Annotated in this window: 48 protein-coding genes and 1 riboswitch (1 of these 49 only partly in view); of the genes, 25 read left to right on the top strand and 23 right to left on the bottom strand. The window is 42.0% G+C overall.

The window, feature by feature from the left end; all coding sequences use genetic code 11:
- Positions 1 to 10 precede the first annotated feature (10 nt).
- The 14 genes from K7X70_RS18200 (at position 11) to K7X70_RS18135 (ending at position 17,605) form a co-directional block, all read left to right on the top strand.
- Complete coding sequence (locus K7X70_RS18200; RefSeq protein ID WP_222538419.1) at positions 11 to 445, top strand: hypothetical protein; 435 nt, start codon at positions 11 to 13, stop codon at positions 443 to 445.
- A complete protein-coding gene (locus K7X70_RS18195; RefSeq protein ID WP_222538418.1) occupies positions 445 to 1,083 on the top strand; it encodes an SCO family protein in 639 nt (212 codons plus the stop codon). Before K7X70_RS18200 ends, K7X70_RS18195 begins: the two co-directional genes overlap by 1 nt.
- A 4-nt stretch (positions 1,084 to 1,087) precedes the next feature.
- A complete protein-coding gene (locus K7X70_RS18190) occupies positions 1,088 to 1,477 on the top strand; it encodes a hypothetical protein (protein ID WP_222538417.1) in 390 nt (129 codons plus the stop codon).
- Between the two features lie 125 nt (positions 1,478 to 1,602).
- Positions 1,603 to 2,403 (top strand): MbnP family protein, encoded by an 801-nt coding sequence (locus K7X70_RS18185; protein ID WP_222538416.1) that lies wholly within the window; start codon positions 1,603 to 1,605, stop codon positions 2,401 to 2,403.
- Between the two features lie 6 nt (positions 2,404 to 2,409).
- The gene (locus tag K7X70_RS18180; protein WP_222538415.1) at positions 2,410 to 3,549 is read left to right on the top strand and encodes a cytochrome-c peroxidase; all 1,140 of its coding nucleotides are present in this window, start codon (positions 2,410 to 2,412) and stop codon (positions 3,547 to 3,549) included.
- A 7-nt stretch (positions 3,550 to 3,556) separates the two neighbouring features.
- Positions 3,557 to 4,408 (top strand): MbnP family protein, encoded by an 852-nt coding sequence (locus K7X70_RS18175; RefSeq protein ID WP_222538414.1) that lies wholly within the window; start codon positions 3,557 to 3,559, stop codon positions 4,406 to 4,408.
- Between the two features lie 6 nt (positions 4,409 to 4,414).
- Positions 4,415 to 5,458 carry a cytochrome-c peroxidase gene (locus tag K7X70_RS18170; RefSeq protein ID WP_222538413.1) on the top strand — a complete coding sequence of 348 codons (1,044 nt, stop codon included), beginning with the start codon at positions 4,415 to 4,417 and terminating at the stop codon, positions 5,456 to 5,458.
- Between the two features lie 13 nt (positions 5,459 to 5,471).
- The gene (locus K7X70_RS18165) at positions 5,472 to 6,398 is read left to right on the top strand and encodes a transporter (protein ID WP_222538412.1); all 927 of its coding nucleotides are present in this window, start codon (positions 5,472 to 5,474) and stop codon (positions 6,396 to 6,398) included.
- 136 nt (positions 6,399 to 6,534) lie between these two features.
- Complete coding sequence (locus K7X70_RS18160; RefSeq protein WP_222538411.1) at positions 6,535 to 7,113, top strand: RNA polymerase sigma factor; 579 nt, start codon at positions 6,535 to 6,537, stop codon at positions 7,111 to 7,113.
- 73 nt (positions 7,114 to 7,186) lie between these two features.
- Positions 7,187 to 8,233, top strand: coding sequence for a FecR family protein (locus K7X70_RS18155; protein WP_222538410.1), 1,047 nt, complete (start codon positions 7,187 to 7,189; stop codon positions 8,231 to 8,233).
- A gap of 219 nt (positions 8,234 to 8,452) precedes the next feature.
- On the top strand, positions 8,453 to 11,974 hold the full coding sequence (locus K7X70_RS18150) for a SusC/RagA family TonB-linked outer membrane protein (RefSeq protein ID WP_222538409.1): 3,522 nt from the start codon (positions 8,453 to 8,455) through the stop codon (positions 11,972 to 11,974).
- A gap of 18 nt (positions 11,975 to 11,992) precedes the next feature.
- Complete coding sequence (locus K7X70_RS18145; protein WP_222538408.1) at positions 11,993 to 13,780, top strand: RagB/SusD family nutrient uptake outer membrane protein; 1,788 nt, start codon at positions 11,993 to 11,995, stop codon at positions 13,778 to 13,780.
- 157 nt (positions 13,781 to 13,937) lie between these two features.
- Positions 13,938 to 14,999 carry an acyltransferase family protein gene (locus tag K7X70_RS18140; protein ID WP_255607399.1) on the top strand — a complete coding sequence of 354 codons (1,062 nt, stop codon included), beginning with the start codon at positions 13,938 to 13,940 and terminating at the stop codon, positions 14,997 to 14,999.
- A 92-nt stretch (positions 15,000 to 15,091) separates the two neighbouring features.
- Positions 15,092 to 17,605 (top strand): family 20 glycosylhydrolase, encoded by a 2,514-nt coding sequence (locus K7X70_RS18135; RefSeq protein WP_222538406.1) that lies wholly within the window; start codon positions 15,092 to 15,094, stop codon positions 17,603 to 17,605.
- Between the two features lie 186 nt (positions 17,606 to 17,791).
- Here the strand turns inward: K7X70_RS18135 and K7X70_RS18130 are convergent, their stop codons facing one another.
- Complete coding sequence (locus K7X70_RS18130) at positions 17,792 to 17,986, bottom strand: hypothetical protein (RefSeq protein WP_062549506.1); 195 nt, start codon at positions 17,984 to 17,986, stop codon at positions 17,792 to 17,794.
- 147 nt (positions 17,987 to 18,133) lie between these two features.
- Complete coding sequence (locus tag K7X70_RS18125; RefSeq protein ID WP_222538405.1) at positions 18,134 to 19,903, bottom strand: hypothetical protein; 1,770 nt, start codon at positions 19,901 to 19,903, stop codon at positions 18,134 to 18,136.
- A 136-nt stretch (positions 19,904 to 20,039) separates the two neighbouring features.
- On the opposite strand from K7X70_RS18125, the gene K7X70_RS18120 reads away from it, so the two are divergent.
- The 4 genes from K7X70_RS18120 (at position 20,040) to hemN (ending at position 24,205) form a co-directional block, all read left to right on the top strand.
- Positions 20,040 to 21,224, top strand: a complete 1,185-nt coding sequence (locus tag K7X70_RS18120) for a PAS domain-containing sensor histidine kinase (RefSeq protein ID WP_222538404.1) — start codon at positions 20,040 to 20,042, stop codon at positions 21,222 to 21,224.
- A gap of 7 nt (positions 21,225 to 21,231) precedes the next feature.
- Positions 21,232 to 22,290, top strand: a complete 1,059-nt coding sequence (locus K7X70_RS18115; RefSeq protein WP_222538403.1) for a response regulator — start codon at positions 21,232 to 21,234, stop codon at positions 22,288 to 22,290.
- Positions 22,291 to 22,374: 84 nt separating this feature from the next.
- Positions 22,375 to 22,845, top strand: a complete 471-nt coding sequence (locus K7X70_RS18110) for a Rossmann-fold NAD(P)-binding domain-containing protein (protein ID WP_222538402.1) — start codon at positions 22,375 to 22,377, stop codon at positions 22,843 to 22,845.
- Position 22,846: 1 nt separating this feature from the next.
- Positions 22,847 to 24,205: an oxygen-independent coproporphyrinogen III oxidase gene (hemN, locus tag K7X70_RS18105; RefSeq protein WP_222538401.1), complete on the top strand. Its 1,359-nt coding sequence runs from the start codon at positions 22,847 to 22,849 to the stop codon at positions 24,203 to 24,205.
- 67 nt (positions 24,206 to 24,272) lie between these two features.
- On the opposite strand, the gene K7X70_RS18100 is transcribed toward hemN, so the two are convergent.
- The 8 genes from K7X70_RS18100 to K7X70_RS18065 all read right to left on the bottom strand — a co-directional run bounded on the left by K7X70_RS18100 (position 24,273) and on the right by K7X70_RS18065 (position 32,973).
- Positions 24,273 to 24,677, bottom strand: coding sequence for a group III truncated hemoglobin (locus K7X70_RS18100; protein WP_222538400.1), 405 nt, complete (start codon positions 24,675 to 24,677; stop codon positions 24,273 to 24,275).
- A 30-nt stretch (positions 24,678 to 24,707) separates the two neighbouring features.
- A complete protein-coding gene (locus tag K7X70_RS18095) occupies positions 24,708 to 25,370 on the bottom strand; it encodes a sulfite exporter TauE/SafE family protein (RefSeq protein WP_255607393.1) in 663 nt (220 codons plus the stop codon).
- A 20-nt stretch (positions 25,371 to 25,390) separates the two neighbouring features.
- Positions 25,391 to 25,822, bottom strand: a complete 432-nt coding sequence (locus K7X70_RS18090; protein ID WP_222538398.1) for a FixH family protein — start codon at positions 25,820 to 25,822, stop codon at positions 25,391 to 25,393.
- Positions 25,823 to 25,826: 4 nt separating this feature from the next.
- Positions 25,827 to 27,227, bottom strand: coding sequence for a cytochrome c oxidase accessory protein CcoG (gene ccoG, locus K7X70_RS18085; RefSeq protein ID WP_222538397.1), 1,401 nt, complete (start codon positions 27,225 to 27,227; stop codon positions 25,827 to 25,829).
- A gap of 1 nt (position 27,228) precedes the next feature.
- Entirely contained in the window at positions 27,229 to 28,023 is a 795-nt protein-coding gene (locus K7X70_RS18080) for a cbb3-type cytochrome c oxidase N-terminal domain-containing protein (RefSeq protein ID WP_222538396.1), read from the bottom strand.
- 180 nt (positions 28,024 to 28,203) lie between these two features.
- Positions 28,204 to 30,315, bottom strand: coding sequence for a cytochrome-c oxidase, cbb3-type subunit I (gene ccoN, locus K7X70_RS18075; RefSeq protein WP_222538395.1), 2,112 nt, complete (start codon positions 30,313 to 30,315; stop codon positions 28,204 to 28,206).
- A gap of 76 nt (positions 30,316 to 30,391) precedes the next feature.
- Positions 30,392 to 30,577, bottom strand: coding sequence for a cbb3-type cytochrome oxidase assembly protein CcoS (gene ccoS, locus K7X70_RS18070; protein ID WP_222538394.1), 186 nt, complete (start codon positions 30,575 to 30,577; stop codon positions 30,392 to 30,394).
- Positions 30,574 to 32,973 (bottom strand): heavy metal translocating P-type ATPase, encoded by a 2,400-nt coding sequence (locus tag K7X70_RS18065; protein ID WP_222538393.1) that lies wholly within the window; start codon positions 32,971 to 32,973, stop codon positions 30,574 to 30,576. Before K7X70_RS18065 ends, ccoS begins: the two co-directional genes overlap by 4 nt.
- A 209-nt stretch (positions 32,974 to 33,182) precedes the next feature.
- On the opposite strand from K7X70_RS18065, the gene K7X70_RS18060 reads away from it, so the two are divergent.
- From K7X70_RS18060 to K7X70_RS18040, 5 genes are read left to right on the top strand one after another with little or no spacing between them, the layout of a single operon-like run.
- Positions 33,183 to 34,421: a Pycsar system effector family protein gene (locus K7X70_RS18060; protein WP_222538392.1), complete on the top strand. Its 1,239-nt coding sequence runs from the start codon at positions 33,183 to 33,185 to the stop codon at positions 34,419 to 34,421.
- 6 nt (positions 34,422 to 34,427) lie between these two features.
- Entirely contained in the window at positions 34,428 to 36,422 is a 1,995-nt protein-coding gene (gene ppk1, locus K7X70_RS18055; protein ID WP_222538391.1) for a polyphosphate kinase 1, read from the top strand.
- Positions 36,423 to 36,439: 17 nt separating this feature from the next.
- Entirely contained in the window at positions 36,440 to 37,309 is an 870-nt protein-coding gene (locus K7X70_RS18050; RefSeq protein ID WP_222538390.1) for an SdiA-regulated domain-containing protein, read from the top strand.
- 13 nt (positions 37,310 to 37,322) lie between these two features.
- Positions 37,323 to 39,683 carry a GAF domain-containing protein gene (locus tag K7X70_RS18045; protein ID WP_222538389.1) on the top strand — a complete coding sequence of 787 codons (2,361 nt, stop codon included), beginning with the start codon at positions 37,323 to 37,325 and terminating at the stop codon, positions 39,681 to 39,683.
- A gap of 7 nt (positions 39,684 to 39,690) precedes the next feature.
- Complete coding sequence (locus tag K7X70_RS18040) at positions 39,691 to 42,306, top strand: BamA/TamA family outer membrane protein (RefSeq protein ID WP_222538388.1); 2,616 nt, start codon at positions 39,691 to 39,693, stop codon at positions 42,304 to 42,306.
- A gap of 96 nt (positions 42,307 to 42,402) precedes the next feature.
- Here K7X70_RS18040 and K7X70_RS18035 read toward each other — a convergent pair whose 3' ends face one another.
- Positions 42,403 to 43,248: a CvfB family protein gene (locus tag K7X70_RS18035; RefSeq protein WP_222538387.1), complete on the bottom strand. Its 846-nt coding sequence runs from the start codon at positions 43,246 to 43,248 to the stop codon at positions 42,403 to 42,405.
- 86 nt (positions 43,249 to 43,334) lie between these two features.
- Between K7X70_RS18035 and K7X70_RS18030 the strand changes: the two genes are divergently transcribed.
- Positions 43,335 to 43,967 carry an ABC transporter ATP-binding protein gene (locus K7X70_RS18030; protein ID WP_222538386.1) on the top strand — a complete coding sequence of 211 codons (633 nt, stop codon included), beginning with the start codon at positions 43,335 to 43,337 and terminating at the stop codon, positions 43,965 to 43,967.
- Positions 43,961 to 45,052 carry a hypothetical protein gene (locus K7X70_RS18025; protein ID WP_222538385.1) on the top strand — a complete coding sequence of 364 codons (1,092 nt, stop codon included), beginning with the start codon at positions 43,961 to 43,963 and terminating at the stop codon, positions 45,050 to 45,052. Before K7X70_RS18030 ends, K7X70_RS18025 begins: the two co-directional genes overlap by 7 nt.
- Positions 45,053 to 45,061: 9 nt before the next feature.
- Here K7X70_RS18025 and K7X70_RS18020 read toward each other — a convergent pair whose 3' ends face one another.
- From K7X70_RS18020 to K7X70_RS17965, 12 genes are all read right to left on the bottom strand, one after another.
- Positions 45,062 to 46,111 (bottom strand): HesA/MoeB/ThiF family protein, encoded by a 1,050-nt coding sequence (locus tag K7X70_RS18020; RefSeq protein ID WP_222538384.1) that lies wholly within the window; start codon positions 46,109 to 46,111, stop codon positions 45,062 to 45,064.
- Positions 46,112 to 46,115: 4 nt separating this feature from the next.
- Positions 46,116 to 47,228, bottom strand: coding sequence for a 2-iminoacetate synthase ThiH (gene thiH / locus K7X70_RS18015; RefSeq protein WP_222538383.1), 1,113 nt, complete (start codon positions 47,226 to 47,228; stop codon positions 46,116 to 46,118).
- Complete coding sequence (locus tag K7X70_RS18010; RefSeq protein WP_222538382.1) at positions 47,218 to 47,988, bottom strand: thiazole synthase; 771 nt, start codon at positions 47,986 to 47,988, stop codon at positions 47,218 to 47,220. The genes thiH and K7X70_RS18010 overlap by 11 nt, the downstream gene beginning before the upstream one ends.
- Positions 47,982 to 48,647, bottom strand: coding sequence for a thiamine phosphate synthase (locus tag K7X70_RS18005; RefSeq protein WP_222538381.1), 666 nt, complete (start codon positions 48,645 to 48,647; stop codon positions 47,982 to 47,984). Before K7X70_RS18005 ends, K7X70_RS18010 begins: the two co-directional genes overlap by 7 nt.
- Positions 48,644 to 49,444 carry a hydroxymethylpyrimidine/phosphomethylpyrimidine kinase gene (locus K7X70_RS18000; protein ID WP_222538380.1) on the bottom strand — a complete coding sequence of 267 codons (801 nt, stop codon included), beginning with the start codon at positions 49,442 to 49,444 and terminating at the stop codon, positions 48,644 to 48,646. The genes K7X70_RS18005 and K7X70_RS18000 overlap by 4 nt, the downstream gene beginning before the upstream one ends.
- Positions 49,426 to 50,067 carry a thiamine phosphate synthase gene (locus K7X70_RS17995; RefSeq protein WP_222538379.1) on the bottom strand — a complete coding sequence of 214 codons (642 nt, stop codon included), beginning with the start codon at positions 50,065 to 50,067 and terminating at the stop codon, positions 49,426 to 49,428. Before K7X70_RS17995 ends, K7X70_RS18000 begins: the two co-directional genes overlap by 19 nt.
- Positions 50,068 to 51,951 (bottom strand): phosphomethylpyrimidine synthase ThiC, encoded by a 1,884-nt coding sequence (gene thiC, locus K7X70_RS17990; RefSeq protein ID WP_222538378.1) that lies wholly within the window; start codon positions 51,949 to 51,951, stop codon positions 50,068 to 50,070.
- Positions 51,952 to 52,025: 74 nt separating this feature from the next.
- Positions 52,026 to 52,229: a sulfur carrier protein ThiS gene (gene thiS / locus K7X70_RS17985; RefSeq protein ID WP_062551101.1), complete on the bottom strand. Its 204-nt coding sequence runs from the start codon at positions 52,227 to 52,229 to the stop codon at positions 52,026 to 52,028.
- A 62-nt stretch (positions 52,230 to 52,291) separates the two neighbouring features.
- A riboswitch (TPP riboswitch) is annotated at positions 52,292 to 52,379 on the bottom strand.
- A 228-nt stretch (positions 52,380 to 52,607) separates the two neighbouring features.
- The gene (locus K7X70_RS17980; RefSeq protein ID WP_222538377.1) at positions 52,608 to 53,171 is read right to left on the bottom strand and encodes a YciE/YciF ferroxidase family protein; all 564 of its coding nucleotides are present in this window, start codon (positions 53,169 to 53,171) and stop codon (positions 52,608 to 52,610) included.
- 243 nt (positions 53,172 to 53,414) lie between these two features.
- Positions 53,415 to 54,968, bottom strand: coding sequence for a DUF6850 family outer membrane beta-barrel protein (locus tag K7X70_RS17975; RefSeq protein WP_222538376.1), 1,554 nt, complete (start codon positions 54,966 to 54,968; stop codon positions 53,415 to 53,417).
- A gap of 72 nt (positions 54,969 to 55,040) precedes the next feature.
- Entirely contained in the window at positions 55,041 to 56,366 is a 1,326-nt protein-coding gene (locus K7X70_RS17970; RefSeq protein WP_222538375.1) for a DUF4876 domain-containing protein, read from the bottom strand.
- A gap of 11 nt (positions 56,367 to 56,377) precedes the next feature.
- On the bottom strand, positions 56,378 to 57,671 hold the 3' end of the coding sequence (locus K7X70_RS17965; RefSeq protein WP_222538374.1) for a TonB-dependent receptor. Its footprint extends 1,487 nt past the window's final position; 1,294 of the gene's 2,781 nt are visible here — the last part of the coding sequence; its start codon lies beyond the right edge, outside the window; the stop codon is at positions 56,378 to 56,380.

The following is a 57,671-nucleotide window of genomic DNA, read 5'->3' as shown; positions in this document are numbered from 1 at the left end:
AAGAGTAAAAATGAAGAAATTAGTTGGCGCAGTGCTACTGGCAATTACTGCTATGGCCTGCACGGCCCCTGTTGATTATAAGAAAGAACGCGATGAAGTCATGAAATTTCATGACCTGGTAATGGGCGATCATAGTACGATTGTAAACTATCAAATGAAACTGGATACGTTACAGCGGAATATGGCGGATTTGAAAACCAGGTTTCCTGAAATCGATACGCTGAAAGAAAAGGAAAATATCAAGGCGCTTTTGCAGGAGCTGACTGTTGCTGAGGACAGTATGAACGATTGGATGCATAAATTTGAGCCGGATATTACCGGTAAATCAAATGAGGAAGCCATCCAGTATTTTCGGGCGGAAAAAGCAAAGATTGCGGCGGTCGACAGCCTTTATAAAAAGGAAATCAAATCATCGGAAGCTTACTTCAGTAAATTCAAAAAATAATGAGGGGAATTTTAGCTGGCCTGGCCCTCTCTGCCTTGTTTCTTTTTAGCTGTAAAGATCAACCGAAAAGGCTGCCTTTTCTGCAGTTGGAACAAACAGAGCGGGTGGTTGATGGCAAAACGGTAATAGACAGTGTTTTTAGGACGATCCCTGAATTTAAACTCTTCAACCAGGATAGTACAGTGGTGACAGAGAAAGACTTCAATGGAGCGATCTATGTAGCCGATTTCTTTTTTACCTCCTGTCCGACAATATGCCCCACCATGCACCGGAATTTAATGAAAGTGTATGAAAAGTATAAAGGCAATCCCGAAGTGAAACTGGCTTCCCATACCATTGATGTGAAATATGATACCCCGTCCAGAATGAAAGCTTATGCTAAAAAGTTAGGTGTTGACGGTACGCAATGGGAATATTTATGGGGCAGCAGGGATGATATTTATGCACTTGCTGAACGGAATTACCTGGTTTCTGCACAAGAAGATAAGAATGCACCCGGCGGTTTTATCCATCAGGGATACCTGGTGCTGGTAGACAAAGAAAAACGCATCAGAGGGGCTTATGATGGAACGCTGGACAAGGATGTTCAGCAGTTGATGTCTGACATGGATATCCTGTTAAAAGAGTATAAAAAATAAGTACATGCTTAAACGCTTTACCGCAATTATTTTATTGATGACCTTATTGCTGGCACAGTTCAGCAGGGTTTTCGTATACGCGGGTTTTGAGCTCAATCAGCAGTACATTGCGACGGTACTTTGTGAAAATAAAGACAAGCCGGCCATGCACTGCAATGGTAAATGTTACCTCGCTAAAAAGCTGAAACAGGCAGAGGAAAAAGAAAAGAAACAGGAAAGAGATGCACAAAAGAAAAACGCACAGGATGTTTTTTTTGTGAAAGCAATTGATTTACCTGTGCTGCCTCTTTGTTTAAAAACGCCTGAATTTCCTGGCGAGTTTTCTTTTGATCTTCCGGAAAGCAATAACGAGATTCCTCATCCGCCTCCCAGCATCTTTTTCATTTATTCTTAATATAGCAGGCCGCTTCTTTGAACAAAAATAAGCTGCCGCTATTCCTTACAAATTATCTGTTTTTTTATAAAAAGTCCATTTTTCCGACTCAAGGGAAGGACTATGGCATCACTATTTCAAATAAAATGAAAAAAATACTTACCCTAATGACGGTATCAGCATTGCTATTCAGCGCTTGCTCAAAAGATAAAGATCCAATTAATGCCGTTGAAACTAACGGAAAGACAACCCTTACCTTCGATGCAAGGTTTGGAAATCAGGATTTTGCATTGAATACCGATTTTACTGCTGATGGAAAAACTTTCAACTTCAATAAATTCAGGTACTGGATCAGTAATGTCGTATTGGTGAACACCAATGGGGAAGAATTCAACGTGCCAGGGTCCTACTATTTACTGGAAGAAACCGGAACGATTACGCTGACAGGGGTAAATAACGACCTGCCTACTACGGTTTACCCGGCTACCAAAAGAGAAGAAGTGGTATTGAAAGACCTGAAAGCAGGGGAATATAAAACACTGAAATTCGCGGTAGGCGTGGATCCGAAATACAATGATAACCTGAGCTTATTGGCTGGAGAGCTTTCTCCATTGAACGGGATGACCAATGTTTCCTGGATGTGGCTGACCAGCTATATTTTTACCTCGGCAACCGGAAAGGTTACAGTGGGTGCCAATTCTAAGACCTTAAAGATTGAAACTGGATTAAATGCAAACTACAAAACAGTAGTCCTGGATCTGCCGCAGACTTTAAAAGTTAGTGGCCAAAAGAGCTCTGGTCTTAGCTTAAATGTAGATTTGGCAAAGGCTTTTGATGGGATTGATGTCATGACTACTCCGGTTGTAGGTGCAGCACAAGCCTCGGTTATGGCAGCAGTAGCCACCAATTACAGCAATAAAGTGTTTACCGTAAAAGCAGTGAATTAATTAATTATGCGTCGTCATTCAACCTTTCTCCTTTTTGATTTTCCGGGCTTTTACCAGCGATCTTTTTGCTGGTTTTTTCCAAGGTTTAAAACTTTCTTTTTCAGTACCATTCTGCTGCTGGTTTCTTGTAAAAAGGAAGCAGCACCGGAAGTTTTGAATCTGGATGGCTTGCATGAGGTGGAATTAGCAGGTCCTGCAAATTTCCCTGCAGTGATGAAGCAGCCTGATAACCGGCTTACAGCAGAAGGAATTGAATTGGGCAGGAGGTTATTTTACGACGTTCGATTGTCTGGTAATAACCGGATTTCCTGTGCTTCTTGTCACCATCAGGACCTGGCGTTCTCAGATGGCCTGGCCTTGAGCAATCAAGGTGCTTCTGGGAAAACTTTGGATCGCCATGCTCCGGTTTTGTTTAACCTGGCCTGGGCAGATCAGGGTTTATTCTGGGATGGAGGTGCCAAAAACCTGGAATCTCAGGCTTTTGGTCCGCTAACCAGTGCAGATGAAATGCATCAGGATTTGTATGAACTTGAAGCAGAGTTGAAAGCGATACCTGATTATGTCAGCCGTTTTCAGCAGGTTTTTAATTCAGCCATCAAATCTGCGGATGTGGTAAAGGCCTTAGCGCAATTTCAGCGGACGTTAATCTCCGGTAATTCCCGATATGATCAATACATGCGTCAGGAGAAATCAACGGTGCTAAATGCGGAGGAGCTGCTGGGGATGAACCTTGTTCAGGATAAATGCGGCAGCTGCCATACCGGAACGCTGTTTACCGACCATAATTTTCATAACAATGGTTTGGATGATCATTTTTCTGAGGCCAATGAAGGGATTTATCAGGGACATTTCAGAGTCAGTTTCAATCCTTCAGATTTAGGGAAATTTAAAACGCCTTCCCTGAGAAATGTGGTACTCAGCGCCCCTTATATGCATGATGGCAGGTTCAGGACACTGGAAGAGGTATTGGATCATTATCAGTATGGTATGAAGCTGTCTTCAACTACTGATGCCAGCTTGTTCCAGGATCAGGGAAAACCAGGTATCCCAATGTCAATAACAGAAAGAAAGGCCATTCTGGCCTTCTTAAACACACTTACGGACCATGAATTTATAAACAACAAGCTTCAAAGTCCGACTAATTAAAATCAAAATGAAAAATACATACTTCAAAATAGCTGGCCTGTTGTCCGTTTTAAGCATCGGCTTTGCGGGATGTTCTAAAAAAGACAGCCCTACTCCTGAATTTCAGGAAACAAATCTGGCTCCATTGTCTATAGAGTTCGATAATATTGTTGGTGCCAGAACTTTCACGTTAAACAATACCGGAAGTCCTTATAAAAATGCTGCGGGAGAGGAGTTTACAATTTCCTTTTTACAGTATTTTATCAGCAATATCAAGGTTGAGACTGCTGCCGGTAAAAGTTATACTGTGAATCCGGATAGCAGTTATTTCTTAATCAAGGGCGCAGATAAAGCCTCTCGCTTTGCAAAGGTACGGGTACCGGAGGGAGATTATACAAAAGTCACGTTTACGTTAGGCGTGGATAGCTTACGTAGCACAATGCCAATAGATAAGCGTACCGGCGTATTAGATCCTGCAGCAGGTGGTGATCATGAAAATGGCGGCATGTATTGGGGATGGAACAACGGCTATATCTTCTTTAAATACGAAGGGAATTCGAACGTGATTTCTGATGATGCGAGTGGTGATCCAACCGGTAAAAAGCAGTTTAAATATCACATCGGCTTTTTTGGCGGTTATTCTGTGCCTACCATCAATAACATTAAAGTGATTACCATGGACTTAAATGCTGCGGGGATTGCAAAAGTAAGAAAAGACAGACAGAGCAATGTGCATCTTTTTGTAGACCTGATGAAGGTGTTTAACGGAAAGACTCCTTTCAGCATTGCTGCACATCCAAACGTAATGTTTAATGATTTTAGCAGCACGGTAGCAGGGAATTATGTGGATATGTTTAAGCACGATCACACTGAAAATTAAGCGAAGATGAGGAAGAAACATTGGATGGTTTTGCTGGTATTCGGCTTGTTTATTCTGGCTTGTAAGAAGGATCATCCTATTAAAGAAGAAATAGAAAGGTTTTTAGGTTTTCAAAAGCCATCAAATTTTCCGGAGCCGGTATATAATTTCGCGAATAATGAGGTTACAAAGGAAGGTTTTGAGCTGGGAAGGGCCTTGTTTTATGAGCCAAGGCTTTCCAGAAACAATACGATCACCTGTGGTTCCTGTCACATTCAATCTGCTGCATTTACACAGCATGGGCATGATGTGAGCCATGGGATCGACGACCGTTTGGGCACCAGAAATTCTCCACCGATCATGAACCTGGCCTGGAGCAAGGCTTTTATGTGGGGTGGAGGGGTGTACGACCTGGATCTTCAGCCAATTACCCCAATTACTACCCATGAGGAAATGGATGAAAACCTGGAAAATGTATTGAATAAAATCAGGGCGGTACCTAAATATACTGCCATGTTTAAACAGGCTTTTGGAACGGAAGAAGTGACTACTGCCAGGTTTATGAAAGCATTGTCGCAATTTATGCTGATGTGTGTGAGCAGTAATTCAAAGTACGATCAGGTGATGCGCAAAGAAGGTCCGGTTTTTACAGCTGATGAACAGGAAGGATACGTGCTTTTCAAGGAAAAATGTGCTTCCTGTCACTCAGAACCTTTATTTACAGATGGCTCTTTCCGAAACAATGGTTTAGGGACCAGTGCTGTAAATGACCAGGGATTATATGCGGTTACTTTGATCGAAACTGACCGCTATAAGTTTAAAGTACCTTCTTTAAGAAACCTGAAATATACAGCTCCTTTTACCCATGATGGTCGTTTTTTATCTCTGGAGGGGATGCTGGAGCATTACAATTCTGAAGTAAGAGACACACCGAACCTTGATCCCCTGCTTCGTAAAAACGGCAGGTTAGGAATAGGCTTATCGGCAACAGACAAATTGAAATTAACTGCGTTCCTTGGAACGCTGAACGATGAAGCATTTATCAATGATAAACGCTTTTCAGAACAATAATATTTAGATAGAAATGAGAAATAAAACAATAGTGCTGACCCTATTTATGCTGTTTATCATCACTGCGGCTAAGGCATGTGACATTTGTGGCTGCGGTGTAGGAAGTTATTACCTTGGGATTTTGCCGGAATATAATAAGCGTTTTATAGGGTTAAGGTATCAGCATAAAACCTTGCAGACTCATTTAGGGCCCGTGGGAGAAAGGACCCCAATCACTGCTGATGAAACTTATCAGAGCATGGAGGTTTGGGGAGGATGGAATTTCGGTTCGAAATTCAGGGTGCTGGCTTTCCTTCCTTACAATTTTAATGAACGGGTTAGTCAGACAGGAAATGGGACAAAAACGGGGCTTGGCGACATCGCCTTGATGGGGTATTATAAATTACTGGACCAGACGGGAACACTTGGAGACCGGTTGCTGGTACAGTCGATATGGATTGGCGGCGGCATAAAAGTACCTACCGGAAAATATGAACCGACAGAACGTTTAGCAGTCAGCGAATCGCCTAACAATTTTCAATTGGGTACGGCCAGTACCGATTTTACCCTCAATGCAGCTTATGATATCCGTTACAATGACCTGGGTTTAAATGCCAATGTCAATTATAAAATGAACACGGAAAATAAATACGATTATCGCTATGGGAATAAGCTGACGGCTAATTTACTGGCTTATTATAAGTTTCGGATTGCAGAAAAAATCACGGTTGCACCGAATGCTGGTGTATTGTATGAAACTGCACAACAAGATGTAGAAAACAACAAGTATGACGTACAGGTTTCCGGCGGTTATTCATTATCAGCAGTGGCTGGCATGGAACTCGCGTTGAAAGGCATCACGCTGGGAGCAAATTACCAGAATGTGCGTTCGCAGAACCTTGCTGACGGTAGAGCGAAGGCTGGGAACCGTATGATGGTACACGTTTCTCTTCCTTTTTAATTTAAACGACTCAGCAGGTACGCGAATCCTGCTGAGTCATTTGCTGATTTTATTGTAAAGGATTTGTGATAAACCTTCAGTTTAAATTGCTAAGTTTGTTATAACCAGACCCTAGCTAACCTATCTTAACGACCGTATGAATCTCTCAGTTCTAACCGATGATGAGTTGATCGTGCTTTTTAAGCACGGAAGCGAGCGTGCATTCCAGGAAATCTATAGTCGTTATTGGAAAGGGGTATTCCAGGTCGCTTTTAGGAAGGTGCACCATAAGGAACTGGCAGAAGAGCTCACACAAAACCTTTTTGTAGAGCTTTGGAGGAAAAGGGAAAGTGTCCATATTGTTTCGATTAGCAATTACCTATTTGGAAGCCTGAAGTACAATATCATCAATCATTATAAGGCGCAGCTGGTGCGGACAAAGTATCAGGATCACCTGAAGGTCTGCAATAATGATCGCGTAGCCAATACGGACTATTTATTGATGCTCAATGAATTGTCGGAAGCGCTGAATGAGGGCATCGCCAGATTACCCAAAAAAACAGGCGAAGTATTTAAACTGAGCAGGATAGAGCATTATTCTGTGAAAGACATCTCCAGGGAACTCAATATCTCTGAAAAAGCCGTAGAATACCACATCACGCAATCGCTTAAATCCATGCGGTTCCATTTGAAAGATTACCTCTTACTTCCTTTAATTGTGCTGCTGTTTTTATAAGTATAAAAATATATTTTAATTTTCTTTAGGGATCGCCCTGCTTTAGCTGACATATAGTTTAAAAGCTATAAGAATGAGTAGAGAAGCATTTCATCTTTTATTGGATCGGTATCTGGAAGGAAAATGTACAGCGGAAGAAAAACGTGTCGTGGAAGAGTGGTATGGGATGCTGGATAAAGAAGATTTAGAAGAAATCAATCCCAGAGAAATCACAACGCTGGAGCAGAAACTTTGGGATCGGATTCATACAGATATTTCTGAAGTCGCTGAACCCCTTCCTGAAATCCAGCATTCAAGACCCTGGTTATGGTCTGGAGTCGCTGCGGCCATCACTGGTTTCTGCTTGATTACAGGATATCTGTTTTTTAAAGAGCAGGTGGTCAGTCCACAATTTATGACTGCTGCCTTAGCCAATGAAATCAAACAGCAACAAAATCTTGGTCAGCAGCCACAAAAGGTACTCTTTGAGGATGGTAGCTTTGTGATGCTGGAATCAAATGCGCGTATCCAATACCCTGTTCATTTTTCGAAAAATATGCGTGAAGTCGTATTAGAAGGTACGGCTTTCTTTGAAATTAGTCCGGATGCCTCCAGACCTTTTATGGTGTACAGTAAAGATGTGGTCACTAAGGTATTGGGAACCAGTTTTCTGATGAGTACCAATGGCAGCAACAAAGGAACGGAAGTGGCTGTGAAAACCGGGAAAGTTGCGGTTTCTCCGGTTTGCGGCAGACTGGATGTCGTAGAAAGTATCCTGGGCCAGCGCAAGGAAGTGGTCTTAACCCCAAATCAAAAAACGGTGTTTAAACCGGCCGAAAACACCTTTGAACAAAGCCTTGTGGCTAACCCTGAACCTTTAAATATCTCGACTAAAACGGAAGTTAAAGACCTGTTTTCTTTTAACGATGCGCCACTTGCGGAGGTGGTTGCCATGCTGGAAAAGACTTACGGGATCAAATTTCTGATTGCAGACAAAAGCTTGCTGGAGGATACCTTTACCGGCGACCTGACCGAGCAGAGTTTATACAGTAAACTGGATTTTCTATGTGCTGCCATCAAGGCATCGTATGAGATTTCGGGCACCTCAATCGTCATTAAAAGTAAGAGTAACGCCCATTAAACCGGGCTGTTTAATTAACCAACCTAACCCAAACCTAAACCTAAACCAAATGCGTATGAAAAAGACAGACTTTTACTAGCAGCCCAGGGCAAAAAAAAACTGACAATGTTGCGGAACATTGCCAGTTAAAATGATTTTGAACGAAACTTTTCACATTAACGAACAAAAACTTCTAAAGGTATGAATAAAAAGCGATTTGTTGCTTTAATAATAACAGCAATGCGAATATCTGTAAGCCAAATATTTCTTGTCATCTTATTCACCTGCAGTACTTTTGCGAAAAAAGCAGAAGCTCAGGGGGTACTCAACAAAGAAATTTCCATAAACATGAACGAAGGTAAAATCAAACAGCTTTTACAGGAGATACAAAGCCTGACTAAAGTGAAGTTTATTTATAGTCCTTCGGCCATCAGATCTGAAAGGATCACCTCTTTGAATGTCGTCAACAGGCGTTTGGGAGATATCCTGGTAGAGGTGCTTGGGCCATTAAATATTACCTATAAGGTAGTAGACCAGCATATTTTATTATATGACAAAGGTAGTCTGGCCGCTGTAGCAGCGGGTGTAGAAAAACCGGTAGTGATCATTAAAGGACAGGTGAGCTCAGTTAAAGGAGAAACCTTACCTGGGGTGAGTGTTAAAATAAAAGGGACTTCTATTGGTGCAATGACCGATTTAAATGGTAATTATGCCATCAATGCGGTGTCTGCTGATGTGACCCTGGTTTTTACCTATATCGGTTTTATGACTAAGGAAGTCGCAGCCGGAGGTAAAACAGTTGTCAATGTCCAGTTAACTGAGGAGCCAACTTCTTTAGGTGAGGTAGTTGTAGTTGGCTATTCGACGCAAAAGAAGAAAGACCTGACGGGTGCCGTATCGGTGGTCAATGTTTCAGAAATGCTGAAACAACCCACCGCATCAGTGGCCAATCTGTTACAGGGCCAGGCCTCTGGCGTAACCGTACTTGGTTCCGGACAACCAGGAGAAGAACCTCAGATCAAGATTCGGGGGATCAATACTTTTGGAAACAATAGTCCCTTATATGTAGTGGATGGTGTGCCAACAGAAAGTGTTGCGGACATCAATCCCAATGATATTGAATCGGTACAGGTGTTAAAAGATGCAGGCTCAGCCTCTATTTATGGTTCCCGTGCTGCCAATGGCGTAATTGTGATCAGTACTAAAAAAGGAAAGGGAAAAGTACAGGTGACCTATGATGCCTACTATGGTACGCAACGCCCAAAAACCGGCAATGTATGGGACATCCTGAATCCAAGCGAAATGGCCACGCTGAAACGCCAGATGCTGATCAATTCCGGAGAAACCAATCTCAAAGATGATCTTTATGGCAATGGCCCGACGTATGTATTACCGGATTATATCCTGCCGAAAGGGGCCAAAGAAGGCGATCCTTCCGTAAATCCCAGCCTTTATAATGTGATCCCATTTTTTACTTCTGATGCAGAATACAAAAAGTTTTACCGCATTACACGCGCCAATAAAGAAGGTACAAACTGGTATGAAGAAATCTTTAGCCCGGCACCAATAACCAGTCATAATGTGGCGGTGAGCGGCGGTTCAGACCAGGGAAATTACCTGCTTTCTGCTAATTATTTTAACCAGCAGGGAACGTTAATGAATACCTATCTGGAGAGGTATACTTTACGTTCCAACACACAATTCAATATCAGCAAAAAACTGAGGGTAGGGGAAAATCTTTCTTACTCCATTAGTACCAACCCTAAAATTGGAGGCTTAACCGGCGATAATGCCATTGGACATGCGTTTAGAGAGCAACCGATTATTCCAGTATATGACATCATGGGTAACTTTGCCGGTTCTTACGGAGGCGCACTTGGAGATGCCTTTAATCCGGTAGCCATGCTCACCAGAACGAAGAACAATAAGGCAACAGACAACCGGTTATTTGGTAACGTATATATTGAGGCCGATCTTCCTGCAGCGCTTACTTTGAGAAGTTCATTTGGCGGTTCTAATTCGAATGGGAATAGCCGGGCCTTCGTATATCCTCAGTATGAAAATGCAGAAAACAATACGAGTAATTCTTATTCAGAATCTTCTTATGCCAGTTTTGATTATACCTGGACCAATACCTTATCCTTCAATAAGCAATTCGGTTTACACAGTTTGAAAGCATTAGTAGGTACAGAATACCTGCGCAACAGATACAGTACCATGAGTGGAAGCAACAGAGGGTATTTTTCTTTTGATCCAAATTATACCAATCTGACTACCGGCAGCGGACCAAAAGATACCAATAGCGAGCGCATTGCCAGTGCCATGTTCTCTTTAATCGGACGCGTAGATTATAATTTTAATGATAAATACCTGTTTGGCGGTACGCTAAGAAGAGATGGTTCTTCCAAATTTTTGGAAAATGTGTATGGCTGGTTTCCTGCGGTAAGCGCAGGGTGGCGGATTTCTCAGGAATCTTTTCTGAAAGACATCAAATGGATCTCTGATTTGAAAATCAGAGGTGGATGGGGCGTAATGGGTAACCAGCTCAATGTATCGGAAGGGAATTCATTTGATACGTACAGCAGTGATATTGCACCTTCTTATTATGCTATCGGCGGTGGAAATAACGTAGTATCTGGTTTTTATAAAAACAGAACCGGAAATCCAGGTGCCAAATGGGAGAAAAATACCAATACCAATATTGGTATTGATGCGACTTTATTTCAAGGAAAACTAGAGATCTCAGCAGATTACTATAGGAAAAACATTACTGACCTATTGTTTAACCCGGAAATGATCGGTACCACCGGAGCCTCAAGTACACCATTTCTGAATATTGGAAAGATGAAAAATGATGGACTTGACCTTTCCGTTACCGGACATACGCGGATTGGCAAGGATTTTAAAATGAGCGCCACGGCAACAATTACGACCTATAATAACCTGATCCAAAAAGTTTCCGGTGATGCGAATTATTATGACCTTGATGCCAGACGTTTTGATGGCAATAACATCGTTCGTAATCAGGTTGGACATTCTGTAAGTGAATTTTTTGGGTATAAAGTAGCCGGTTTCTGGCAGTCGCAGGAGGAAATTGATGCGGCAAATTTAAAGGTTCAGCAACATACTTCGGATCCCAATTCCGTTTACCAGAATGCGGTGGCTCCAGGCCGTTTCAAGTATGAAGATGTGAATGGGGATGGTATCATCAATGCAGATGATCGTACCTTTTTAGGCAATGCGAATCCTGATTTTAGTTATGGCTTAAACCTGGCTATGAACTATAAAGATTTCGATATGAGTATGTTCTTTTACGGTGTACAAGGTAACTCTATCTGGAATCAGGTAAAATGGTGGACAGATTTCTCTTCTTCTTATGGAGGAGCAAAAAGCCATACAGCGCTGTACGATTCCTGGACTCCCGACAACAGAAATGCAAAAGCGCCAATTCAGGAAAAGGAGCGAACATTCAGTTCCAATGCAGTACCTAACTCTTATTTTGTAGAGAATGGCTCTTACCTGCGACTTAAAAATATTCAGCTGGGTTATACACTGCCGGCAAAAACGCTGGAGAAATTTGGCGTCGGCCGATTGAGGGTCTACCTTTCAGCAGCCAACTTATTCACCCTCACTAAATATTCTGGTATTGACCCTGAAATTGGAACTTCCAGCGAAACGGACAACCAAACCGCTTACGGAGTGGATGATGGTGCATACCCAAGTCAGCGGACCTTCCTTTTGGGTATAAATTTGAAATTTTAATCATAACAGTTTAAAGAGATGAAAAAATCAACATATCTATTGTTAACTGTATTATTCTTTACAGGACAATCATTTTTTTCTTGCAAGAAAGCATTAGAACAACCGCCCCTTGGGTCCCTGACACAGGAAATTCTGACCAATAAAAACGGAGTAAATGGTTTATTAATCGGTGCCTATGCTGCACTGGATGGGATGGCTGGCGGAAACACATCATTTGGTGGCGGCGATGTTTATGGTGGTTCGCCAAGCAATTGGGTATTTGGCGCAATTGCAGGTGGGGATGCCTCTAAAGGAAGTGATGGAACCGATCAGCCGGCAATAGATCCCATTGCTAAATTTTATGCAGATGCGACAAACTCCTTTTTCAACGCCAAATGGAGAGCTTTATATGAAGGGGTCAAAAGGACGAATGATGTCCTGATGATTTTGGCCAAGGCGACGGACCTGACGCCTGAAGAACGTGTAGGAATCCAGGCTGAGGATAAGTTTTTGAGAGGACATTATTATTTTGAGTTGAAGAAAATGTGGAATATGGTGCCATGGATTGATGAGCACACCACCATGTACAACCAGCCTAATAATACTGATATATGGGCTAAGATCACCGAAGACCTAAAATTTGCTTACGAAAATTTACCCCCTACACAGTCGGAGATTGGCAGAGTCAATAAATGGGCGGCAGGGGCTTACCTCGCTAAAGCCTATTTATACCAGCATAAATTTAAGGAAGCACGAGATTTATTTGATGTCGTGATCGCTTCCGGAGTCACCAGCAGTGGCAAGAAATACAAACTGAATGATGAATTTGCAGATAATTTTAAACCCAGTAAAGAAGACAATTCCGAAGTGGTTTTTGCAATTCAGATGTCGGCAAATGTAGATGCTAATGGTCCTTCATTGGGAAATAACGGCGATATGCTGAATTTCCCTTATGGCGAGAGTCCTTTTGGTTGCTGTGGGTTTTTTCAGCCTTCTATTGATTTGGTCAATCATTATAGAACGGATGAACAAACTGGCCTGCCATACCTGACTAATTACAATGACCATGCTGTAGCCAATGATATGGGAATTAAAGGTGCTGAACCTTTTCAGCCGGATCAGGGAACTTTAGATCCCCGATTGGACTGGACAGCAGGAAGACGTGGGATTCCATATTTAGACTGGGGCAATTATCCGGGAGAAACCTGGATCAGAGATCAGCGTTATGGTGGTCCTTATGGTCCTAAAAAGAACATTTACTGGCAGGCAACCCGGGCAACTGATGAAGATAAAACAACCTGGGCACCAGGATCATCTATCAATTATCTGGTGATTCGTTTTGCTGATGTGCTGTTGATGGCTGCGGAAGCCGAAGCACAGGCAGGAAGTCTGGCTAAAGCTCAGGAATATGTGGATATCGTGAGGGCGCGTGCGGCAAACCCTGTAGGCTGGGTGTATCAATACCTGGATGCTGCAAATCCATTAGCAGGGTTTTCTAACATCCCTGCAGCCAATTATAAAATTAATGTTTATCCTGCCGGTGATTTTTCTGGAAAAGGAAAAGACTATGCTTTATCGGCCATTTATTTTGAGCGGAAAATTGAACTGGCTATGGAAGGTCATCGTTTCTTTGACCTGGTACGCTGGGGAATCGCGGAAACTGAGCTGAATGCTTATTTTAATTACCAGGGGAAATTAACTTCTGATGTGAGAAATGGAAAATTTATAAAGGGTAAAAATGATATTTACCCGATTCCACAGCGACAAATTGATCTGAGCAATGTAGGTGGGGGATCTGTACTCAAACAAAATCCAGGATACAATTAGGAAATGACCATTTCTATTGATAACTTTTGTAGGAAGGAGGGGCGGATGTCGCTCCTTCCTCGCTATTCAATTTACCTGTAACCTATTATTATAGCTAATGAACCAACCACAACGTTTTTTATCCCTTGATGTATTCCGGGGTATGACAGTCTGTTTTATGATCATTGTGAACACACCAGGAAGTGGTGCCCAGCCTTTTTCAATGCTGGAGCATGCGGCATGGCATGGATTTACACCTACCGATCTCGTTTTTCCTTCTTTTCTGTTTGCAGTAGGGAATGCCATGAGCTTTTCTGCGAAAAAGTTTGCGCTGATGAGTGACAGGGAGGTGCTCGGTAAAATATTTAAACGGACATTGCTCATCTTTTTAATCGGCTATCTGATGTACTGGTTCCCGTTTTTTCATTACAATGAGGCCGGTGGAATCAGTTTTTCTCCCATTGGAAATACCCGGATTATGGGAGTATTACAGCGGATCGCTTTGTGTTATGGGATCGTTTCTTTAATGGTCCACTATTTATCTACGAGATGGGTCATGGTGCTGAGTGTTTTGTTCTTAATTGGATATTGGCTCCTGCTGCTCATTTTTGGGGATTCCAGCGATCCTTTAAGCATGACCGGAAATGCAGGTCAGTACCTCGACCAGTTTTTACTTGGAAATGCGCATCTGTATCATGGTGAAGGCATTCCTTTTGATCCGGAAGGAATTTTAAGTACAATTCCATCCTGTGTAAATGTGGTGATCGGTTACTTTGCAGGTAGGTTTATTCAGGAAAAAGGAAAAGGTTATGAAAGTATTGCCAGGCTGTTACTAGTCGGAGTATTATTGGTGTTTTTGGCCTGGTGCTGGAATTTTTCCTTCCCGATTAACAAGAAATTATGGACGAGTTCTTTCGTATTGATCACCTGTGGATTGGACCTGATCATTATTGCTGCATTGATTTATATCATCGAACTGAAATCTTATGTGAAATGGACGGGTTTCTTTACCGTATTCGGGAAGAACCCCTTGTTTATCTATATTGTAGCGGATCTTTTGTTAGTGATCATCAATACCATATTTCCAAAATCTGATTTTGCGGGCTGGATCAATACGGTGTTTTTTCAGGCGATTGCCCCAGGGCCTTTTGGTTCGCTATTGTTTGCGATTTGCTTTATGCTGGTCTGCTGGCTAATTGGCTATATTTTAGACAAGAAAAAGATATACATCAGGGTTTAATTCGCGCTGATTACTTCATCACCGGCACGTTCAACGTCAGGATTGGAAGATTTAAATAAAAATCAATTGAAAACATATAAAAATATATGCTCATGAAAATTTATGTACTTGCTGCTTTTTTTATGTTCAGCATCAGCGGATCGGCTATTGCTCAGCAAGCAGCCCTTGTTGCTGCTGCCGATTTAGAACTGAACTGGTTGCAGACCAATGAAGAAGGTCAGATGATATTGACCATCAAGAACAATGGCAAGGTCGCTTTACCTGCTGCAGGCTGGAAAATCTATTTCAATTCCAGGGTGTTGAAAACCGTTGGAGCCGATAGCTTACTGGCGAAGGTGACGCTCGTTAACGGGGCCTTATTCCGATTGTCGCCATTGCCATCTTTTAAGCAAATTGCGCCTGCTGGTGCTGTTCAGCTTCATGTCGCCACAGAGCGCATATATAATATTTCAGAACGCCCTTCCGGCTTCTACCTGGTTTGGGATAAAACACCTGATCAGGGTGCTGCGATCAAAAACGTAGTATTTCAGCACTTGCCGGCCCACACTACTTTCGAACAGAAGCTGGCAAAGAAAGCTTATGAAGAGAACAAAAAGATCAAAGATATTCCAGTAAATCAACTGCCATTGGTGTTTCCAACACCCGCTGACTATGTCCCGGGGAAAGGTACTTTTAGCTTAACCAAAGCAGTTAATGTAGTGGGGATACCTGCTTTTGCAGATGAAGCCGCTTTACTTTCTCAAGAAATCAGTCGTGCATTAGGTAAAAAGACAGCAGGTAAATCAAATGCTGATGCCGGGGAAATTGTTTTTCTAAAAGAGGAGAAACTGGCTAAGGAAGCTTATACCTTAACCATCACTCCGAGTCGGATCAGCATTGAAGCATCAGATCCGGCAGGTGCCTTTTATGCAATACAATCCTTGAAAAGTATGTTTCCTGCAAGTTCCTGGTCGAAAGTTCAAACGTCGATTGCGATACCAGCAGCGGTCATCCATGACGGTCCGAGGTTTGGTTTTAGAGGTTTTATGATGGATGTAGGCCGGAACTTTCAACCCAAATCAGAAGTGCTGAAGGTCCTGGATTTAATGGCCTTGTATAAGTTAAATGTTTTTCATTTTCACCTGACCGAAGATGAGGGCTGGCGTTTGGAAATCCCAGGCTTACCGGAATTAACTACTGTAGGCGCAACGCGCGGTCACTCTGTAACGGAAAGCACCCAAATTTTGCCTGCTTATGGTTCTGGACCAATACCAGGCTTAAATTCTGGTACAGGTTTTTATACTAAAGCAGACTATATAGAAATTTTGAAGTATGCAAGGGCAAGACATATCCGGGTAATCCCAGAAATTGAAACCCCTGGTCATGCCAGAGCTGCCATAAAAGCAATGGAGGCCCGTTATCACCGTTTGATGAAGGCCGGCGACAAAGAAGCCGCTGAATACTATTTGTTAAGTGATTTAAAGGATGAGAGTAAATATCGCTCCGTACAGGGTTTTAATGATAATGTGATCAATGTAGCTTTACCTTCCAGCTATCACTTTTTGGAAAAGGTAACCAACGAGCTGATTGCCATGCATAAAGCAGCAGATGCACCGTTAACGACGATCCATTTTGGTGGTGATGAGGTGCCGGCAGGTGTGTGGGAGAAATCACCAGCTGCAGTTCAACTCGCTATAAAAGAACCAGCACTGAAAGGAACCGATGAATTGTGGTTCTATTTCTTTAGTAAATTGAACAAAATGCTGCAATCCAAATCGCTCTACTTATCTGGATGGGAAGAAATCGGATTGCATAAAACGGAAGTAAATGGGGAGATGAAAATGGTTCCGGAACCTCGCTTCTTCAAAGAGAATTTTCATGTAGATGTTTGGAATAACTTACATGGTAATGAAGATTTAGCGTATAAAATGGCCAATGAGGGATATAAAGTAGTTTTGACGCCGGTTACTAATTTTTACATCGACCTGGCTGCGAACAAAAGTTTCGTAGAAAATGGTCAGAATTGGGGTGGTTATGTAGATGTAGACAAGCTTTTCTATTTCATTCCTTTCGATTATTATAAGAATATGAAGGAAGATGAGGAAGGAAATCCTGCAAATCCAGAACGCTATAAAAATAAGGCAGGTTTAACGGAGGTGGGCAAATCAAATATTGTTGGATTGCAGGCCCCATTGTGGAGCGAAAACATTAAAACGCCTGAACAATTTGAATATATGCTATTGCCGAAATTATTAGGATTGGCAGAACGCGCCTGGGCGAAAGATCCGGCATGGGCATTGGAAGCAGATGCTGAAAAAGGAAAAGTGCTATATGATCAGGCCTGGTCGGTATTTGTAAATGTATTGGGCAAAAAAGAACTGCCAAGATTAAACTATTATGCTGGTGGCTTTAAATACCGAATTCCGACACCAGGAATACAACTGAGTAATAGCCAAATATCGGCAAATATACAGTTGCCAGGATTAATCATTCGCTATACTACGGATGGGAAGGAACCCATAGCCAGCAGCAAAATATATACTCAGGCGATTCCTTTTCAGAAAGGCGCGAAGTTTCGTGTTTTTGATGTGAGGAATAGAGGGGGGAGAAGTATTGTGGTCGAATAATTGAAACTTTAAAGACCAGGGTTTAAAATAAAAAAACAGGGATGAATCGGAGAGATCTATCCCTGTTTTAATAATGGCTGACCCACCACAGATCAACCTAAACCAAACAAACTGATCATATAACGGAGTTAGTTGTCAAAAAGTTTTAAGTATGAAAAATAAAAACAATTTAATGACAATATGCCCTTATTCTTTATCGTGATATAAAAATTCCATGCCTTCAGGAGTGATAGAAGCGGCGTGCTGAACACGGTCGCGGTTGATGTGGATATATCCTAAATTTTCCAATTCTTCATACTGCTCTTCCATTCCTCCTAAAATCGAAGAACTAACTTGCTGGTCAATGATGCCCAGTAATGATTTCATAGCTTCTTTTTCCATGTTATTTTTGATTATAGTATCGAAATTCCTTTTAACTAATATAGTGAAAAAATATGTTTCATAAAAGCCACGGAAAGAAGGGGGGAGAACTATACACCAAAGTTCTTTTCTAACACGTGGCCTTATGTTTTGAGCGTCTGTATGGGATTAACCTAAACTTTTTTCAGCGAGCAGCAGTTGCTTCAGCATTTCCTCGACTGATAAATTGTCCTGGAATTTTAATTCTGGAATGAGGGCACGATAATAAGCGATGCCATCCAGTAATTGCAGTTTAAATTTATTGAAGTACTTATCTTTTTTAGTCGTCAATTCTTCCAGTTGATTGGCAATGTCTTTTTTCAGATAATCTACGTATAAATGGAGTTCGTTGATAAATAAGTTAGGACGGTTTACGTTTGCCAATAGATTTTCACGCCCATATATATGATTGATCATTTCCTTTAGGGAGTACTTACCTTGAAAGAAGGCAAGATTAGGTCCTGGACATATACTCACGGCCTTGTTTTCCCTTGGTTTCAAAATGCCAACTTTTAAATAGGTAGAAGCACAAAGACCTTCACATAGACATACTTTTTCCGTAATGGATTGAAATTGCCGCTGGTAATCGGTTTCAGAAAGCTCTTGTTCTTTTAACTGTTTTATTTTCAGGTTTTGATATTCTCTGGAAGCAGTACAGATGGGTTCTGCAGTAAACTCTGTGTTGGTACATAAGAATTTCTTGGTACAAGGACTGCCTGGTCTGCCTTTTTCTATGCGCTGCAGGCGCTGTTCTTCGGCAGTACTCTTTTTGAAGTTATTGAAAAGTACACCTAAAGGGGAAGAATTGCTCAGGTAATAATCCTCCGGAACAGCACTGGCCAATTGGTTTAAGGTTTCATCGTCTACATTTGTCGCTTCCGGTACCAGCAGAAAAGGACTTCCCCATCCTGCAGCATCCAGTTCATAGTAATTGAGCAGGAATTCATGCTCTTCGGCGGTGCCGATTCCACCTTGTGCGGTAATGCGCTGTTCTGGTAAAGCTATTTCAAGGATTTCCTTGCTTTTTAGTGCATGGATATACATCTGGTAAAGTTCTGCTGCCAGTTCTCCACGTTTTTGTTTGAATTCTTCCAGGATCGGGCCTAATAAAAAGCCTTCTGTTGCAAAGGCATGTCCACCGCAGTTCAATCCCGATTCTACTCGGAATTCTGACACCCATAATCCTTTTTTTGCCAGCATTTTTGCCTGGATCAAGGCAGAGCGGAAATCGCTCACTTTAAGAATGATTTTCTTTTGGAAGGCACCATTTACATCCGGATAAAAGGCACTGCATTTTTCCATGTACGCATATAGACGCGGGTTTAATCCGGCAGAAATGATGACAGAGGAATCTAGGCTGCTATTTGTAAAACCACGCATTGCAGCTAAGGCATCTGTAAAATCATCACCCTCAGTTTCATGGTTCGCCTTGTAATTTACCTTGTCTACTTTAGACATAATGTTCACGTCAATCGCACCAGGTGTAATGCCTTCAATTAATTCAGATTGCATTGCAGTTTTTTGCGGACCATCCGGTAAACTTTTCATTTCCTGATATTTTAATCTCCAGATCGATTGTGCTGGCAGCAGCTCGAAATATAGGTTCAGGTCTGTTCCTTCTTCAAAAGATTGGGTCTTTAAAGAGGAAAACTGCTGCTTTACCAGCACATCGAGTAAGTTGAGATAGGCGGTAATTCTTCTGGCCCGGCTATCTGCTTCTTTTTTGTCAATCAGTGTAAATGTTTCTCCTGTCTTTTCTGCATGAAATTTTCTCATGCGCTCCGTCAATTCATCATCTACGATGGAAACAACAGAGGAGATGCCATATCTGGCCACCTTTAACGGAGTATCAATTGAATAGCCTAAGCCTAAAACTGGAATGTGAAAAGTATGGTTCATTTGCTGAGAAAAATTTACTTGAATCGCAAAAGAGCAGACTATTTAAATTTAAAAACATGATATTAGTCACACTTTTGTATGATTGAGGTTATTAGCCCAGTGCAATCGTTATCATTATATTTGTAAAAAGTAATACATGGAAGAGGCGAGGTTATTAAAGGCCATTATTGAAACTGCAATTGACGGGATCATTACCATTGATGACAGGGGCAAAATTGAAAGTCTTAATCCAGCAGCATTAAGGTTATTTGGCTATACTATCGATGAAGTAGAAGGAAGAAATATCTCCTTCCTAATGCCTGAACCTGATAGAAGCGGACATGATGGTTACATTCGCCGTTATCAATCGACTGGTGAGAAGAGAATCATCGGAAAAGGCAGAGAAGTAAAAGGTCTGCGAAAAGACCGGAGTACTTTTCCTTTTCGCCTGGCGGTGAGTGAAGTGCAATACGAAGACCGCATCATCTACACTGGATTTATCCATGACCTTTCTAAAGAAAAAGAAGCAGAAGAGCGTCTGAGAGAATATGCTGCGGAGTTAGAAGAGCTTGTGGAAGAGCGTACAAAATCACTTAAAAAAACAGTGATGGCCTTAAGTGAAGCCAAAGAAGAGGTCAGTCTTTCTCTTGAAAAAGAAAAAGAACTCAATCAATTGAAGAGCAGGTTTGTGTCTATGGCTTCCCATGAATTCAGGACACCCCTAAGTTCAGTGCAGCTTTCAGCTTCGCTGATTGATAAATATGCAGAACCTTACGACAATAAAAACATTACGAAACATGTCAGTAAGATCAAAAATGCAGTCAGCAATCTCACTACGATTTTGAATGATTTCTTGTCGCTGGAACGACTAGAAGCAGGAAAAGTAGAACCTACCTTTACAGCTTTTGACCTGGTTAAACTCTCCGAAGAAATCACGGAAGAAATGCAGATGATGGCCAAGCAGGATCAGAACATCATTTATCAGCATACCGGACTGCAGAGTACTGTGCTGTTAGACCTTAACCTGTTAAAAAACTGCATGATCAATCTGATCTCCAATGCCATCAAATATTCAGGAGAAAACACTTTTATTGAATTTAATACAGAAATTACAGATTCACAATGCATGGTCACGATAAAAGACAATGGGATAGGAATTCCTGAATCTGACCATAAACACCTGTTTCAGCCGTTTTTCCGTGCAAACAATACCGGAAATATTCCGGGAACAGGACTAGGATTAAATATTGTACTGCGTTATGCAACGCTGATGAGAGGCGAGCTGTATTTTGAAAGTACACTCCATACCGGGACTAAATTTGTTTTGTCCTTTAATAAATAAGCTACGAATGAAGAAGACACTGATACTCATTATAGAAGATAACGATGACATTCGGGAAAGTACTGCCGAGATATTGGAACTGGCAAATTATGAAGTATTGCAGGCTGCTAACGGACGAATCGGGGTAGATCTGGCCATCAGCGAATTGCCGGATGTGATCTTATGTGACATCATGATGCCAGAGCTGGACGGCTATGGCGTATTGTATTTGCTCCATAAAAATGAACAAACGGCCACCATTCCTTTTATTTTCCTGACGGCTAAAGCAGAACGCATTGACATGCGTAAAGGGATGGAAATGGGTGCCGATGATTACCTGACGAAGCCTTTCGATGATGTGGAATTGTTAAATGCCATAGAAAGCAGATTGAGTAAAAGAGATAAACAGCAGGTTTTTTATAGCCAGTCACTTGAAAAATTAAGCGTATTATTTAGCAATAGCTCCGGCTTACAGGAGCTGGAGAAAATTATTGCTGCAAGAAAAGTCAGGTCTGTTAAGAAAAAACAGGTTGTTTACTATGAGGGCGACAACATTTCGGGCCTTTACCTGGTGATGAATGGAAAGGTGAAAACCTTTAAGTTAAGTGAGGATGGAAGGGAACTGCTGACCGGAATGTATGGTTCAGAAGATTATTTTGGCATAACTTCTTTACTACTCAATGCGCCTTATGCTGAAACTGCCGAAGCCTTGGAAGATAGCACGGTTTGTATGCTGCCGAAGGATTTGATGGATGATTTACTCAATCGCTATCCTGATGTGGCCCGACAATTTATTCAATTGATCTCCAATAACCTCCAGGATAAAGAAGAACAATTGCTGCAATTGGCCTACCATTCTGTTAGAAAACGTATGGCCGAAGTATTGGCCAGGTTATGTAAACAGGAGGTACAGGATGCAGAAATGATCTTACGGGTTTCCCGTGATAACCTTGCGGCAATGGCTGGAATGGCTACGGAAACGGTGAGCAGGATCCTCAGCGATTTTAAAGATGAAGGGATTATAGAAAGGAAAGGCAGTCAGATCATTGTGCTCGATCAGCTTAGACTACAGCAGATGAAAAACTGATGAGGATCATATTTTCAATTGATTAAACTCATTCTCCCCGCTACCACTACATGCTAACTTTGATTATTAATAAATCGAACCAGCATGAGAGTTGTCGCATATAGTATAAAGTCTTTTGAAAAAGAACCATTGGCCATTGCCAATAATAAAAAACATGATATTACATTGATATCCAATTCTTTGGGTTCTGAGACAGCTTCTTATGCCGCAGGAAAAGAAGCTGTCATTGTATTCAATGAAGATGATGTTTCTGCACAGGTGATCAACAGGTTAGCTGATCTTGGGGTGAAATTCATTGCGACACGCTCTACCGCTACCGATCATATCGATCAGGAAGCCGCTGCACTTAGAAATATAAAGATTGCCAATGTTCCTTTAGACGCGTTACTAGCGCTTACAGAGAAGGAATTACCGATGGCATTGGCTGTGGAAACCATTGTTAATCTGGATAAATGGCAGCAAAAGAAGTGTTTAGGGAAGGCTTGTGTTTGCTCAAGATCTTGCGATCAGGTACATTCCTCAGTACGTCCAGGGAGTAAACCTCATCACCATTAGTATGAATCATCTGATCTCCAAATATCATGTTGCTGCCCCTCGTTATACCAGCTATCCTACCGTTCCTTATTGGAAAACAACAGATTTTACCGTAAAGGACTGGGAGAAAGCCGTTGCTCAATCCTTTAGGGAAAGTAACGACAAAGAAGGGATCAGCATTTACATCCACCTTCCTTTTTGTGAAAGTTTATGTACTTACTGTGGCTGTAATACCAGGATCACTAAAAATCATAAAGTAGAATCGCCTTATATCGAAGCTTTACTGAAAGAATGGCAATTGTACCTGAATCTATTTGAAACCCGTCCATTAATTAAGGAATTGCATTTGGGCGGTGGCACACCTACTTTTTTCAGTGCAGAGAATTTAAAACTGCTGATGGAAGGCATCCTAAAATATGCCGACCTGCATGAGGCCGCTGAATTTAGCTTCGAAGCACATCCTGGAAATACGACCGACGAACATTTGATCACTTTGAACCAGTTAGGTTTCAGAAGATTAAGTTTAGGGATTCAGGATTTTGATCCGCATGTGCAGCTGGTGATCAATAGGGTGCAAACCTATGAAGAAGTAGAGCAAGTGACCTTAAAAGCAAGGGCTTTAGGCTATACCTCGATCAATTACGACCTGATTTACGGTCTCCCTCACCAACAGATTCAGGGGCTTTCAGATACACTGGATTCAGTACTGCAATTGAAACCAGACCGGATTGCTTTTTACAGCTATGCCCATGTTCCATGGGTTAAACCAGGGCAAAGAAGGTACACAGAACTGGATCTTCCTTCTCAAAGATTAAAGCAGGAACTGTATGAGCTGGGTTGTAAAAAGCTAAAAGAAGGAGGATACCTGGATGTGGGAATGGACCACTTTACATTGGTTACAGACAGTTTGTATGAGGCAGAAATTAAAGGAAAACTGCACCGGAACTTTATGGGCTATACCCATCAATACAGTCAGTTGATGATTGGTTTAGGTGTATCTTCTATAAGTGATACCTGGACCGCATTTGCACAGAATGTGAAAACGGTGGAAGAGTATTTAACGATAGTGAATGAAGGTAAATTACCTGTGGTAAAGGGCCATTTACTGAATGCAGAAGATAGGATTACCCGTCAGCATATTTTGAATATCATGTGTAAAGGACATACTTCCTGGACAGAGGAGGAAGCCAATTCTCCTGAGTTTTCTGAAGGTTTACAGCGCATGCGCTGGCTGGCACTGGATGGATTGGTGTTCTTGTCGGCAGATCATCTTCGGGTAACGCCATTGGGCAAGCGGTTTTTAAGAAACATCTGCATGGCGCTGGATTATAGATACTGGGCAGATCAACCAAAAACGGAACTTTTCAGCCTTACCGGATAAAAATATTAGTTTTTACGTCTCAAATGTCAGAATTGGTGACCGTGATGAGCGGTCGCCAATTTCTTGTTTATAGGCCATTTGGAGCAGTCGCCTGTTTGATCTTATATTGCATCAATTGTCCGATGGAAGAGGCTCTGGAGATCGCCTGATCCGCTACAGATCCTTCAAAATTAGTCCTGATAGTTTCCTCCCAGATTTTCATCCAGCGGTCAAAATGTGCTCCATGTAAAGGGACTTCTTTATTTAAAGCAATGTGCTTGAGCATTGGATTTCCTTTATAAGTGACCACATCCAATAAGATCGTTTCCCAGAAGGTCACCATTACCGGAATATGTCCTTCTAAAGAGAAATTTGCCGCCTTAAATACAGGGCCAATCACTTCATCTGTGAGGGCTTTATTGTAAAATTCAATCACTAGAAAACGGATGTCTTCCTGATCTTTAATATCTCTTTTTGTAGGAGTAACTGTCATGAGGGTACTAATTTACGATGATTTGGGGGACTACCTGCATTCAGGAGCCCCTTGTTCAGTTGGTGACGGGCTTAAATAGGGAATGTTTAACTCCATTCCTCTCAATATAAACCAGACTCCCAAACAAAGCATAAAATAAGGAATCACGCGGTTGATCTTTTTACGGACCAATGCACCGGTAAAACCGATACTGAGTGTAGCGATAAACATGAGGGGTAGGGTGCCTAGCCCAAACCAGAACATATAAATGGCAGAGCCAGTTAGGCTGCCCGTATTTAAAGCTCCTGCCATGGCCAGGTAAACGAAGCCACAGGGTAGAAAGCCGTTGATGACGCCAATGATCAAATGATTGGCTTTATGCTTTAGTGCATAGCCAAATAATTGATGGAAGGGTTTTAGCAATACCGAAGGGGTATTTTTAAGCATTTGAATCTTGAACAACCTGGAGCAGGCAGCCATCACAATGAGGATTCCACTAAAAATACTGATGACCTGCTGTAAGCCTGCCATCCATAATTGCTGTCCGATTAAGCCAATCACCAGTCCTAAGAAGCAGTAAGAAACAATTCTTCCTAATTGGTAAAGTAATTTGTCCAATACCAGAAAAGCCCATCCTTGTTTTAAGGAGGGGACAGCAAAGGCAAGGGGACCGCACATGCCAATGCAATGTACGCTCCCTAACAATCCAATCATGAAGGCAAGCTTTTCGTTGCTCATTCTACCATGACCTCCTGCTCATCCATATAGGATTTACCTGCACTATTCCATTTGATGATCAGTTTCCAGCGGCCTTTAGCAATCCCTGTTAAAGGAATTGCAGCGCGGTACTGCTCATCTGTATTGATTTGAATCATTTTATCCATTCGTTTATCTGCCGTGCGGACCAGGCTCACTTTGCCTTCAGCAGGGGCTTTAAAAGTCAGGACAATCGCTTCGGTACCTACCTGTATCTCAGGTTTGGCATGGTCGGTTTTTACCTGTTCTTTCAGCTGGTATTCTTTGTCGTAAGCCAGTCCCTTCTCATAGTAATCATTGTCTACCAGCGCATCGGGAGCGCTGTTAAACATCTTTACCGCAAGGATGATGATAAAACTCATAAAGCAAGCCATACCAATCACCAATTTCGTTCCCCAGTTCCATTTCATTTCTTTAATCATTAAGCGGTGCGATGAAGGTCGTTTCAAAAGTATCTACCACCTTGCCATCTGACACCAGTTTAAAACCAATATCTGATTTGTATGTTTTTAATTTTCTTTGCGGCATAATGACAAAAAACGTCAATTTTGCCACACCACCATAAGCAATGGTGTCTTGTTTTTGGATGTACTGAATTTTTACCTCTGGATCATCCGGTACAATTTCAAATTTCAGTGATTTGCTGGTCTTGTTGATCAGCTCCGCATTGAATAAATTGCTCACCGCATTTTCTTTATCCCTCATTTGATACAAAGTTCCACTGGCACGCAGGATGGTGGTTTTAACGGCTGTTCTTGTGATCAAAAGATAGGAGAGTACGCCGATCAGCAATGCCAGAACAGCAGCATAGCCATATACCCTTTTGTTCAGTTTAAAAGGCTGTTTCGTTTTGATCTCATCCTCTGATTTGAAGCCAATTAAGCGGGTTGGGCGCTCAATTTTTTCCATCACCATGTCACAGGCATCAATACAGGCCGTGCAGTTGACGCATTCCATCTGTGTCCCGTTTCTGATGTCTATTCCAGTAGGGCAAACCTGTACGCAAAGCTTGCAGTCTATGCAGTCTCCGCCAGTGTTTACCGCTCCTTTTACCCGTTTTTCACGAGGCTCCCCACGTTCGTAATCATAAGCCACAATGATGCTCTGGTTGTCCAGTAATACCCCTTGTAAACGTCCATAAGGGCAAACTACCGTACACACCAGTTCTCTCACTCTGGAAAAAACGAGGTAAAAAACAAAGGTAAATACACAGATTGAAATGAATCCGCTCCAATGCTGGGATACCGGTTCTGTAATGATTTTGATCAGGCTATCTGAGCTGATTAAATAGGAGAGAAAGATGTTGGCAATGAAAAAGGAAATCAATAGATAAAGGAAATGCTTGAATCCTTTTTTGAAAAACTTCTCGCTGGTTAGCGGGCCATCATCCAGCTTTTTCCGTTTATTAGCGTCGCCTTCTATCCAGATTTCTATTTTCCTGAATACCATCTCCAGGAAAATCGTTTGAGGACAGGCCCATCCGCAGAATACCCGGCCAAAAACCACTGTAAACAAGACGATAAACACCATAAAGGTGAGTATAGCCAATACAAATAAGTAGAAATCCTGGGGCCAGAAAATTACCCCAAAGAATACAAACTTCCGCTCTAAAACATTAAGCAGCACCAATTGCTCCCCATTTAATTTAATAAATGGGGCGGCAAATAGTAAGGTCAGGAAAAAATAGCTGACCACCGAGCGGTACTGATATAACTTACCTTTAATGACTTTCGGATAGAGCCATTTACGGCGCTGTCCGTCGTCGGTTAAAGTGGAGATCTGATCTCTGAAGTGACTTGGGCTTTGTGATGACATGTTAATCTTTTTTGCCCTGTGGTGCTTTCGCGCCAGCAGGATTGCTTCCTTGTATAGAAAGGATATAATTGGTAATGTCTGAGATTTGCTGGGCATTCATAGATTTCTCCCAGGCCACCATTCCTTTTTCAGGAACACCATATTTGATGGTCTTGAAAATGTCCTTTGGTGTACCGCCGTGCAGCCAGTACTCATCTGTTAAATTGGGACCTACACCACCCTCTGCATGTTCTCCATGACAAGGGGTACAAACCGTTTTAAACAACGCAGCTCCCTTTTGGATCACTGCCGGATCGTCACTTTTCTCCATGTTGTTCTCATTGATTTTCGGACCTCCTGAGCCAGGTTTTTGCAGGAATGCAATGCGATCTGCTTCCGCCTGACGGAGTTCTATCGCATATTCTTCTTCCTGTAATTTGCCCCAGCCAAATACGTGGTAGTTGAGCATATAGCCGATGGCAAAAATGATTGTCCCATAAAATAGTACCATAAACCAGGCAGGAGTAGGGTTATCCAGTTCCGCAATGCCATCAAATTTATGCTCCATCATGATGTCTTTCTCTTCAGAGATTGGCCTCAATCCCATTAACTTAGTCCAGAAAGAAGGTTTATCGGCGGCTTCAGCAGCACGTCGCTCTTCTTCCAGCCAGTATTTTTTCCTTTCTTCTTCAGAAGCGAATCGGGTAGGATGCAGGGTTTCCTTCACGTAGATTTTGATGACTTTCAAAACCAGCAGGGAAACCACCAGCATGATCACTGCGGTGATGAATAGGGCCCAAATTAGTAAATTAGTCATTGTACATCGTCTTTTAAAGGTAACTCACTCATATATTTTATTTCCTCTTTTTTCATAGTCAGCAAGAGTATGCCGACCAGGATAAAAAAGAGCAGGAATATGCCAAGGGAGGTGATTAAATACACCTGGCTTCCATCTACTTGATCTAAAAATTGCTTAAACATAGTGTTGTTGTTTAGGTTATTGTGCTTTAATGTCCATTCCCAGACGTTGCAGATAGGCAATCAGCGCAATGATTTCTTTATCATCTTTTACTTTGATGTTGTTTTGTTTCAGGTCTGCAGCAATCGCTTTGGCCTGTTTGTCCAGGTCGCGGTTCGCTTTATGCTCATAACCTTCTTCATAAGGAACACCTAAAGTGCGCATCGCATTGATCTTGCTGATGGTAGTGGTGGTATCCAGTTGCTGAGTGATCAGCCATTCGTAAGGAGGCATGATACTTCCCGGCGACATCGTTTGTGGATCCAGCATGTGGTTAAAATGCCATGCATTACCATATTTACCACCCTCACGCTGTAAGTCAGGCCCTGTACGTTTTGAACCCCATAAATGTGGGTGGTCGTACACAAATTCTCCTGCTTTACTGTATTCGCCATATCTTTCTGTTTCAGAGCGGAATGGACGAATCATTTGAGAGTGACAGCTCACACAACCTTCACGGATGTATAAATCACGTCCCTGTAATTCCAGCGGGCTATAAGGCTGTACACTGGTAATGGTTGGAATGTTCGACTTGATCGTAAACGTCGGCATCATCTCTATCATACCACCAATCAGGATGACAATTAAGGAAAGTACCATGAAAACCATTGGTTTACGTTCCAGCACCCTGTGGAATTTTTTCTCAGATCCCTGAGGAACATAGTCTTTTGGCAATGGCATCGCCTCTGCAGGCTCATCCGCCAATAATTTACCTAAACGAACAGTTCTGATTAAGTTATAAGTCATCACGATCACACCAATCAGGTACAACGCACCACCTATAGCCCTAAGCACATACATTGGAAGGATTTGGATCACGGTTTCCAGGAAATTAGGATAACGTAATAAGCCATCTTCTGTAAATTCTTTCCACATCAATCCCTGTGTGAAACCAGCGAAGTATAAAGGAACCGCATAGAAAATGATCCCTAATGTTCCAATCCAGAAGTGGAAAGAAACCAGTTTTTTAGAGTATAGTTCTGTTCTGTAGATTCTTGGAATCAACCAATACAAAATACCGAAGGTTAAGAAACCATTCCAGCCTAATGCACCAACGTGTACGTGTGCTACTATCCAGTCGGTATAGTGGGCAATGGCATTGATCTGTTTTAAAGCAAGCATTGGTCCTTCAAAGGTGGCCATACCATAAGCGGTAATCCCGACAACCATGAATTTCAGTCTGGAATCTTCCCTTACTTTATCCCATGCACCACGAAGGGTAAGCAATCCATTGATCATCCCTCCCCAGCTTGGGGCAATCAACATAATGGAGAAGGCAACCCCTAATGATTGTGCCCAGCTCGGTAAAGACGTATATAATAAATGGTGTGGCCCAGCCCAGATGTAAATGAAAATTAATGACCAGAAATGGAGAATACTCAGTTTATAAGAATAAACCGGACGATTTGCCATCTTAGGTAGGAAATAATACATCATTCCCAGGTAAGGAGTGGTTAAAAAGAAAGCCACCGCATTGTGTCCGTACCACCATTGTACCAGCGCATCCTGTACACCTGCGTATAAATAGTAACTTTTAAACGCTGATATCGGCAGCTGGAAAGAGTTAACAATGTGTAAAACTGCAACGGTGACGAAAGTTGCAATGTAGAACCAAATGGCCACATACATGTGTTTCTCTCTTCTTTTGATAATGGTTCCAAACATGTTGATCCCAAATACAACCCAGATTAATGTAATGGCAATATCTATCGGCCATTCCAGCTCCGCATATTCATGGGAGGACGTGAATCCTAAAGGAAGGGTGATGACCGCAGAAATGATGATCAGCTGCCAGCCCCAGAAGTGTATTTTACTGAGGACATCGCTGAACATCCTCGCTTTGAGGAGTCGTTGCAAAGAGTAATAAACACCCATAAAGATTGCATTCCCTACGAAAGCAAAGATTACTGCGTTAGTGTGTAGTGGCCTGATGCGGCCGAAAGTCGTGTACTGGGAGCCCATATTTAATGCAGGTTTGAAGAGCTGCATGGCAATGAGCAATCCGACCGTCATTCCGATGATGCCCCATATAATGGTGGCTACTGCGAAGTTCCTGACGATCTTGTTGTCGTAGTAAAATTTTTCAGTCATGTTAAAAATTGGATTGCTTGTTTATGGATGTAAAATTAGGTCGGTGTGCTTAGGTACAGAATGACATCAATTGTGGCTATACGTGATCTTCATCACTTTTTATCTCCTCTTTTTTCTGTTGAACGTCATCATCAAACAGAATTCTGATGGCAGGGGTATACGTGTCGTCATTCTGACCCGTTTTACTTGCCCAGAAAAATGCCGCAAGAAAGATCAATGCCAATAAAATACTAAAGCCGATCAAGAGGTAGAGGATGTTCATAAGAGCTGATTTTTTTTAGCGTACAGTCGGACTGCAATGCTGGTGAACAGAATAATAGTGATGGTGCTAATGGGCATCAATACCGCTGCAATCAGTGGAGAAAGCATGCCTTGAACGGCAAAGTAAAGGCCTATTGCATTATAGGTCAAAGAGATGGCAAAGCTGATGTGGATCACCTTTACGGCATCTTTTGCCAGTTTGATAAACATAGGTATCTTTTGAAAACTCGCACCATCGAGAATGGCATCACAGCCTGGTGAGAAATTGTTGATGTTATCCGTCACCGCTATCCCCAGATCGCTTTGTTTCAATGCGCCTGCATCATTCAGTCCGTCACCAAACATGAGGACTTTTCTACGGGAATATTGCAGATTGCGAATGTAATCCAGCTTGTGCTGCGGACTTTGAGCGAAATGCATCTGCTGTGCTCTCGGGAAGAATGGAATCAGGGTTTGCTTGTCCTGGTCCTGATCACCAGATAACAGGTGTAAATCTGCATCTTTACCCAGTTTAAAGATCAGTTCTTTAAATCCATTCCGCCATTGCTGCGTAGAACAGAAGAAGCCAAGGTATCTGTTGTTGATAATAATATGAACTACGGCACCTTGTGCTGGTGTATCCATTTTCAAACCAAGGAAAGAGGCACTGCCCAGTTTCAATTCCTGGCCATTGATCATGCCTGAAATTCCACGGCCTACCTTTTCCATATATTTAACCGCAGTATATTTGGAAGGCCTGTTCAGCCATTTCACCAATTCCCTGCTTAAAGGATGTCCAGAATTCCTCGCCAGGTCATTTACCCATTGTTTTTCTTCTTCGGTAATGTGTCCTTCAAAGGTGAAGCCTGTGTTTTCAGGATTGGTAATCGTACCGGTTTTGTCGAATACAAACGTATTTATGCGCGCCAGTTCTTCTACGACCGCCGTATTTTTAAGGTAAAACTTGTTCTTATCGAAAATGCTCAGTACTGCGGAGAGGGTAAATGGGGAGCTCAAAGCCAAGGCACAAGGGCAGGCAATGATCAGCACCGCGGTAAAAGAGGCCACCGCTTTAGTCGTGTCATTTTGTAACATCCAGTATGCAGCGGCACCAATGGCGATGCTCAGCAATACAATGCTGAAATATTTGCTGGCGCGGTCGGCAAAGGTTCTGATCATGGTTTTCTCGCCGAAAAAAGCCTCGTTGTTCCACAATTGGGTCAGGTAACTTTGTGAAACCGGTTTAACGACCTCCAATTCTATAGCACCTTTTAATTGCCTTCCACCCGCATAAACAACTTCTCCCAATACTTTGTTGACCGGTAAAGATTCGCCGGTGACAAAGCTAAAGTCCATTTCTGCTTCTCCTTTTAAGAGGATGGCATCTGCCGGAATAATTTCATTGCTGCGGATCAGAATCCTGTTGCCAACTTTTAATTCATTCAGCGGGAGTGGCCTTTCTTTATCCTCCTCAATCAAAGTGACGGCAACGGGGAAATATGAACGATAATCTCTTTCGAAGGATAGATGGTGATAAGTGTGGTGCTGCATCCATTTTCCAATCAGCAGGAAGAAAACAAGCCCACAGAGGGTGTCTACAAAACCAGCCCCGGTATTGCCCACAATTTCCACTATGGAGCGGATAAACATGACGGCAATTCCTAAAGCCAATGGAAAATCAAGGTTTAAAATGCCATTTCTAAGGTTGGTCCAGGCGGAGGTAAAATAATCTCGCCCACTATAGCATACGACAGGTATCGCAAATGCCAGATTTAACCAGCCAAAAAAGGTTTTGAATTCTTGTTCCAGGTCGCTCAGTCCGAAGTAATCCGGGAAGCTCAGTAGCATCACGTTGCCAAAGCAAAAACCAGCTACCGCAATTTTGCGGATCAGGTGGCCCTCCGAATGGTCTGACTGCTGTTTTTTTACCACATCCTGTAAGCTGATGAGGGGCTCATAACCAATAGAGGCCAGAATTTCTATCAGTTTACGCAATGATAATTCCTGGTTTTTGAAGGTAATGACCACCTGTTTCTTTAAGAAATCAATCCTGGATTGAATGATGGCAGGATTGATCTGATGCAGGTGCTCGAGCAGCCAGATACAGGAGCTGCAGTGGATGGCTGGAATATAAAGCGTGATGACGCTCATCTTCTCATCCGTATAATCCACTAATTTCGCAGCAATTGCTGCTTCATCCAGGTATTCAAAATGAGTATGCTTGTTTTTTTGTGTTTGTCCAGGTACATCGTTGTACGCGTAGTAGTTACCCAGGTTGTGATTAGAGAGCAATTGATAGACGCCTTTGCAGCCCAGACAGCAGAAAGACTTGCTGTCCAGCAGGTAGGGCGTTTTTGGAAGATCATCACCGCAATGGTAACATTGGGTGTCCTGGGCTATGTTTTTTTGTAGGATCATAGGGGCAAATTGATGTGTTCAAAGTTCAGCCTTCCCCCCAAGTATAAATATGATGCTCATCACTTTCGACCCTGATATAAATCAGAAAAACCTTCGTAATGACATCTTTTAAACTTTCTATTAAATATGAGAATTAAAACTCTCATATTTATATCTTCAACCACAAATAGGACAAATTGTTTTATTATTGAAAAACAAAAATACACTTCATGAATTATAGGGAAATATTAGATCAGTTAAGACTACACGTAGCCAGCATTTTTCAGGCAAAAACCGACTCGAGATTGATCTACCATAACTTAAATCATACGGAACAAGTAGTCGAAAACGCCATCAAAATTGCTAATCATTACCAGCTTTCAGATGAGGATTTCTTTATCGTTACTTCTGCCAGTTGGTTTCATGATCTGGGATATTTCTTTGATTGTGCACATCATGAGGCTAGTGGAGCAGGTCTTGCCGCTGAATTCTTAAAAGAAAAGGGACTCAGCGAGGAGATCAGTACTAAAATTGTGAACTGTATCATGGCCACCAAAATGCCTCAGCAGCCAAATGGACTGCTGGAACAGATTGTTTGTGATGCCGATTTGTATCATTTGGGCAGTGATTCTTTTAAGGAAAGAAATAAACTGATGCGTAAGGAAGCGGAAGCTTTCTGTGCCAGGGCACTGGATAAAGATGAATGGAGATTAAAAACGATACAATTGTTTAAAAATCACCATTACCACACTACTTATTGTCAGAACCTGCTGAATGCGAAAAAAGCAGAAAACCTGGAAGCGCTGGAAAGTAAAGCAGCAGCAGCAAATCATAAAACAACGGATAGCCCTGCGGTGTTAAATACCGGGAATCCCCCGCTGCTAACAGAAAAGAACAACCCATTGGAGATAAAAAAAGAAAAAAAGAAAAAGAGTGACCGTCCCGATAAAGGAATTGAAACCATGTTCAGGATCACTTCTGGAAACCACCAGAGGCTGAGTGATATGGCGGATAATAAGGCGCACATCATGATTTCTACCAATTCTATTATTTTATCGGTCATCCTGAGTATTCTGCTCAGGAAATTGGAAGATAACCCACATTTAATCATTCCGACCTTGATTTTACTCATCATTTGTGTGGTGACAATGGTATTCTCTATTTTGGCAACACGCCCATCTATTCCTAAAGGAGTTTTCACACCGGAAGACATTGCTCAGAAACGCGTGAACCTTTTGTTTTTTGGTAATTTTTATAGAATGTCGCTGCCAGATTATGAAGGCGGAATGCTAAAAATGATGGACGACCGTGAGTTTCTTTATGGCAGTTTAATCCGTGATTTATACGCGCAGGGGGTAGTTCTAGGCCGTAAATACCGTTTATTGAGAATTGCCTATAATGTGTTTATGTTTGGGATTATCGCATCCGTGCTGGCCTTTATTACGGCTTCAGTTCTAGTGACCTTATAACCTGTTATGGAGTCTGCTATTTATTTTAACCGGGATTTAAGCTGGCTAAGTTTCAATGAACGCGTGCTCATGGAAGCAAGCCGGGCAGCAGTACCTATATTGGAAAGAATCCGGTTTCTAGCCATCTATTCTTCTAATCTTGACGAATTTTATCGGGTAAGGATGCCGGTCATGATGTGGGATTATGAGCTGGCTAAGGCGAAGATAGACCAGCAGCAACAGCGTTATGGCGAAATCATCAGTCAGCAGATTCTACCGGCATTGGAAGCTCAGAAGGTATATTGGCTCTACAATCAACCCATTCCAGCGGCAATTTCTGAAAAAGTAACCGAACTGTTTTTTAATGAAGTCCTGGCCTATATTCATTCTGAATGTATTGACCATGGATTGACAGCGTTCTTTGCCGAAAACAACAAGTTGTATCAGGTGGTGATTTTGAGGAACGCTGAGGCGGAAGAGCGCATGGAGCTGATCAGCATTCCTTCTGAAGATCTACAGCGGTTGTATGCAATTCCTGTGGAGGGGGCACAATACGTGGTGTTCTTAGAAGATATCATCAAGCATAACTTAGCCTATTTATTTCCAAATGATGAGATCCAGGGGGCTTTTAACCTTAAAATCACGCGCAATGCGGCTTTGAAAATAGGACAGGACTATTCCGAAGACATCACCATTGCTTTAGAAAAACAGCTCGAAACCCGCGACTTTGGCTTTGCCACCCGTTTTCTTTTTGAGCCAGGAATTCCCTTGAGGAATTTGTACCGGATGATTTATGCATTAAATCTGCAAAAAGCCGCAGTAGTGCAGGGAGGGGCCTATCATAACCTGAAAGACCTCAGTGCTTTTCCTTTAGATGAAAAGCTTTTTGGATACCCTAAATGGCCAGCATCAGCAGCGGTAAAGATTGCGGAAAAGGAAACCTTATTTGACCATATTCTTCATAAAGATATCCTGGTAAACGTACCTTATCAGAACTATGATGCGGTATTGCGTTTCTTCAATGAAGCCTCCAATGATGTGAATGTCACAGAGATTTATGTCACCTTATATAGGGTAGCGCGAAATTCCAGAATTGTAAATGCCTTGATGACTGCCGCGAAAAACGGGAAGAAGGTAGTGGTACTGGTAGAGCTGAAAGCTAGATTTGATGAAGCCAATAACATCAAATGGGCTAAGCAAATGAAAGCCGCAGGGGTGAAGATCATCTATAGCAGTATAGATTTGAAGGTACATGCGAAAGTGGCACTGGTAAAAAGAACCATCAAAGGGGAACATCAATACCTGGGGCTATTAGCCACCGGAAACCTCAATGAAAGTACAGCTAAGTTTTACACCGATCATATTTTACTGACTGCCCATCAGCCGATGCTGCAGGAATTGGAATCCCTGTTTGACTTTTTAAGCAGAAAAGACAAGACCGCGGTACCGGAAGAGCCAGTGGAATTTAACCATTTGCTAGTGGCACAGTTTAATTTGCATCAGCGCTTTCTGGGCTTGATTCAGCGAGAAATCGAGCATGCTCAGCAGGGGTTACCCGCTGGTATTACCCTCAAATTGAACAATCTGGAAGAACAGGTGCTGATTGCCAAGCTATATGAAGCCTCACAGGCGGGGGTGAAAATACAGCTCATCATCCGGGGAATCTGCTGTCTGGTTCCAGGTAAGGAAGGACTCAGTGAAAATATTAGCGTAAGAAGAATTGTAGACCGTTTTCTGGAGCATGGACGGGTTTTTATCTTTGAAAATAATGGCCAGCAAGAAATATATATGGGCTCTGCAGACTGGATGAACCGCAATATCTACAGCAGAATTGAGGTTTGCTTTCCTTTATATGACGTGGATTTGAAACGTCTCATTCAGGAAATTATTACCTTGCAGCTTCAAGATAATGTTCAGGCGGTAAATATTACTGCTGAATTGGAGAATGAAGCAATCAAAGGTTCGCCTGCAATGCGCTCTCAGGAAGCTATTTATCAATTGTTACAAGTGTTGAATGACTAATAAATGGACCCGTTTTTATGAAGAAAATCTATACTAAATTATTATATATCATGCCCCTTGTGGCATTAGTGGCATTTTATGCCTGTAAACCTGTAGCTTCAAAGTTTAGCAGTCCTGCTGGGTATGACCTGGAACATCCAGAGAAATTTAACATGCCTGAAAGCTTGCTGGAAATCTCAGGGATTGCCTTTTATAAAGGTAAATCGGATACCGTTTACTCTATTCAAGATGAAGAAGGCAGCGTTTTCCGCCAAAAATGGGGGGTAAAGCATCAGAAAAATGTGAGTTTTGCCAGTAAAGGAGATTATGAGGATATCGCCATTTTCAATGAAAAGGTATTCGTTTTAAAAAGCAATGGACACCTTTATTCTTTTCCCTTCTCAGAAACAGTAAAAGAAAAAGCTGAACAGGTGAAAGTAAGCAAGAAGTTGGTTCCTAAAGGGGAGTACGAAAGTTTATATGCCGATCCAGAGACTCAAAAAGTGTACGTTTTATGTAAATCCTGCCCGGTAGATAAGAAAAAGAAAACATCCACGGGTTATGTCTTAAACTATGATTTGAAGCTGGATAGCCTAATTCCTGAAAGTACTTTCAGTATTGACCTGGAGCAGATCAAAAAGCTCAATCCGAAGTTGAAAGCAAGTCTTAGCCCTTCAGCATTGACAAAAAATCCGAAGACTAAAGAGTGGTATATACTGGCTTCTGCCAACAAATTATTGGTGATTGCAGATGAAAACTGGAAAATAAAACAAGTAAACCGTTTGAATTCTTCAATCTATAATCAGCCGGAAGGCATAGCTTTTGATAACGATATGAACTTGTATATATCTAATGAAGGAGATGAACTGACCAATGGAAATATCCTTAAGTTTAAAAAGGTAAAATAATAAAATACGAAAAATGCAAGCTATCACGCTGGATTTGAATAATAGTATTACTGGCTTAAGAGAACGCCCTCCATTGGGTGCTGAAATTAAACTGTCTCTACAGCCTTTTATCTCTTTCGTGGAAGAGAAGGCAAATACTGAAAAAACCGCGAAAATTAACTTCTACCATTATATACTTGAACAATTTAAACAATATCCAGAACTGAAAGACCCTATCCCAATAGAGAATGTCCGAAAGTACAATACCTTGTTTGAATTGATTTATACCGCTTTATCGCCGATCATTAATGAAGAGAAAGAACATTTTTGGGCGATCAGTACCCCAATGACGCCTTGTTTTCATTATGGGACAAATGCGTTTTATAATGTGCTGCTGGAGCCTACTACTTGTACCTTAAAAGCCGATCTGTCGCTGCCTTCCTCTATGGAAATGCAAAAAAGCGTACTTTCTGCCTTTTATAATATGGTACTGCATCGTTTTTATAACTTCTCCCTAACAGCAACTGAGTTTACCGTAAACTCTATTGTAGATCCGATAACAAAACTGACTAAATATTATCGCTTAAACGTAGATACCAGGTTTCTGAACATCACTGCTAATGTAGCATTACCAGAATACGACCTGAATATTATGAAGGATTATATCCAGGATGAAACCAATACACTGGATATTTTAACCAAGCTCATTCCCCCTGATATCTTTACCATTGAAGGCATTTCAATTGTGACCTTAACGGATGTAACTGGTGAGTATGCCCTGGAATCCATTAAAAATGTGATGATTGATCACCATGAATCCAAAAATGTGAATTATGGTAAGGAAATCGGTAATGCCTTAAAAGCATTGGCAGGCTCTGATCACCTGGAATTTGGGATGCTGCCTTATTTGAAGCTAAATAATAAACTTTTGATCAATGAGAAATCAGGCTTTCAGAGTATCCTGATCAAATTGGCTGAAGAGGCAGGCTGGAAAGATGAAGACGAGTTTGACTTGATCCAGGATTATCTGAAACAGCCTAGAACCTTGATTTTTCCCGAAATAACGCTGGATGAACAGGATAAATATCCGATGCTCAGCTTGTTATGGGCAAAAGGAATCAAGTCTTATGGCTTGTTCCCATTGTATTACAATGCAAGATTGGTGGGTTGTTTGGAGCTATATACTAAGGAAGCGAGTCATTTTAATGGCAATGCGCTCACTAAAATAGACCTTGCCTTTCCTTTATTGGCACAATTATATCAAAATATCATCACCGATTTCAATCAGGAAATCGCGGAAATCGTAACTGATAAATTCACGGCTTTACAGCCTTCTGTACAGTGGCGTTTTAACGAAGCTGCTTATCATTATCTCCAATCCGGAGGTAAAAAGCGAAATCTACCGGTAGAACAGGTGTTCTTTAAGAATGTACACCCTTTTTATGGTGCAGTAGACATCAGGAATTCCAGCATTCTGCGAAATATGGCAGTCCGTAAGGATTTATATGTGCATTTTGAAATGTTGCAGAAAACCCTGGATACCATTAGGAAAAAGGTCTGCGAATCGTTGGATGATGAACTCCCTAAAAAGTATGAAATCTGGAGCAAATCTAGGTTTGAAGACCTGACAGATCGGGAAATTCTCAAAACAGAAGACTACCTGCAAAGGCAGATTCCTTCTGCTTTGGTACATTTAAAAGAAACGCATCCAGAGCTTAAGCCAATTGTAGATGAGTATTTTGAATGGACAGCTTTGGACGGGAAGAGCTATGAGCATCGTGATAGGTACGAAAAAAGCCTTCAAATGATCAATCTGGCAGTCACCAGGCACCTGGATGTATTTAACAAAGAGATCCAAGCGATTTACCCTTGTTATTTCGAAAAATTCCGTACGGATGGGGTCGAATTCGATATCTATCTGGGTCGATCTATCGCACCAAATACAGATTTTACAGAGGAAATTCTTCATGAATTTAGACTGAAACAACTGAAAGTTCTGGCAGAAGTGGCACAAACGAGTCATAGTTTAGCGCCCTATTTTTCTTTGCCACTGGAAACTACCCAGTTGATTTTCGTCTATGAGAAGGTGATCGATATTAGTTTTAGGATTGATGAGCAACGTTTTGATGTAGAAGGCAGCTATAACATCCGCTACCAGATGGTCAAAAAACGCATCGATAAAGCGCATGTAAAAGACACCACAGAGCGGATTACCCAGCCAGGAAAGATCGCTATCGTCTATTTCAACAGCTGGGAAGCCAAAGAATATACCGGATATATCAAAACGCTTCAGGGAATTGGTCTCTTAAATGATGATCTGGAATATCTTGATATTGAAGAATTGCAAGGAGTGGAGGGCTTAAAGGCCCTCAGAATAGGAGTAACGCTTAAATAAATTCAATATGCGTTTTAAAAAGGAGCTGCAAGCGGCACTAATGATGAATATGGCGCTTGGAGCCATCCCTGCTGTGACTTTCGCACAACAGACATTAAAATCAGACTCTATTACGGTGGCCATCGCCCCTGAATACGATAAAGTAAGTAGTTTTCACCGCTTTTGGCTTGGAGAGAGCTACCGGAAGTTATGGGCAACGCCGGTAACTTTAAGAATCATGGACCTCCAAAAGGAAAAAGGTGGACTAAAAATCATAAAATTAGGTGGTGGTATGCAAACCCGTTCCTTACGTTTGGTAGATCCAACAGGTAAAGAATGGGTGCTGAGAACGGTGCAGAAGTACGCAGACCGGAGTTTGCCGGAAAATCTGAGGGCCACCATCGCCAAAGATATTACTCAGGATCAGGTCTCTACCAACCATCCTTTTGCAGCCTTAATTGTGCCGCCATTGGCTGCCGCGTTGGAATTGCCGCATGCAAAACCGGAGATGGTTTATGTTGCTGATGATCCCGGACTTGGAGCGTATCGTAAAGAATTTGCCAATGCAGCCTATATATTCGAAGAAAGATCCCCTTCAGAGGAGAAAACTGACAATACAGAGAAGGTGCAAAAGAAAATCCAAAAGGACAATGATACCAAAGCAGACCAGAAACTGACGCTTAGGGCACGTTTGCTGGACTTCCTGCTGGGCGATTGGGATAGGCATGAAGACAATTGGCGCTGGGCTGCAGATAAAACCCCAGACGGAACGACCTATACACCGGTACCTCGTGATCGGGATAAAGTGTTCTATAAAACATCCGGCGTTTTCCCCTGGATATTGAATCACCAATGGCTTAAAACCCATTTACAGCCCTATTCTCCAACGATCAGAGAGGTGGAATACTGGAACTTTAACGAAAGGTATTTCGATCGCTACTTCTTAAATGAACTGAATGAAGAAGACTGGAAGGAAGCCGTAAAACTAGTGCAGACGGAAATGACGGACGAATTGATCGCGAAAGCTTTCAGAGAAATGCCTGATCCTATCTTTAAACAATGTGGTGAGGAGCTGATTACCAATTTTACCTCCAGAAGGAATCAATTGGAAGAATTGGCCTTACGTTACTACCGTTTCCTGTCAATTAATGTAGATATTCCTGCTTCTGATAAAACAGAATATTTTGATGTGAAGCAAGAGGAAGATGGCAAAGTTCGCGTCCATATCTTCAATATTAAGAAAGATGGAACTAAAGGCCGCCGCTTTTTTAACCGCAGTTTCGATCCGCTGGTAACGAAGGAAATCCGTTTATTCGGACTAGGTGGAAAGGATGTTTTCGATGTGCATGGAAAAAATGAATCCCCGATTAAGGTAAGAATGGTCGGTGGAGATGAGGTGGATGAGTTTAAAATATCGGAAAATGTGCCTAACAAATCAGGGTTGTTTATCTATGACCGTTCTGATGAGACCAATGTTCTTCCTCCAAAAGGTTATGCGAAGCTAAGGTTAGCCAGAGATTCGGCAGTCAACCAGTTCAATAAAAACGGATTCTTATACGATAGGAAAGGTGTGCTTGTAGATGGGAATTACAATATTGACCAGGGAATCCAGCTTGGAGTAGGTTATATTTTTGAAAAACAAGGCTTCAGAAAGTCGCCTTATGCTTCTAAACAAGAGATCTGGGCACATTACTCTACGGGTAGAAAGTCTTTTATTTTAGACTATACTGGTGATTTTAAAAAGGTAATTGGCAATAACGACCTTAATATTGGGATCAATATGCTGGGCCCAAATAACCTGAGTAACTTCTTTGGTTTAGGAAACAATACAATTTATCAAAAAGATGACCACGATGAAGACCTGCCAAACGGCGAGGATCGGGAAGACGGTATCTCTTATTACCGCAATAGGTACAATTACCTGAACGCCAATATCAAACTAAAAAGAGTCTTAGATCAGTCCTGGACCGTAGAAGGTGGGTTGTTGTTGTCTTATTATACCAGTAGCCGCGAGAAAAACGAAGAGCGCTTTTTGAATGATTATGATGCTTTACACCCAGAAGAGGAAGTGTTTTCTAACCGCTTTTATGTAGGTTTAACTGCTGGCTGGTCTTATGATACCCGTGATAATATCGCGATTCCTACAAAGGGTGTTTTCTGGAAAACCACCCTCTCCGCACAGCAGCGTGTGAATGGTGGCGATGAGCGATATGGCATCCTGAACACGGAATTCCGCTTTTACTGGAACCCAGGAAAATCGGGCCTCGTGATTGCCAACAGAATTGGTGCTGGAACTACAGTAGGAGATCCTGCATTCTTTCAGCACATTCAGCTTGGGGGGGTAAACAGCCTTAGAGGCTTCAATAGCAGACGTTTCACAGGGAAAACAGGCTTGTACCATAACCTGGACCTGAGGTTGAAGCTATTTAATTTCACCTCTTACCTGGTGCCAGGAACAGTGGGAATGATAGCATTTAATGATGTGGGTAGGGTATGGCAGCCAGGAGAATCGAGCAGCAGATGGCATCAGGGCTATGGTGGCGGATTATACGTCATGCCAGGCAATCAATTCCTGATTCAAGGCACATTGGGCTTCTCTAAAGAAGCAACCATGCCTTATTTCTCTGTTGGTTTTAACTTCTAATTAGCGAATGATCTGTAGGGAAAATATACAGCGCTAAAAATAGAAAAGCCGGTTATTTATATAAATAACCGGCTTTTCTATGCACTGTAACTATTGTTAATCTGCTTCTTCGTCTACGAATAACTTGATTTCGTGGTCAGAGATCGTGATTAAACGGTCTTTGTATAAACCGCCAATTACTTTTTTGAAAGCACTTTTGCTAATTTTAAAACGGTCGTAAATGTCATCAGGAGCACTTTTGTCACCTAAATGAACTACACCGCCACAGGCTTTTAATTCATCAAGGATGACGTCTTTGTTCTCTAGGATGTGGCCGTAACCCATTGGCTGTAAGCTCAAATCGATTTTACCTTCTACACGGATCTTTTTGATCCATCCTTTTCTGATTTCTCCTGGGGATAACTGGTCAAAAAGCTCATTGGTATAGAGTAAACCAATGTATTTATTGTCTACAATGGCATTGTACCCTAAATCAGAACGGTCAATGATTAATAAACTCACTTCATCGCCTTCTTCCAGGTCGATGTCCTGATCTTCAACATAATTGGTTAAGCGAGAAGAGGCTACCATACGGTCATTACTCTCGTCCAGGTACACATAAACCACATGGTTATCTCCTTTAAACATGGGGCGTTTCTGCTCACGTTGAGGAACATAGATGTCTTTATCGATGCCAAGATTCATGAAAACACCATCTTCACCATCATCAACAACGGTCAGGTAAGCGAAATCACCTACACAAGCGAAAGGTCTTTTGGTGGTTCCCATCAATCGGCCATCTTTGTGCATATATACGAAAACGTTGATGTTCTCTCCGATTTCGATGTTTTTAGGGACATCTACATAAGGTAAAAGTACTTCTTTATCACCTTCCGTTAAGATGAGGCCGTTTTCGGTTTTATTTATAATTCTTAGATCGTTATATCTTCCTATTTCTATCATTTTCTTGCAGGCATTTTTGCAAAGGTAGCGATATAGGCAGTAACATATCCATGATACGTACATCTAAATGCAAAAAATAAACGAAGTTGATCAAACTAGCCTTACACCATATCGATAAAAAGTACGGGAGCCATGCCATCTTTTCTTTTGAGAAATGGGAGCTGGATCAGGGTGTCTACTGGATTAAAGGCGGAAATGGTACCGGTAAGACCACGCTATTTAAAATGATTTCCGGACAAACTCCTTTCGAAGGCAGCTTGATTTTAAATGACATTGGCCTTAAAAATCAGCCGGTTGCGTATAGGTCGATGATCAGTTATGCGGAGGCGGAGCCTCAATATCCTTCCTTTATCACCGGAAATGAATTGCTCAATTACCATGTCGATGTTCGTCAGGCAAATCCTGAAGCCTCCATGTCCCTGATCGCAGCTTTAGGGATGAGTAGTTTTATGGACCATAAGGTAGGCAGTTATTCCAGTGGAATGCTTAAAAAACTATCTTTAATCTGTGCATTTGTAGGAGAGGTGCAGCTTTATATACTCGATGAACCCTTGATTACCATTGATACAGCCGCTGCGCAGGTACTCTATCAACTGATTCGTACTTACCAGGAGAAAGGCTGTTCCTTTTTGCTTTCCTCTCACCAGGAGTTGGAAATGAATCATTTGCCTATAAAACAAGTGTTTCAAATTGTAGACCGTCGGATCCAATCATGCTAAAACTGCTTTTAAAAACCTTAATTAAAGAGTTCTATGCGGCACATGCCGATCTTTTTCTCTTTGGTTTTTATTTGGCTTTTGGTGTGGTAGAAGCCTCACAGTTGCTGAGCTACCATAAAACATTAATGCTTATGGTGTATGCTTCGCCCTTTATCCTGGCTTCAGTATGCTGTTTTTGGGCGCTCTATCTCCTCAAATGTCTGTTTTTCATCAGAAAACAAATGAAGCTGGAGCAATATCATTTCTTAAGGCTGCTGGCGACTACAGTAAAAAAAAGACAATTCATATTATGGTTCCAGGTATATGCGGTACTATTATTGCCAATACTTTTTTATGTGCTGCCTTTAATTTATGTTGGACTGGCTGAAAAGGCCTTTGCAGCTGTTTTAATCATCATCAGCGTGATGGTTTTGTTATTAACTGCCGTATCCGGGTATATGTTCCGGGTCATTAATTATAGCCATGTTCCAGTCAAGGTTTATTTTGTCTTCCCTTGCCCCCAATTGAAGAAACCTTACTGGACATGGCCTTTATACTACCTCCTTACGGAGCAGACACTCATGCTATTTTTGAGTAAAATTCTGTCCTTTACGATGTTTACAGTAGTGATGTGGATGTTCAATGATGTCTCGAAAGACCTGAGGGTGGCCTTGATTGGTATATTGGCCGCAGTGCTGGCACATAGTATGCTGATCCAGGTGATGCTCAAACAGGAAACAGATCAGTTGTCCTTTAGCAGAAGTTTGCCCATCAGGTTAATTACGCGAATGGGACATACGCTGCTCGTGTTTCTGGTTCTTTTTATTCCCGAAATCTTATTTTACCTGCTGAAATCTGATGGGCAGTTCTGGCCATTTATAGTCGGACTAGGCTTTGGTGTAGCTGGATTGATGAGCTTAAGAATGGTGTTGTACTGGATCAAATTAGACCTGGACCGCTACTTCAAATGGCTGCTGGCTTTCTTCTTTGTCAGCATGTTTGTGATCCTGTCAGGCTATGCTGTTCCTTACAGTCTGTTGCTATTAGCTAGCTATTGTCTTTATTTTTTCTTCTGCTATTATCGGACAGACCTTAAGGAAATATAAACTTTAGGTCTATTGCTTTAACAGGCTGATAACGAACAGTTCCTCTGTTCTTTTTGGACCTACGATTTTAGTGGCCATCCTGCTCTTTGCACCGGAAGTACAGCAAAATACCAGTCTGCTTTGAAAAGGAAGTTCGTCAATTCTAGCTTCAAGATCGTACAGTGAAATGTGAATCCCACCGATATTTTTTTCCTCGAATTCAAAGGCTTCCCGAACGTCTATCAAGCAATACTCCACCTTGTTTTCTTCCCATTCCAATAGTTCTTTTGGAAAGATTTCCTCGTATACGATGGATTTCTTCTGATTGGGCTTAGGGACCTGGTTGTCTGGGCTGACCCGGTTTTCTGGTTGAATGTTATAGAGCTGCATATCATTATTTAGTGCATTGAAGATAAGGAGTTTTCCGGAAAGACCATCGCCAAAACCACAAATCACTTTTATGGCTTCATTGGCCATCATGCTGCCAATGATTCCCGGTAAGGGGCCAATTACGCCACTTTCTCCACAATTTGGACTGTCCTGAATGCCGGGAGCTTCCGGATAGCAATTCCGATAATTGGGGCCTCCCTGATAATTGAATACAGAAACCTGCCCTTCAAAGCGAAAAATAGAGCCAAAAACCAATGGTTTTCCTAAGGAAACGCAGGTATCATTGACCAGGTAACGCGTTGGGAAATTGTCTGAACCATCAATGATCAGGTCATAGTCTGCTAGGGATTGGGCTGCATTTTCCGGCGAGATATGGAAAGGAAAAGCCTGCAGCTGCAGTGTTGGGTTTAGTAAGTTTAGTCGCTCCACAGCAGTTGTAGCCTTGTTTTTTCCTATATCTTGCTGCTGAAAAATAACCTGTCTGTGGAGATTGCTTTCTTCCACCCAATCCCCGTCCATTACCCCAATTTTGCCGATACCTGCCCCGGCAAGGTAGAATAGGAGGGGACAGCCCAATCCACCGGCACCAATGATCAACACCGAGCTTTTCTGTAGTTTTTGCTGTCCATCCAGGCCCAGTTCTTCCAGTAGTATTTGCCTGTGGTATCTTTTAAGTCTTTCGTTTTCCATGGGTTTATTTCATTAAGCTCAAGTCCCAATCCTTCCATACGGCCTCATAGCCTTGTTTATGAATCATTTCGGCGATTTCAGGAGCGGTTCTTTCATCAGATATTTCGAATTGTTCTAAGGATTGCGGCTCCACCGCATAGCCGCCGGGATTGGTTTTTGAACCTGCGCTGATAGAGGTGATGCCAAGTTTGATGATGTGATTGCGGAAGCTGACCGATTCCCGGGTAGAGATCGACAGTTCTACTGATTCATTAAATAGACGGTAGGCGCAGATGAGTTGTACCAGCTCGCGATCATTCATCGCTACCTTAGGCTCTAATCCACCACTAAATGGCCTTAATCTAGGAAAAGAGATGCTGTATTTACTTTGCCAGTACTTCTTTTCCAGGTAATCCAGATGGAGTGCGGTAAAGAAAGAGTCTGTTCTCCAATCTTCCAATCCAATCAGTACACCCAATCCCATTTTATGGATTCCTGCTTCGCCCAGACGGTCTGGGGTGTCCAGACGGTACTGAAAATTGGATTTTTTGCCTTTTGGATGGTGTTTTTTGTAATCTTCCTCATGGTAAGTTTCCTGATAAACCAGTACGGTGTTGAGTCCGTAAGGGGTCAGCTCCTGATAATCGCTCAGGTCTAAAGGCTGCACTTCCATAGAAATATGTGCGAAATGAGGACGGATCAGCTCTAATACCTTTTTAAAGTAATCGGTATGAACGGTTTGATTGGCCTCGCCGGTCACCAATAACACATGCTGGTAGCCCATTTCCTTAATAACAGCCACTTCTTCCATGATTTCCATAGGGCTCAGTGTTTTACGTTTCACCTTATTGTCATAGCTGAAACCACAATAAGTGCAGATGTTATTGCATTCATTACTCAGGTAAAGCGGTACATACATCTGTATGGTATTGCCAAATCGCTTCAAAGTAAGCTCCTGACTCAATTTTGCCATGCTTTCCAGGTAAGGAGCCGCCGCAGGCGAGATTAGGGCTTTAAAGTCCTCCAATGTTCTTTTTGAAGCATTTAAAGCTTGTTCTACCTCTATTGAAGTCTTTGCATAGATACTTCTGCTGGTCTCTTCCCAGCTTTGGTTTTGGAAAATTTCGTTAAATCTCATCTTCAAGAAAAGCCGTTAGTGGACTGCTGGCAACAGCCTGTGAATTAACCTGACCTAATTTGGCGAGGTAGGCCATTCTACCTGCTGCTACAGCGATTTTAAAAGCCTCAGCCATCAATACCGGATTTCCGGAAACAGCGATTGCGGTATTGACCAGTACTGCATCTGCTCCAATTTCCATGGCTTTTGCAGCGTCAGAAGGGGAGCCTATTCCGGCATCTATCACTACTGGTACCTGGCTTTGACTAATGATGATTTCCAGGAAGTCTATGGTTTTTAAGCCCTTGTTGCTGCCTATAGGGGCGCCTAATGGCATGACGGCGGCCGTTCCTACTTCTTCTAGTCTTTTACAGAGAACAGGGTCTGCATGGATATAAGGCAGTACGATAAAACCCAGTTTAGCCAGTTCTTCTGTAGCCTTTAAGGTTTCAATCGGGTCTGGCATCAGGTATTTTGGATCTGGGTGGATTTCCAGTTTAATCCAATTGGTTTCCAGGGCTTCCCTGGCCATTTGGGCAGCAAAAACAGCTTCTTTAGCATTTCTAACCCCGGAAGTATTAGGAAGCAGGTGGAGCTGTGGGTGATGAAGGTGCTTCAATAGATTCTCTGCAGGATGGTTTAGATCTACGCGCTTGAGGGCTACTGTAACCAGCTCTGATCCTGAGGCCAGTAAAGCGGCTTCCATGATGGCGCTGGAGCTGAATTTTCCAGTTCCTGTAAACAGTCGGGAATGGAAGGTTTTGTCTGCTATTTTTAACATGATTCGCTGGGGTTTAAGAGGTGAGAGGAGGGCTGGTTTTGGAGCTCCTGATATAGCTGTTTGATGAGCAGATCAATGTCTGGTTTATTGGTTAAAACACCGGAAAGTGCGAGTCCGTAAATACCAGTTTTCAGCAGTGCCGGAAGGTCTTCAGGAGTAATGCCGCCAATGGCAATTACCGGGATGTTGATGTGGGCATTTCTTACCTGTTCCATGATTTTTTTATAGCCTTCCAGTCCTAAAATCGGACTGAGGTTCTGCTTTGTGCTCGTAAAACGGAAGGGGCCTAGTCCAATGTAATTTGCACCTGCTGTAACGGCGTTTTGCAAGTCTTCGAAAGTATTTGCTGTAGCGCCAATTATTTTATTGCTACCTATTAATAATCTGGTGTTTACGATGCTTATATCATTTTTTCCTACATGTGTTCCATGGGCCTCTGAAGCCTTGGATACCAAAGGAAAATCATTGATGATTAATTTGCTTGCAAATTTTTTGCAGAGGTCATTTGCAGCTTTAGCCAGGTTTAAAACCTCGTTTTCGGGCTTATTTTTTACGCGCAGCTGAATCCATTTTCCACCGGCATGTAATACCTGTTCGATGGCTTCCAGATGGCTGATTTCAGCGTTGGATTGGGAGATGTAATGTAGTCTGTCGATCATAAGTTATGGTAGCCTAAAAGGCTGGTGTTACTGTTTAAAAAATTCTCGATATACTGCTTGCCAAATCGACAAGATTTTTGAAGGGAATGACCCAAAGCAAGCTGGGCAGTAATGGCAGAAGACAGGACACATCCGGACCCGTGTTTTGGGTAAACAACCGGACTTCCGGAATGGAATTCCAGTCTTTCATTTTTGTGGAACAGATAGTCGGTGCCCGGCGTTAATGGGTGGTGCCCTCCTTTGAGTAAAACCGCGCAGTCCAGCGACCAGCTCAGGCATTGCTGTTCTACTGTTTTTACATCTTTTTGATCCTCTTGATCAGCGCCAATGAGGGCTTGTATTTCCAAGTAATTGGGCGTAATCAAATACAGGCGTTTTAAGACGTTTTTAAAAATAACCGAGTCAGATGCCCAATCGTGGAAACTATATCCAGCACTGGCCTTTAAAATGGGATCCAGGACGATTTTAATCTTCGGATCGAATGAGTTCAAGTAATTGCAAACTGCGGATAGAGTTTCCAGATCTTTGATCAATCCGATTTTAACGGCCTGTACCGGGAATTTTTCAAGCAATGGTTTGAGCTGTGCAAGGATTTGCTCCTTTTCCAGCCAATCATTTTTCAGGAACTCGGTATCGGTCTGCACGGTCAGCGCAGTACACACACCAAATCCGTACACGCCATGTGTTTCAAAACATTTCATATCGGAGAGCAGTCCGGCCCCGGCACTAGGGTCGAAGCCAGCAATGCTGATCACGTAAGGTCTGTCTATCGATGGCACTATGCTGTGGTTTGACATGCTTGTTTTATTTTTTTAAAATTTGGTATGGCCTGTTCCGGCGCATTCCAAAGTGCCCCTAAAACTGCTGCCCCATCAAAATTCATTTGCTGCAGCTGACTGATTTTTGAAGCGGTAACCCCACCCAAAGCAATTACCTTTGTCATGGATGGGGGCAGGTTTTTAACCTCTTGCTGCGGCTTTTTCGGATCAGCAATCTGGTGCAGATTAAAACCTGCTGGAATCATTCCTGGGTAGTCTTTCTTGGAGATGCTTTGAAAAACAGGACCAAAAAATGTGTATTTAAAATTATGCAAATCAGTTAGATGAGTTGTTGAATGTATAGAGGTGCTTAAAGTGATTTCTGGTTTCATTGTGAAATCACCATGTCTCCCCTCTAGCCGTTCCTTTTCTTTAAAATGAAGTCTGTGGAGGTCAAAATCAACAGCAAGCTCATGAAACTGGTGCAAGGCAATACGCTCCAGGTAACAAGGATTAATTTCTCTTAGCAGTACCTCATGAGCCCGCCTGTCTGACGCCTCTTTTCTGAGGTGGAAGCGCTGCATGCCCAAGTCAAACAGTTCGTTGATCAGCTGCGCTTCCCCCTTAAAAAAGCTGGGTTTTGAAATGACAATCAGTTCCACTTATAAATAAATTTCACTTCCTTTTGCTGTAAACTCTTTAGATTTTTCAGCCATTCCCTGATTTAAAGCTTCGGATTCTTCCAGGCCTTGCTTAGCGGCATAGTCCCTCACATCCTGTGTAATTTTCATAGAGCAGAAGTTCGGGCCGCACATCGAGCAGAAGTGTGCGATTTTAGCACCATCCGCAGGAAGGGTTTCGTCATGAAACTCTTTTGCGGTATCTGGATCCAGGGAAAGGTTAAACTGATCTTCCCATCTGAATTCAAATCTTGCCTTGCTCAAAGCATTGTCCCGGTATTGTGCGCCAGGGTGTCCTTTGGCTAAATCTGCAGCATGAGCTGCGATCTTGTAGGTGATCACGCCATCCTTCACATCTTTTTTGTTCGGCAAACCCAGGTGTTCTTTTGGCGTCACATAGCAAAGCATCGCAGTGCCGAACCAGCCGATCATTGCTGCACCTATAGCAGAGGTGATGTGGTCGTAGCCAGGGGCGATGTCTGTAGTCAATGGACCTAAAGTGTAGAACGGTGCCTCAGAACAATGTTCCAGTTGTTTCTCCATGTTTTCTTTGATCAGGTGCATGGGTACGTGACCAGGGCCTTCGATAATGGTTTGGATGTCGTGCTTCCAGGCGATTTTTGTCAATTCTCCTAAAGTTTCCAATTCTGAAAACTGCGCTTCATCATTTGCATCGGCAATACAGCCCGGACGTAAACCATCTCCTAGAGAGAAGGCCACATCATAGGCTTTCATGATTTCACAGATTTCTTCAAAATGAGTATATAAGAAACTTTCTCTATGGTGAGCCAGACACCATTTTGCCATGATCGAACCACCACGGGAAACAATTCCGGTCACTCTTTTTGCGGTTAAAGGAATGTAGCGAAGCAGTACACCTGCATGGATGGTGAAATAATCCACGCCTTGCTCTGCCTGTTCAATCAGTGTATCTCTGAAAATTTCCCAGGTCAGGTCTTCGGCTTTGCCATTTACTTTTTCTAAAGCCTGATAAATCGGAACCGTTCCAATTGGTACGGGGGAATTACGGATGATCCATTCGCGGGTTTCATGAATGTTTTTTCCGGTACTCAGGTCCATAATCGTATCTGCGCCCCATCTGCAAGCCCATACGGCCTTTTCTACTTCTTCTTCGATAGAAGAGGTCACTGCAGAGTTTCCGATGTTGGCATTGATCTTAACGAGGAAATTCCGGCCAATAATCATTGGTTCTAATTCCGGGTGATTGATGTTAGAAGGGATCACGGCTCTGCCGGAAGCCACTTCAGACCTGACAAATTCCGGGGTGATGTATCCTTTTGGTGTATTTGCGCCAAAACTATGACCTTGATGCTGGTGTGCCATGACGCCATATTGTGCACCAAGCTGTTCATTCAAAAGGTCAATCCTTTGATTTTCGCGGATGGCGATGTATTCCATTTCGGCAGTGATGATTCCTTTTTTCGCGTAATGCATTTGAGACACATTCATGCCTTTTTTTGCGCGGTAGGGTTTGTTCAAATGGGAAAAGCGGAGGTTGTCTAGTTTCCCGTCTGCCAGTCGCTCCTGACCATAATCAGAAGAAATCTGATCCAGCTGATCTACGTCTGCTCTTCCGGTGATCCAGGTTTCCCGAAGTCTTGGTAAACCTTTTTTGACGTCAATTTCTGCATTCGGATCAGTGTAAGGACCGCTGGTGTCATAAATCGTTACCGGTGGGTTGACCTTTGTGGCGCCAAAACCATTGTGGATTTTAGTCTCACTTAACGTGATTTCACGCATCGCTACCTGGATGTCATGAAGCTGTCCTGGAACAAAGATTTTTTTGGAGGCCGGAAAAGGAGTGCGGCTGATGACTTGCTCGTCTGGAGTCTTTTCGTGTTTCATATTTTTCGGTTTCTTGATGAAGAAAATGAGTATGCTTAGAAATTTTAAGGTGTTTTCGTATGGATCAGAGAAGATTAGCCTCCCTGGGTGGCTTTAATGACAGTAAGTCGGTCGCCATCCTGCAGCAGCCGTTCGGGCCACTCCGTTTTTGAGATGATGGTTTGATTGATGGCCACAGCAATCCCCTGAACGGGAATTTGAAGCACGTTTAACAGCAATTGTTCTACGGAACAAGTTTCGCTGATCGGATAGTTTTGTTGATTTACAGTTATTTCCATTTTTTGATAAATAGGAAAAACTATAGGCATGACCTTTTTACAGGCATGAAAAGACGGCAAACGGATTTGCTTCTACTTTTCCCTTCGGCAGTACTAACTGCATCAGGTTCAAAGGGTATTTCTCAGCGCAAGGCACCCCTAAAGTTTTTTTGTAAAACTAGGCTATTTTTCTGAAAAACAAAATCTGTACTGAAAAAATCAGGAAAAATAGAAGGACTGAGTTTTCAGAGCGATTGGGAACGACAAGTTAGGCCAACTAGTCATGATAAATGGGGAGGAAGGCTGGGGTAAAAACTGCGTACCCTAAATAACGAACCCCTCAGGTAGGAACCTGAAGGGTCGGATTAAAATTGTAAGGGGTATTAAAAAAAAACGGAATTATTCAGCCGCTGCCTGCTCGTTGATAAATTCTTCAGCAATCTCGGTTAGCGCCACATCCGTTTCTTTTTCATTGTCTAATGTTTGTTGCAATAGCTCAGCCACATCAGTATGGCCCATATTTACTGCAAATGTTCTTAAGGTGCCATAAGTAGCAATTTCATAATGCTCTACTTTTTGTGCAGCCAGAATCAGAGCGGCATCACGTACCAAGGTGCCTTTTTCTGTATCTTCAATGATAGAATTTGCTTCTTCTACCAATCCTGCCATGGCATCACATTTTTTAGCCTGAGCTTTTTCTCCAAGCTTTTCAAAAACCTGCTCAAGGGTAGCAATGTGTGTCATTGTTTCTTCTGTATGCGTTTTAAATGCGGCTGCGAGCTCCGTGCTGGTCGCTGCTTTCTGCATTTTTGGCAAAGCTTTGGATAGGTGTTTCTCTGCCCAGTAAATGTCTTTCAGCTCGTCAATAAAGAAGTTGTGAAATTCAGAGTTTTCCATTTTACCATTTTTTGCTTTTGAACTCGCTGCTGTTTTTGTACTGCTAGTTTTCGATGTAGTTGCCATAATTCTTGTTTTTCTTTTAGGTTCGACTTATGCCCATTATAAACTAGTCCAACACAAAAAATGTTTAACAGAACCTAGAAAATAATTATTTATTTGCCTTAAGAGCAGTTGGTTATGAATGTATGTTTTTAAATATACATAGAAGGAGTAAAATAGAGCTGAGCGTAGCCAGGCAAAAAAAATCAAAATGCTTCATCAAAAAATGAAGGAAGAATCCCAGCATAAGCATTCTTCCTGAAAATCTTAAAAATAGAAGTGGAGAGAAAAGTTTGTAGAAAATCGCTGGTTTCCTGGAAGCGTTGCCATTATTCTGTCCAAACTTTTAAACTGAGTAGCCTCGTTGTAAGTAAAACCTAGTTTTATCCCTGTTTGAATCCGTCTGAAAGTGGGGAAGGTATAGTCTGCCTGCACTGTTCCACTGAAATAGTCAGCGGTATTATAGAGGTAATCGTTGTAGATTACCGTTTTTGTAAATGGACCTTCATTAATAATCGGAACTACAAACTGATCATTTATATTTTTTGAATATACACCTTTCACATTCATTCCGAAACTCTGACTTCCTGGAAGCTGTCTGTTGAAGCCAAATCCCACACCCGGTTTAATCGCATTGTAAGAAATAATATTCGCTTTTGAGCCATCCTGACGTTCTTCTCCATCTTTTCTCAGCTCCAGTACATAGTTGAAACTTGTCTTACCAGGTTTACTCAGTAATGCTTTTATACCCCATTGTTCCCTGTTGTACAGGTAATTATTTGCACTGACTTTATAGCTGAAATCTTCCCCATCTAAATTACTGTAGTTGGCGATCAGTAAAAGCTGATACTGGGACAACTTTTTCTTCCAGGCCAGGTCAAATTTATAGCTTTTCAGGTAGTAATCGTTAAAGAAATCACCATAGGTAATGTCTGGAAATTTGTTGAGGAAATTCTGGGTTTCTTTAAGGTAAGATCCCGACCAGGAGAACCTCCCAAAGCTGGGATTATCATAATTAAGGTAGGTATCAATGCCTTTGCGCGATTGCTTATTGTGGAAAACTCTATTAATGGTTTTCATATCGGGATCCCCGTAACCATTGATCAAATGGGTGATGTACTGCGGTTGATCGATGTTATTTTCGTTTTGCTTGTTTTTGTAAGCGATGTCTGTTCGCTCTTCTCCATAACCGTATCTAAGCCCTAGTCCTAACGATAGTCCTTTAGAGAGTTGGTAACCCAGACTTGCCTGCATGTTAAACTGATAGTCATTGAGCTTTGCCCTAGGGTCATTAGTCGAATAATGATCGCCGACCCGATAATCAATGCCCAAAGCAAGCGGTAAATTCTTTCCGATCATATTGCGCTGTGCCATCGCATTAAACTGGTAAACAGAGCGTTCGTAGTTTACGTTCCTTTCCGAGCCATAGTATAGCGGTGCAGTGGTGTTATTTCTGGTTTGATGTGCCCATTGGGTACTATCTTCTCTGATTTTATGGTACACTAAAGCGCCCCATAAGGCGACATCTGAAAGTGTAGTTTTTCCTTCGGTTGCAAAATAAGTATCATTCGTTTTACTGCTCTCCTGGTAAGGTATAAATTTGCCTTTTGTCAATTGGTGGCCTAAGCTCAGGGTATTGAAGCCATCAGGCATACTAGCCGTGAAAAAACTTTTGTTTTTTGCGAAATTATAAAAATTATAGGCTGCAGAATCTATCGCAAATGACCTGGCCTTTATACTTGCAGTCAAATCTGAAGTTTGAGCATAAGTAGCAAGCGTACAGAGCTGCAGCAGTAAAGCAATCGTATATATTTTTTTCATCGGGGAAATGGAATAATTAACGGTCATGAACACTATCACGATCATGACCGCTATTTAAATGATCAGCAGATTTTATTGAAAACCTCTTGGATTTGCTTTCTCCAGGTAGATAAAATCTTCTGTAGAGTTGTTCGTATCTTTTAGTACCACCCTACCATTGACTGTTTTCTCAGTTTTTCTGATGACCGACTGTGAACTGTAATTTCCTTTAGGAACGAAGGTGAATCCAGCATCAACATTAGCACCTAATTTTTTCGGAAAACGGCTGGAAGCAATATTCGGCTGAATTTCTACGCCATCAATCAGGTATTTTACCGGAATCTGGAAGTATTTTTTTACTGTAGGCAATGGAGCTGCTTTTAAAGGCTCGAAATATTGTGGCCATTCCCTTACCTTTTGCGTCCCATCCACTTTGAAAATCACGTAACTGTCTTTTCCATTTGCATCCAGGATCATATCATTTCCTGAATAAGAAAGAATTTCAATATTAGGAACTTGAGGATTGTTTACATCTGATGAAAACGGTTTCCCGCCAAGAATATCTCCATAATAAGCTTCGAAATCAGCACCACTCAGGTCAATTGTTAGTTCCGGATCTCTCACAGTAACTACTTTGCCATCATTTCCAGTGAAAGGTGCTTTGTGATTTAAGGCAGTTTGTGCCACAACAATACTTTTTCCAGGTTGTACAGGGTATTGTTTTCCTGTACCAGGGATCATGTATAAGGTTTTTGCATACACATAATCTTTGTTCGCATTGGCGCCATCCACCATACCAATTGATTTGCTCCAATCCATTTGGCCTGTAGACGTGTAATTCATATTTGGAGATTCGCTGGACACTCTTCCATTGAGCTGTGCAAAATAAAGACTATCTGCATATAAGACCTGATCGGTGTTGTTATAGAATTCAAGAAATTGATCTCTGAAGATCGCTCCGTTGGTGGTATTGGAACCAGCATAGTAGATTTGCTTGATCAGCCATTCGCCAGGTGTTCCCGCAATTAACTTGAGCGCTAATGTCCCAGTGAAAGTAGCATCAAGTTTTTTATTTTTTTCGGATGCATTAAAGGTCACTGAAGCATCTGTTGGGATTCCGGTAATTCTGGTATAATCTGCTGCAGAAATTGTTAAATTCGCATCAATGTCGTAGCTCCCTGGTGAAACGGATTTAAAAGCAACCTTTCCTGAAGCATTTGAAGTCAACTCCATGCTCGCTTTACTTTGGGTATTCGTGATTTTAACAGTTATTTTTTCAAGCGGTAATGTATATCCCAGGGATTGGTCGTCAAAACTAAGGTTAATGTCCATGTCTATTGGTTGTGTTCCAGGAGTTTTGTCTTTTTTACAAGCCAGTAAGCTGGCCGCGAGGAAAAGGCTAAGTACAAGTTTTTTCATGAGTTTTTATATTACAGTTTTAATGATAATTCGGCGCCGAATGTAGGGCTGGGATTGGGATTAATTATGGTTCCACCGGGGGTGGTATAAGTAGGTTGATAATTGAAAACATTGTATACATTGAAGGAGAATTTGAACCTTTTTTTAATCTCTTTTCCTATACTCATATGGTAATTGGGAATGATTCTGGGAAGATTACTTTCTCTATAGGAGCTTTTTGAGATTGCCAGATGACCATATAAAGGGTCTTTTGGGTTGAAATCTGTGATGGCAATGTATTCAAGCGCATTGTTAAGGTAGGCAATTGGGATACCTGCATTGTCTGGAACCTCTGTTTTTTGAAGCAAAGCAAATTCAGCAGTAAACTCTGCAATCAAACTGATTTGTGGGATATGGGTGGTGGCAGAAATCCGGGCGTTACTTTGATAGGTGATCGGCGTAATACGTCTGTAAATGCCAATGCGGCCATAGTTAAGATTGGTATTACTATTTTCAACTGGATTGTCTCTTTGATTCGACTGATTTGTAGTTGCGGTCCTAAATATGCCGGTACTCAGGTTAAAGGAGGTGGCAATCGCTTTAATCGCTGGAGTACTCATCATGAATTCCAGCCCGCTGCTGTTGGATTTTAAGCTGTTTTCAAATGAATAATATGTCAGCAGCTGATTTTCTGAACCAGTTTGCGTGATGATGGGTTGCTGACCAGCTAAAAATTCTGCTGAATATCGAGGTAATGGTACTACCCGCAGTTGTTCCACGGTATTAATACCATTTCTGGCCATTTTGTAAAATGCCGACATAGAAAGGTTAAACCGGTTCACTTTCAAATTTGAAGTGAATTCCAAGGTTTGATTTTGAGCAGGTTTCAGGTTCTTATTGCTCGGGTCGTATCGATCCAGATACAAGAGATAAATACTTTCATTCGCCTTCCCATTATAGGAAACCAACAATGGAACTTCCATGAAAGTGGGACCAGGATAGCGTTGTGCGAGGCCTGGTGCTTTAAATCCAATGCCATAAGCCAAGCCTAGTTTTAGATGGTCGCTCATTTGGTAATTGATATTGGTTCTTGGCGCAACGGAAGCAAAGCCATTTTGTACATCCAGACGTACACCGGTGCGAAAATTTAGGTTTCTGCCGGCAACTTTCAGTTTAAATATATCCTCTGCATATAGGCCAATGTCTTTTTGGGCCATAGCCAAACCGAAATCATAATACCTTTCAGACCCGGTAGATTTGAATAATGATGTTCCTGTATCTTTTGTAGTTGCATCGCTCCTTGGTTTTGAAGGGTCAGACATACGT

It is taken from the genome of Pedobacter polysacchareus (assembly GCF_019802255.1).
GTDB lineage: Bacteria > Bacteroidota > Bacteroidia > Sphingobacteriales > Sphingobacteriaceae > Pedobacter > Pedobacter polysacchareus.
This window is presented reverse-complemented; position numbering and strand designations above follow the sequence as displayed.

What these genes read in the sequence shown, in the direction of transcription:
- K7X70_RS18200 (WP_222538419.1), top strand. Translation starts at nt 11, where the DNA reads ATGAAGAAATTAGTTGGCGCAGTGCTACTGGCAATTACTGCTATGGCC.
- K7X70_RS18195 (WP_222538418.1), top strand. Translation starts at nt 445, where the DNA reads ATGAGGGGAATTTTAGCTGGCCTGGCCCTCTCTGCCTTGTTTCTTTTT.
- K7X70_RS18190 (WP_222538417.1), top strand. Translation starts at nt 1,088, where the DNA reads ATGCTTAAACGCTTTACCGCAATTATTTTATTGATGACCTTATTGCTG.
- K7X70_RS18185 (WP_222538416.1), top strand. Translation starts at nt 1,603, where the DNA reads ATGAAAAAAATACTTACCCTAATGACGGTATCAGCATTGCTATTCAGC.
- K7X70_RS18180 (WP_222538415.1), top strand. Translation starts at nt 2,410, where the DNA reads ATGCGTCGTCATTCAACCTTTCTCCTTTTTGATTTTCCGGGCTTTTAC.
- K7X70_RS18175 (WP_222538414.1), top strand. Translation starts at nt 3,557, where the DNA reads ATGAAAAATACATACTTCAAAATAGCTGGCCTGTTGTCCGTTTTAAGC.
- K7X70_RS18170 (WP_222538413.1), top strand. Translation starts at nt 4,415, where the DNA reads ATGAGGAAGAAACATTGGATGGTTTTGCTGGTATTCGGCTTGTTTATT.
- K7X70_RS18165 (WP_222538412.1), top strand. Translation starts at nt 5,472, where the DNA reads ATGAGAAATAAAACAATAGTGCTGACCCTATTTATGCTGTTTATCATC.
- K7X70_RS18160 (WP_222538411.1), top strand. Translation starts at nt 6,535, where the DNA reads ATGAATCTCTCAGTTCTAACCGATGATGAGTTGATCGTGCTTTTTAAG.
- K7X70_RS18155 (WP_222538410.1), top strand. Translation starts at nt 7,187, where the DNA reads ATGAGTAGAGAAGCATTTCATCTTTTATTGGATCGGTATCTGGAAGGA.
- K7X70_RS18150 (WP_222538409.1), top strand. Translation starts at nt 8,453, where the DNA reads ATGCGAATATCTGTAAGCCAAATATTTCTTGTCATCTTATTCACCTGC.
- K7X70_RS18145 (WP_222538408.1), top strand. Translation starts at nt 11,993, where the DNA reads ATGAAAAAATCAACATATCTATTGTTAACTGTATTATTCTTTACAGGA.
- K7X70_RS18140 (WP_255607399.1), top strand. Translation starts at nt 13,938, where the DNA reads ATGATCATTGTGAACACACCAGGAAGTGGTGCCCAGCCTTTTTCAATG.
- K7X70_RS18135 (WP_222538406.1), top strand. Translation starts at nt 15,092, where the DNA reads ATGAAAATTTATGTACTTGCTGCTTTTTTTATGTTCAGCATCAGCGGA.
- K7X70_RS18130 (WP_062549506.1), bottom strand. Translation starts at nt 17,986, where the DNA reads ATGGAAAAAGAAGCTATGAAATCATTACTGGGCATCATTGACCAGCAA.
- K7X70_RS18125 (WP_222538405.1), bottom strand. Translation starts at nt 19,903, where the DNA reads ATGAACCATACTTTTCACATTCCAGTTTTAGGCTTAGGCTATTCAATT.
- K7X70_RS18120 (WP_222538404.1), top strand. Translation starts at nt 20,040, where the DNA reads ATGGAAGAGGCGAGGTTATTAAAGGCCATTATTGAAACTGCAATTGAC.
- K7X70_RS18115 (WP_222538403.1), top strand. Translation starts at nt 21,232, where the DNA reads ATGAAGAAGACACTGATACTCATTATAGAAGATAACGATGACATTCGG.
- K7X70_RS18110 (WP_222538402.1), top strand. Translation starts at nt 22,375, where the DNA reads ATGAGAGTTGTCGCATATAGTATAAAGTCTTTTGAAAAAGAACCATTG.
- hemN (WP_222538401.1), top strand. Translation starts at nt 22,847, where the DNA reads ATGAATCATCTGATCTCCAAATATCATGTTGCTGCCCCTCGTTATACC.
- K7X70_RS18100 (WP_222538400.1), bottom strand. Translation starts at nt 24,677, where the DNA reads ATGACAGTTACTCCTACAAAAAGAGATATTAAAGATCAGGAAGACATC.
- K7X70_RS18095 (WP_255607393.1), bottom strand. Translation starts at nt 25,370, where the DNA reads ATGATTGGATTGTTAGGGAGCGTACATTGCATTGGCATGTGCGGTCCC.
- K7X70_RS18090 (WP_222538398.1), bottom strand. Translation starts at nt 25,822, where the DNA reads ATGAAATGGAACTGGGGAACGAAATTGGTGATTGGTATGGCTTGCTTT.
- ccoG (WP_222538397.1), bottom strand. Translation starts at nt 27,227, where the DNA reads ATGTCATCACAAAGCCCAAGTCACTTCAGAGATCAGATCTCCACTTTA.
- K7X70_RS18080 (WP_222538396.1), bottom strand. Translation starts at nt 28,023, where the DNA reads ATGACTAATTTACTAATTTGGGCCCTATTCATCACCGCAGTGATCATG.
- ccoN (WP_222538395.1), bottom strand. Translation starts at nt 30,315, where the DNA reads ATGACTGAAAAATTTTACTACGACAACAAGATCGTCAGGAACTTCGCA.
- ccoS (WP_222538394.1), bottom strand. Translation starts at nt 30,577, where the DNA reads ATGAACATCCTCTACCTCTTGATCGGCTTTAGTATTTTATTGGCATTG.
- K7X70_RS18065 (WP_222538393.1), bottom strand. Translation starts at nt 32,973, where the DNA reads ATGATCCTACAAAAAAACATAGCCCAGGACACCCAATGTTACCATTGC.
- K7X70_RS18060 (WP_222538392.1), top strand. Translation starts at nt 33,183, where the DNA reads ATGAATTATAGGGAAATATTAGATCAGTTAAGACTACACGTAGCCAGC.
- ppk1 (WP_222538391.1), top strand. Translation starts at nt 34,428, where the DNA reads ATGGAGTCTGCTATTTATTTTAACCGGGATTTAAGCTGGCTAAGTTTC.
- K7X70_RS18050 (WP_222538390.1), top strand. Translation starts at nt 36,440, where the DNA reads ATGAAGAAAATCTATACTAAATTATTATATATCATGCCCCTTGTGGCA.
- K7X70_RS18045 (WP_222538389.1), top strand. Translation starts at nt 37,323, where the DNA reads ATGCAAGCTATCACGCTGGATTTGAATAATAGTATTACTGGCTTAAGA.
- K7X70_RS18040 (WP_222538388.1), top strand. Translation starts at nt 39,691, where the DNA reads ATGCGTTTTAAAAAGGAGCTGCAAGCGGCACTAATGATGAATATGGCG.
- K7X70_RS18035 (WP_222538387.1), bottom strand. Translation starts at nt 43,248, where the DNA reads ATGATAGAAATAGGAAGATATAACGATCTAAGAATTATAAATAAAACC.
- K7X70_RS18025 (WP_222538385.1), top strand. Translation starts at nt 43,961, where the DNA reads ATGCTAAAACTGCTTTTAAAAACCTTAATTAAAGAGTTCTATGCGGCA.
- K7X70_RS18020 (WP_222538384.1), bottom strand. Translation starts at nt 46,111, where the DNA reads ATGGAAAACGAAAGACTTAAAAGATACCACAGGCAAATACTACTGGAA.
- thiH (WP_222538383.1), bottom strand. Translation starts at nt 47,228, where the DNA reads ATGAGATTTAACGAAATTTTCCAAAACCAAAGCTGGGAAGAGACCAGC.
- K7X70_RS18010 (WP_222538382.1), bottom strand. Translation starts at nt 47,988, where the DNA reads ATGTTAAAAATAGCAGACAAAACCTTCCATTCCCGACTGTTTACAGGA.
- K7X70_RS18005 (WP_222538381.1), bottom strand. Translation starts at nt 48,647, where the DNA reads ATGATCGACAGACTACATTACATCTCCCAATCCAACGCTGAAATCAGC.
- K7X70_RS18000 (WP_222538380.1), bottom strand. Translation starts at nt 49,444, where the DNA reads ATGTCAAACCACAGCATAGTGCCATCGATAGACAGACCTTACGTGATC.
- thiC (WP_222538378.1), bottom strand. Translation starts at nt 51,951, where the DNA reads ATGAAACACGAAAAGACTCCAGACGAGCAAGTCATCAGCCGCACTCCT.
- thiS (WP_062551101.1), bottom strand. Translation starts at nt 52,229, where the DNA reads ATGGAAATAACTGTAAATCAACAAAACTATCCGATCAGCGAAACTTGT.
- K7X70_RS17980 (WP_222538377.1), bottom strand. Translation starts at nt 53,171, where the DNA reads ATGGCAACTACATCGAAAACTAGCAGTACAAAAACAGCAGCGAGTTCA.
- K7X70_RS17975 (WP_222538376.1), bottom strand. Translation starts at nt 54,968, where the DNA reads ATGAAAAAAATATATACGATTGCTTTACTGCTGCAGCTCTGTACGCTT.
- K7X70_RS17970 (WP_222538375.1), bottom strand. Translation starts at nt 56,366, where the DNA reads ATGAAAAAACTTGTACTTAGCCTTTTCCTCGCGGCCAGCTTACTGGCT.